This window comes from Micromonospora narathiwatensis (genome assembly GCF_900089605.1).
GTDB lineage: Bacteria > Actinomycetota > Actinomycetes > Mycobacteriales > Micromonosporaceae > Micromonospora > Micromonospora narathiwatensis.
Genome location: NZ_LT594324.1, coordinates 1,257,015 through 1,314,685 on the forward strand (window position 1 = coordinate 1,257,015; position 57,671 = coordinate 1,314,685).

Genomic DNA, 57,671 nt, shown 5'->3' on the forward strand with positions numbered 1-57,671 from the left:
GGTCCTGCTCTACTCGCTCAAGGCGAACCCGCTCCCACCGGTCGTCGCCGCCCTCCAGGCCGCGGGCTGCGGCAGCGAGGTCTCCTCGCTCGGCGAACTCGCCGTGGCGCTGGGCACCGGGGCCCCACCCGGCCCGATCCTCTACACCGGCCCCGGCAAGTCGGTCGCCGAGCTGCGGGCCGCGGTGGACGCCGGCGCCATCCTGTCCTGCGAGTCGGCGGTGGAGGTGGCCCGGGTCCGGGAAGCCGTGCGACCCGGCCCGACCGCTCCCCTGCGAGTCGTGGTCCGCGTTCAGCCACCGAGCCGTCCGGCGGCCGGCCTTTCCATGTCGGACGGCCGGCAGTTCGGCTTCCTGGTGGACGAGGCGATCGAGTTCTGCCGACGCCCCGGAGCGGGTGTCGAGGTGCTCGGCGTCCACTGCTACCTCGGCTCGCAGCTGCCCACCCCCGACGACCTTCTCGCCGCGTTCGCGCACGTCGTCGACGTGGTGGGGAACATCGCGGCGGAGTCCGGCGTACCGCCCCGCATCGTCGACGTCGGCGGCGGCTTCCCCTGGCCCTACGCGACACCCGGCCAGGGGCCGGACCTGACGTCGCTGGCCGCCGGCCTGCCACAGGTGCTGGCCCCGCTGGCGGCGGCCGGCGCCGAGGTCTGGTTCGAATCCGGGCGTGGTCTGGTCGCCGCGGCCGGGCGGCTGCTCACCACCGTGCGGGACGTCAAGCATCGGGCCGGCACCACCGTCGTGGTGGTCGACGCCGGGGTCAATGTGCTGGGCGGCATGTCCGGGCTCGGGCGGGTGCTGCGCCCGAGCACCCAGTTGCGCAACCTGTCGAACCCCGACGGGCCGCGGACCACCGTGGACGTCGTCGGGCCGCTGTGCACTCCGCTCGACCGGCTCGCCGTCAACTCGACGGTCGCCGCCCCGAGCGTCGGAGACCTGCTCTGCGTGGAGAACGTCGGCGCGTACGCGACGACCGCCGCGCTGTCGGCGTTCCTCTCCCGGCCACCCGCGGTCGAGGTGGTGGTCGACGGTGACGAGGTGGTCGAGGCGTGGTCGCTGGCCACCGGCCACGTGCCGGTCGCGCTCTCCGCGCCGCTCAGGGTCGCCGAGCCGGTACGGGCAGGCTGAGCACCCGGAAGCCGATGTACGGCACGGCGCTCAGCTCGTCCGCCGTGAAGATCGTGGCGTTGTCGAAGCTCTCCGGGTTCCGGACGGTGTAGGCCCCGCCCTTGATCACGCGCGAGCCGAGGCTCTCCGCCTCCGCACCGCCGGGTGCGGTCAGCGGATCCTGGCACCACTCGAAGACGTTCCCGGTCATGTCGTGCAGACCGAAACCGTTGGCGGGAGTGTGGCCGACCGGCCGCGGACCGGTGGCCGCCGGCGCGTACACGGGTCGGTCGAAGTCGTTGCCGAGCGCCCAGCGGAAGCGGGCCGGCCCGGCCGCGGCGTGCCGCCACTCGGCGGCGCTGGGCAGCCGGCACGGCACGCCGGTGCGGGCCGCCAGCCAGGTGCAGTAGGCGATCGCACCGTGCCAGGTGACCCAGACGACCGGCAGGTCGTCCAGGGCCCGATCGATCTCGACGGTGCCGGCCGGTGTCGTCCGCAGGCCGGTGCCGGCGGTCGTCGGGAGGCCGTGCAGGAGCGGGGCGGGAGCGCGGTCCAGCCCCTGGTCGACGAGGTAGTGCCAGTACTGCCGGACGGTCGTGAGGGTCGCGGCCAGGCGAAAACCGGCCGTGGGGCCACCCCCGTCGTGCGGCGTCGGCGGAGCGGGTGGCACGTCGACGAAGGTCGGCGTTGCGGTGGTGGACCCGTCGACCGTCATCGCGACCGGGCCACCCGGAAGCCGTAGACCTCGCACTTCGTGTCCTCGTACGCGGCCATCCGGCTCGCCGGGCCGACGTCCGCCGCCGGGTCGACGAACGAACCGCCGCGTACCACGCGGAACGCCCCCTTCGCGACCCCGGTCGGGTTGCGGCTGGGCTCGGGGCCGTAGGGGCCGTAGCGGTCGTGGCACCATTCCCGGACGTTGCCGAGCATCCCGTACAGGCCCGCCGCGTCGGCCGGCAGGCTCGCCACCGGTGTCGGCGCGGGCTGCCCCGGCAGGAAGTTGCCCGCGAGGGTCTCGCCCGCCCGAAGCCGTCGGCAGGCGGGGCCCGCGTCCGCGGTGTTGGCGGCGTCGCCCGGCGCCACGGTCTCGTCCGGGTGGCCGTCGCGGCAGGCGGCCTCCCACTCCGCCTCGGTGGGCAGCCGGTAACCGTCCGCGTCGAGATCGGCCTCGCGGGCGCGCAGGTCGTAGATCGGGCGCAGACCCGCTGACCGGGACAGCCAGTTGCAGTAGGCCGCCGCGCCCCAGTAGCTGATCTGGATCATGGGAAAGTCGCCGCAGCCGGGTCGGAGCTCGAAGCCGCCGCTGCGGTGCACGACGAAGCACGGATCGATGCAGTCGATGTCCAGATGGCCGACGTCGCCGGGGCGGTCGCGCAGGAAGGCGTGGAAGTCGGCCGCGCTCACGCACCGGTCGCCCAGGTCGTACGCGTCGAGGTGGACCTCGTGCGGCGGCTGCTCCCGCGCGGTCAGGTCGGACGAACCGACCACCAGTCGCCGCGCGGGGAAGGCGATCATCGAGAAGTTCCGCAGTTCGGTGAGCATGCTCGCACCTCGGTCGTGGAGCCGTCCGCTCTGGACGGGTCGGACGGAATCACGGCGCTACCACAAGGACCGTAGCGCCGACCGGCATCGATAGGCAACGCGCCCGGAGGAGCCCGCCGCGGCGTCAGGGAGTCATCCCCACCGGCAGCGGCGGGCCGATCGTGCCTGCTCGTGCCGGTCGGTCCAGATCGACGCCGGTCGGGCCGGCGCGCACCGGCGTGCCAAATGGTGGACAGCGGCCTTGTCGGAGCCCGCCGGGTCCGCCACACTCGGCCGTGTGGCGGGGGGTAATCACGCTGCTCCGTCGGGTAGACCACGTCGCCGCGTCAGGCTCGTCCGGGGACGGACCGGATGCCGCGCCCGCGCCGTGCGGCGCGTCCCGCCCGCGTCCCGCCGGCGATGGTCCCGAGCACGGGGAAGGATGCCGAGTGGCTGACTGGCCGATGTCGCTGAGCTTCATCGTCCCACCGCACTCCGAGAGCTTCGGGCTCGGGCAGAAGCTGTCCACCCAGTCCTACCTGGACCGGCTGGTCGCGTACGCGCGCGCCGCCGAGCGCGCCGGCGTGGTCGGCGCCTTTGTCTACGACTTCCCGGCCGCGATGGACCCGTGGCTGGTCGCCTTCGACCTGCTGGCCTGTTCGCCGACGTTGCAGCCGGTGGTGGCGGTCCGACCGCACCAGGAGGCCGCCGAGTCGGTCGCGCGCCGGGTGGCCGACCTGGAGTTCCGGTTCGGGCGGCCGACGCACGTCAACATCGTGGCCGGGGCGACCCGGACGTCCCGCGCCGCCGACATCGACAAGGTCGCGGCTCGGCGTCGGCTGGCGGAGTTCGCCGAGGAACTCCGGACCGACCTCGACCGCCGGCGGTACGCCGCCGGGGAGTGCGCCCCCCTGCTGGTGACGCCCTCGTCCTCGACCCCGGGGGTGGTGCCGGTCGACTGTGTCCTGATGATGGCTCGGCCCCGGGCGACCCTCGCCGAGGACGTCGCCCGCGTACGGGCGGAGCAGGGCGTGGACCGCGTCGCCATGCTCGTCGGCCTCGTGGTGCGGGAGACCGAGGAGCGGGCCTGGGAGGCAACCACGCGGCTGTACGCCCCGGACCGCCGCCAGGAGGTGGCCGGCAGGCTGTTCATGTCGCAGGTCGTCTCCAGCGAGCACACCGCGAGCTATGCGCTCGCCGAGGCGCGGGAGATTCACGACGAGCGGCTGTGGTACGGCGCGCCGATGCGGGGCATCGACGCGCCGAAACTGGTCGGATCGGTGGCGCAGGTTTCCGCCTGGTTGCGGTCGTGTCGCGATCTCGGCGTTACCGACGTCATTGTCGACCTACCTCCGGATCCCGCTGAATTCGGACACATCGCCGATGTCTTCGTCTCGGGAGCCTGAGTTGTTGTTCTTGGATCATCGATGCGGGACGTTCGACGGGATTCCGACAGCACCTTGCCCGGTTCGAGTGACGGGGGTTAATATCCGTCGAGGTTGAATGGGGGACAATGTCGTCCGACTCGTTCCGGCCTGCTCGCACCGATGCGCATTCGTCCGATCGCGGCGGTGGAAAACTGTCGCGGATATCTCGCTGCAGGGGGGAGCGAAGGTGACCTTCAAATCTCTGGAAATGAGTCGCGTCGGCGGGGGTGCCCTGCGCGCAATCGAGATCGGCGTCACCTCGCGCTGCAATTTCCGCTGTGACTACTGCGGCGCGTACGATCTGTTGGAGCGCAAGATCCTGTCGGTCGAGGACGTGGCCAACGTGATCGACACGCTGCCAGACCTTCAGCGGGTCAAGCTGTCGGGCGGCGAGGTGCTGCTGGAGTTCGACATCTGCGAGGGGATCGTCGAGTACTGCACCAGCAAGGGCATCGAGACCCAGATCAATTCGAATGGCACGGTGCTCGACGAGGCGAAGTTCGAGCGTCTCGAGGCGGCCGGGCTCGGCGTCCTGCACTTCTCGCTGAACCACACGGACGCGGCCGGCCACTCGGCCTTCTACCGGGTTCACGAGAAGATGTTCCCCAAGATCGTCGCGGCGATCAGCAGGTCGGTCGCCTCGTCCTCCATCGACACCGTGATCGAGACGATCCTGTTCGACGAGACCGAGTCGCGAATGGCTCAGGTGCACCGCTTCGCCGCGGACCTGGGCGTCCGGAAGCACGAGATCCAGATGGAGATCCCGAGCGTCCACCAGGGGTACGAGAACACCCTCGATTCCGATCGGATCTGCTCCGCGATCGCCGATCTCGTCGAACACCGCGACCCCCGCACCACCCTGTTCTTCAGCTGCCTGTCGGCGTACCTGCGGCCGGGCAGTGACGGGTGGAAGCGGCTGCAACCGCTCTTCCGCGACCCCGGCGTGATCTATGCCAGCTGCATCGAGGGCAAGGCCCAGCTGCACCTGCACTCCAACGGCGACGTCATGATCTGCGAGCTGGGCAACCCGGACGTGATCGGCAACGTCTTCGAGACGGACATGCTGACCATGTACGAGGAGAGCCCGAGGCTCAAGGCGTTCGTGCAGAGCAAGCACGAGGACCAGACCTTCTCCTGCTTCCGGCACTTCGACAAGCCGGGGCAGAAGGTGGCCAACCCGGGCGGGGTGGCACTACTCGGAATGCCGACGCGCGTCGCCAAACCCGCGTCGGAGTAGTGGACGCGCCACCGGGGCCGGTGCCCGGCCCGGACATCCTGGACGGCGCGTCCGGGCCGGGCGTCGTGATCGGCGTGGTTGGCCACGACATCCATGTCGTGGCCAACCGCATCCTGACCATCGGCCTCGCCGAGGAGGGCTTCCGCCCGTACAACCTCGGCACCAGCAACGACATCGTGGACTTCGCCGACGCGGCGTGGGAGACCAGCGCCCGCGCGGTGCTGGTCGCCTCGATCAACGGTGAGGGCGAGGGCGCGTGTGCGGGTTTCGGCGCCCACTTCGCCGCCGCCGGTCTCGCCGACGTCCTCCTGTACGCCGGCGGGAACCTCGTGGTGGGGGACCGGCCCTCCAGCGAGGTGGAACAGCTCTTCACCGGCTACGGCTTCCACCGGGTCTTCCACCGGCCCCCGAGCTTCCGGCAGGTGTTCGACGCGCTGAAGCGGGATCTCGGCGATGTTCGGCGCTGACGACCCCTGCCTCGGCGACATCGAGAACGAGCGGGAACAGGTCATCCGCGCCGGCGGCTCGACCGAGCTCGACCTCTCGACCGCCCGCCGATACCTGGACTCGCTGCCGCGCAGCCGCTTCGCGTCGGTGGCCTACGGGCGCGAGCGGGAACGCCCGTACATCCAGCCCCGGGGCGGTTTCCCCGGCTGGGACCAGCAGCGCGCGCTGACCCTGGCGCTGCGGGAGGCGGGCGCGGACTTCATCCCGCTGACCATCGACAGCTACACCCGTCACAATGACTACCGCACCGCCGCCAAGCTGCTCGCGGCCGGCCACAGCGAGGGGCATGACCTGCTGAACGGGTATCCGCTCGTGAGTCACGGCCCCGCCCGTACCCGCGCCCTCTACGAGGGGGTCGACGCCCCGGTGAGCCTGCGGCACGGCACCCCGGACGCCCGCCTGCTCGCCGAGGTCGCCCTGGCCTCCGGGATCACCGAGATCGAAGGCGGCGCGCTGTGTTACACGCTGCCCTACGCCAAGAGCTACCCGGTCGACCGGGCACTCGTGCACTGGCAGTACGTGGACCGCCTCTGCGCCCTGGTCGGGCCCGCGGACGCCCCGGTTCACCGGGAGTCGTTCGGCCCCCTGACAGCGACCCTGGTGCCGCCGGTGACGACCGTCGTCGTCGGGCTCTGCGAGCTGCTTCTCGCCGCGGAACAGGGCGTCCGGTCGTTCGCGGTCAGCTTCGGCCAGACCGGCAGCTTCGAACAGGACGTCGCCATCGCGAGGGTGTTGCGTCGGCAGGCCGCCCGGCTGCTCGCCCGCGTCGGCCAGCCGGACGTGCGGGTCGGCGTCGTCTACCACCAGTGGATGGGTGCCTTCCCCGCCGAGCCGTCCCTGGCCTGGCAGCTCATCGCCGTCTCGGCCGCGCTGAGCCGGCTCGTCGGCGCCGACAAGGTGGTGGTCAAGACGCCGGAGGAGGCGATCGGCGTCCCCCGGATCGAGAGCAACGTCGCCGCGGTACGCGCCGTCCGCTACGTGCTCGACATGTTCCCCGACGCGGCTCCCCTGTCCAGCGAGGTGATCGAGGAGGAGGACGACCTGATCGACGGCGAGGTCACCGAGGTGATGGACCACGTACTCCACCAGGCGACCGGCTCCCTGCTCGCGGCGGTCCACCGGTGCGTCGTCTCCGGGGCCATCGACGTGCCGTTCGCTCCCCACCAGCAGAACGCCGGTCGGCTCATCACCGACCGTGGACCGGGGCGGAGGATCCGGATCCTGTCACCCGGTGCCGTGCCGCTGTCGACGGCCCACCTCCGGCGGGAGCGCGAGCTGCTCGGCGCGCGCCCCGACGACCGGAGCCTGCTGTGGGAACGCCTGCTGCGCGACGTGCGGATCCTCGCGTGACGTCCGGCGGCACGCTGCTCGTCGACGTGGGCAGCACCGTCGTGAAGGTGTGCACCAGGCTGCGGGCCGACCGCTTCTCGGCGGTGGAGCGGATCGGTCGCATCGCCGGTGTCAGCCCCGGCGACCAGGTCGGCGAACTCGTGGCCGAGCGGCGGCGGACGAGCGGGGTGACCGCCGTCCGGGTGTGCAGCTCGGCCAACGGGGGAGTGCCCGTCGGCATCCTCGGACTCTCCGGGCGGCACAGCGTGGCCGCGGCGGCCAGGGCCGCGGTGGCGGCCGGCGGCAACGTCCGGTACGAGCGCCTGCTCACCGGCCCGTCCAACATGCCCGCCCCGCCGGTGGACGTCCTGGTCCTGACCGGTGGGGTCGACGGCGCCGACCACCACCGGCTGCGCGACGCGCTCGCCGGGACCCGGCTGGCGGACCACCCGCACGAGATCCTCGTCTGGGCCGGGGCGGACGCCGCCGAGGTCACGGCCCTGCTGCCGCCGCACCGCAGGGCGACCAACGTCCTCGACCGTCATCTCCGGCCGTGTCCCGGCGGGCTCACCGACCTGGTCCGGGACATCTACACGAGCGACCTCGTCGGCCGCAAGGGCCTGGGTGCGCTGGCCGACGTCACCGAGGCGCCGATCTGGCCCACACCGGCGGTCGTCGGTCTGGCGGCGGAACGGCTCAGCCGACATCGCCTCCTCCCCGACGTGGCCGCGCCGTTCGTCCTGCTGGACGTGGGAGGTGCCACCACCGACGCCTTCGTCTGCGCGGAGCTGCGCCGCGGGCACCCGCCGCGCGGCGGCCCGCCCGACCCCTCCGTCGTCCGGCACGTCTTCACCGACCTCGGTGTCGCGGTCTCCGCACCCGCGCTGCTGGGCCGGCTCGCCGCCGATCCGGGCCTGTTCGAACTCGTGCGGGCGGTGGCGCCGGAGCGGTCGCGCGGTCTCCACCACGACCTCAGCGCCGGCCACGCGACCGCGCTCACCGCTCCCGTGGGCTTCCTGTGCTGCCTGTTCCTGGCCCTGCGGCGGCTCACCGCACCGGACGGTCCGCACCAGATCGACGTCGGTCGGGCGGCGAGCATCGTCGTCACCGGCGGTGCCCGGTCAGGTGCCTCGACAGCCCAGATCCACCGCGTCGTCGACGCCGCCGCCGGCGGGTCGGAGCAGCCGCGCGAGGTGGTCGTCGACCACCACTACCTGCTGTGGGCGTACGGCATCCAGGACGTGCCGGCCCGGAGCCCGGTGAGCCCGCTGTCGTGCTGACCTGCTGATGCCGGGCTCGTCAGTCCTCGGTGTCGTCCGCCGTCACCTCGAAGATCTGGGCGGCCAACTGGTCGGCGATGTCCAGGTGGGCGCGGGGTGGCACCGACGCGGGGGTACCGTCCGGCCAGAAGCACTCCACGTATCCCTCTCGGGTCAGGTAGTTCGCCGAGACGGCGGCGGAGACGTGCCCGGGGGTCGCGAAGACCTCGTAGCTCGACACCGCCGGATGGACAGCCGTCGGCGTACCGATGCGCGTGATCCGCCCGGGACGCGCCTTCAGGGTGGCGATGGCCGCGACCCCGGCGGCCGGCCCGGGCAGCTCCGGCTCGTCGAGCTGGTCCAGATAGGAGCGTACGTGCAACTCGTACGGTGAGACCCCGAGCGCGCGTTCGACGAGGTCGAGGATGCCGTCGCCCGCAGTGCGGGCCCCCACCTCGATGATCTGCGGATCCCGACCGTCCTCCAGCCGGATCTCGACGTGGGCGAGACCCCGGTCGAGGCCGATCGCCGCGCACGAGGCGAGCGCCAGCTCCCGCACGTCCGAGCGGTCCGAGTAGCGACTGGGCAGGCGGTGCCCGATCTCGGCGAAGTAGGGCTCGGGCCCGAGCGACTTGTCGACGACGGCGAGCACGAACCGGCGATCACGATGGTTGAGCACCTCGACCGAGACCTCGTCGGTGAGATCGCAGAACTCCTCCACCTGGATCGACCGGTTCTTGACGGTGAACGTCGCGGCGGTCTGCTCGATGATCGCCCGGACGTACTCGTACGCCGCGGGCGCCTCGGCGGCCGCGCGGATCAACCGGACCCCGAGGCTGCCGCCGAAGGCGGACGGCTTGATGACGCACGGCAGGCCGAACTCCGCGATCGCCGCGTGGACGGCGTCCACGCTGTCCACGCGGCGGTAGCGAGGCGTCGCAAGGCCGGCGGCCACGAGCCGGTCCTTCATCAGGTCCTTGTTGATCGAGGAGGTGACGACCGCGTCGCGGCTCAGGTACGGCACGCCGTAGTGCTCGGCGACGGTCAGGCCGGCGACGAGCACGCCGTCGATGAACGGCACCACGGCGGCCGGGGCGCAGCCGGTCTCCTTCTCGAAGCCCCGCACCGCCTCCAGCGCCCCTGCCGGATCACTGCTGACGCCGCGGATGACGTGGTCGAAGAACTTGCCCGCCCGGGTGGCCGGGGCCGGGGCGATCGTGACGATCGGCCCGGGGAAGCTGCGGACGGCCGCCACGATCGCGCGCTCGCGCAACGCCATCGTGGCACCGAGTACCAGGAGATAGCGGGAGTTGACGCGGAGTGCCGAAGCGGTGCTCACCCGAGCAGGGTAACAGTGACCACGGTTGATCGACGGCCGGCACGCCCGGCGTGCGGACGGTCGCGCTCCGTACCGGTGCGGGCGCCCGCCCCGGGTCGCGCTGTGATAGGAACATCGTCGAGGACCAATCCGTTTCGACTCGCGCGAGAGGATCCTGCGGATGGCCGACGACGGGTCGCCCGACGCCCCTGCTCCCGACCCGTCCCACGAGACGGTCGGCGCGGTGGCGACCGACTCCGCCCGGCGGACCGACGACCAACCCGCGGCACCGACCGGCGTGCGGAGTCGCATGGTCCGCCTCGCCGTCGGCTGGCTGCCGGACGGGACTCCGGTCCGGCGCATGCTGACCGTGTCCTTCATCGACTCCCTGGGTACGGGGATGTTCCTGACCGGGTCGGCGCTGTTCTTCACCCGGGACATCGGGCTCACCGCGGCGCAGGTGGGCCTGGGCCTGTCCCTGGCCGCCGTCGCCGGCTTCCTGTGCTCGGTGCCGGTCGGCCGCCTCTCGGACCGGTTCGGCGCCCTGCCGCTCCTCGTGGCCCTCCAGTTCTGGCGGGCGGCCTGGTTCTTCGCGTACCCGTTCGTGGCCGACCTGCCCTGGTTCCTCGTGGTGTGCTGCCTCGCCGGGGCCGGCGAGTGGGCGGCCGGCCCGGTCGTCCAGAGCCTGTTGGGCTCCCTCGTCGCCCCGGCGGCGCGGGTGCGCGCCATGGCGGCCGTGATGCTCGTCCGCAACATCGGCTTCGTGCTCGGCGCGACCTCCGCCACGATCGTCATCGCGCTGGGCGGCGGCAACATCTACCGGGTGCTGGTCCTCCTCGACGCCGTGTCCTTCCTCGTCTCCGGCGCCCTCCTGCTGCGGTTGCGCGGTCGCCTGGCCGTCGCCCGGCCACCGGCCACCGCGCCCGAGCCGGAGCAGGCCGAGCGGCGTACGCGGCCCAGCCTCCGGTTCCTCACGCTCGTCTTCCTCAACGGCGTGCTCTACCTGCACGCCGTGATCCTCAGCGTCGGCCTGCCGCTCTGGATCACGACCAGGACGGACGCGCCGGTGGAACTGGTGGGCGCGGTCGTGGTGCTCAACACGGTGTTGGCCATCTCGCTGCAGATGCGGCTGAGTCGGGGCGTCGACGGCCTGCGTCCCGCCGCGTCGCGGCAGCGCCGCGCCGGGTTCATCCTGGCCGCGTGCTGCGCGCTGGTGTCGCTGACCGGGCCGGCCGCGCCCGCCGTGGCGGCGGCCCTCATTCTGGCGGGGACCGCGGCACTGACGGTGGGCGAGATCTACCAGTCCGTCGGAGCCTGGGGGGTGTCCTACGGGTACGCGCCCGACGCCAGCCGCGGCTACCACCTGTCCCTCTACAGCCTGGGCTCCACCGGGGCGATGATCGTGGGCCCGGCGCTGCTCACCTCCGTCGTCATGCCCGCCGGGCTGTTCGGTTGGCTGGGTCTCGCGGCGGTGCTCGCCGCCGCCGGAGCGCTCGTACCGGTCGTCGTGCGGTTCCGTCGCCTGCCGGCGGCGGAGACGACCCAACCGGTGTGACGGCGGGCCGGGCAGGGCGGCGACGACGTATCCGACAGGCACGGACGGAGGAGGAACGGTGCGGGAGTTGCTTCTGGTCGGAGTCGGCCTGATGGGTCGGCCCTATCTGGCGGCGGCACGTCGACTGGGGGTGCGCGTCCACGTCGTGGAGACGGCCGCCGCCGCGGCCGCGCTGCCGGACCAGCCCGACCACACCACGCTGACCAGCGGCGACAGCGACGAGGCATGGGCCGAGGTGGCCGCTGCCGCGGTCGCCGCGCGGAAGCCGGACGGAGTCGTGGCCTTCACCGAGCCGCAGGTGCTCGCGGCGGCCCTCGTGGCGGACACCCTCTCGTTGCCCGGCCCGTCGCTCGGCGCGGCGGTCCTGTCGCGTAACAAGGCGCTGCAACGGGGGCGCTTCGCGGCTGCGGGGATCCGGCAGCCCGAGTACCTCATCGCCGCCGATCTCCACGCCGCGGGGCAGTGGGCGGCCGGGCGGTTCCCGGTGGTGCTGAAGTCGTTGTCATCGGCGGGCAGCGTCGGCGTCGAACTGGTGGCGGACGAGCGCGAGTGGGCCGACGCGGTGCGGCGTCGGGCCGGTGAGGCACCGCTGCTGGTGGAGCGGGCCGTCGAGGGGCCGGAGTACAGCTGGGAGGCGCTGGTCCACGAGGGCAGCGTCTGGTTCTCCAGCATCACGGCCAAGGAGACGACCGGTCCCCCGTACTTCGTCGAGACCGGCCACCGCACGGCCGCGCCGGTCGACGCCGCGACGGCCGCGTCCGTCGACGACTTCGGCCGCTCCGTCCTGGCCGCGCTCGGCATGGGCAGCGGCATCGTGCATCTGGAGTTTCGGCTGGCCGACGCCGGGCCCACGCTGATGGAGGTGGCTGTCCGGATGCCGGGCGACTACCTGATGGACCTGCTCGGCCTCACGTACGGCATCGACTGGTTCGAGATGGTCGTCCGGCTGGCGATGTCGATGCCGCTGCCCGAGCGGCCGCCGCAGCGGGTGGCCCATGCCGCGGCGCACTTCCCCCTCGCGGAGCCCGGCGTAATTGCCGGCATCGACGGGCTCGACGTGGTGCGGGCCCACCCGGCGGTGGAGCGGGCCGGTGTGCTGGCGCGGGTCGGTGACGTCCTGGCGCCGGTGGTGTCGTCACAGCAGCGGCGCGCCTACGTCCTCCTCTCGGCCGACGACCCGGCCGCGATCGACGACGGGCTCGACCTGGCCCGCCGGAGGTTCGTCATCCGGACGCGGCCGGCCTGACCGGGGCTCAGGATCGGCTGCTGTCGGTGGCGGGGGCGGCGCCGAGCAGCGAGTCCCGTACCAGTTGCCGGTCGATCTTGCCCTGGTTGCCGGTGGCCGGCAGGGACGGGCGCGGCACCAGGCGGTGCGGCACCATGTGGGTCGGTAGCTGGTCGCGGAGGAAGCGTCGGAACTCCGCCGCGTCGACCCGCGTGCTGACGGTGTAGACCAGGGCGATGTCCTCGCCGATGTCGACGTTCGGCACGCCGACCGCGACGCACGCGTCGACGCCGGGAAACCGGGTGGCGATCTCCTCGACCTCGGTCGGGCTGACGCGGAACCCCGATGTCTTGATCATCGAGTCCCGGCGCCCGACGAAGTAGAGGTAGCCCTCCTCGTCCCGGGTCACCATGTCGCCGCTGAAGACCACCGTTTCGCCCGGGTATCGCGGCAGCGTCCGGAACCGCTTCGCGGTCTCCTCCGGGGCGCCCCAGTATCCCTTGGCGATGCAGCCGCCCCGGTGGACCAGCTCGCCGGGCTCGTTCGGGCCGACCTCGTGGCCCTGCTCGTCCAGGACGAGGATCTCCACGTCCGGGATCGCCCGACCGATCGACGTGGGACGGCGGGCCAACTGGTCCGGCTCCAGGCAGGTCGAGCGGAACGCCTCGGTCAGCCCGTACATGAGGAATTTCTCCGCCGCCGGGAAGGCCCGGGTGAGGTTCTCGATCATGCGGCGGGAGACGGCTCCGCCGGAGGACGAGACGTAGCGGACGGCGGACAGGTCCTCGGTCGGCCAATCGCGGAGCAGCCGCGCGTCGAACATCCGGGTGACGATGACCGGCATGACGGGCAGGACGGTGATGCGCTCGGCGGCCAGGAAGCGGAACAGGTCGGCGGGGAACACCAGCTCGTGCAGGTGGAGCTGGGCGCCGGTGTGCAGCGCCTGCCAGAGCTGGTTGAGACCGTAGTCGAAGTTCAGGGACAGAACGCTCCCGATGCGGTCGTCGCGTCGGGTGCCGAGGTACCGGGCGGTGATTCGGGCGCCATCGCAGAGGTTGCGGTGCGTCACCATGATGCCCTTGGGTCGGCCGGTGGAACCGGACGAGTAGATGACGCCGGCCAGGTCGTCGCCGATGGACCGCTGCGGCACCGCGCCACCGGCCGGTTCCGCCGCGTTTCCGGGATCGACGCAGATGTCGCGGGCGAGCAGCAGCGGGAGCGCGGGGGCGGAGGTGCGCAACTCGTCGGCGCGTACGTCGTCCGTGATCGCGGTCCGCATGCCGGAGTCCCGGACGATGTGCCGGATGTTGTCGCCCTTGAGGGTGGGCAGGATCGGCACGATCACCGCGTCTGCCGTCAGCACGGCGAGAATCGCCACGACCTGGTCGATCGACTTCGCCATGCAGATGCCTACCCGATCGCCCCGGCCGATGCCGTGGCTGATCAGGACGGCCGCCGTGGCGAGTGCGGCGTCCCGCAGCTCGGCGAAGGACAGTGAACGCTTGCCGTCCCGTACCGCCAGGTCGTCGCCGAACGTCCCGGCCGCCTCGTGCAGCATGGCGTGGATCGTGAACAGGTGCCGTGTCGTCATCGCACCATCCATGCCGCGCTCTCCTCATCCTTCTGGTCGCCCGCCGCCGTCCGGCCGCACCGACGCATGGTCCGGTCACCGCTCAGAAGAAGGTCTCCCACAGATCGGTACGCAGAGCCGCCGCGACCGCCGGCGACCGCCCTGCCAGCTCGGCCCGCTGCGCCGAGTTGTGGGCCCGGAGCTCGTCGCGGTGATCGTCGAGCACGCTGGTCGCGGAGAGGTCCAGCAGCCACAGCGGGCGAAGTTCGGCGCCGCGCAGGGCCTTGCCGTCCGGGGTCGCGATGCCGGCGTGCAGCCACCGCACACCGGGCAACCGTGCCGGAAGGTGGTAGGCCAGGTTGAAGTACTCGGCCGCCCCACGGAGTCGTTCGTAGTCGAAGCCCACCGCACGGAGGTAGATCGTGTCGCCGTCGCGGTAGTAGAGGCAGCAGCCCACCGGGGGGCCGTCGTCGTAGGCGCAGAGCAGCACCTCGGCCCGCGGCCCGGCCAGCTCGCCCTGCTTGCGGAAGCCGTCGTAGTAGATGGACGGGTCACCCGCCCGGCCGTAACGCCGCTCGGTGTGGATCGCCAGCCGGGCCACGTCGGCCCACGCCTCGGCCAGGGTACGCCGCTCCACCTGGTATCCGGCCTGCTCGAACTTCCGGACCTCGCTGCGGACCCGGCGGATCCGGTGCCGGGAGCCGAGCGACTCCAGCCACTCCTCCCATCCGCCCGACGGGATGCCGATCCACGCGTCGGCGGCGAGCAGCACCGGTTCCGCCTTCACCCCAGCCTCCCGGAAGGCGAGCACGTCCGGCGTCGTCAGGTGGACGGCGACCTGCGCGGACGCCGCCGCGGGTGGCACCGGCGGCCGCGCCGACCGGACCTCCTCGAGGATCCGCCCGGCGGCCGTCACCGGGTCGACGCCCGGCGACGTCAACAGGTTGGCCAGGTAGCCGCGACGCTGTCCGACGTAGATGCCGTGCTGCGGCGGGCTCGGCAGGCCGTGAGCGGCGAGGATCGTGCCCCACCGGCAGTTGGGGTGTGCGTCCTCGCCGACCGCGATCACCGGCACGGCGGCCCGGCCGCCGTCCGGCAGGGATACGTGGACGCCGCCGGAGGTGCCGCCGCCCTCCAGCGCGCACAGCCGCAGCCAGAACGCCGACGAGTAGAACCGGTTGCCGGCCATCTCGTCCCACTGCTGGTCGTCCAGGCCGCCGAGCGGGTCGCTGAAGTAGTCGGTGCCGCCGTCCAGTTGGGCCATGTTCCGCCTTCCGCCGCGTCGCCAGGGCCGGCGTCGGTCAAAGGGGTGCCGGCCGTCGCGCCATCGATCCTCGTGCGTGCCGGCGGACCAATCCTAGGCACGTCGATCGACCCTCAGGGGGCGAGCGGAACGAGGCGACGGTCAATTTTCTGCTTGCGGACCCGTACGCGGCCCTGGTTCGGCCCGGGTCACCGCGACCGGTGGCGGGCACGGTGCCCGGCCACGACCCGCACCTGGTGGACACCCGTCTGCCGCCGACGACGGGCGGTCAGCCCGACCGGTAGCCGGCGACGGCCGACCTCGACCGGTCGTCGACGCCGGCTCGACCCGTCCGTGGTCACGTCGATGCCGGGCAGAACTCGTGCGTACGGATCAACGCCCGGCCCTGGTGGGGCCGGGCCGGCGGAGGCGGAGGCGGTCAGCGGTGCTGCGAGAGAGACTGCGACAGTGGGATCCCCGGGTGTGGAACGCCACGCCGGAGGAGGTGGCGGCGGAGTATCCGTGCGATCGTCACCTGACCGTGCCGTTCCGTTCGTTCGTCCGGGCCGTCGACGTGGCGGCGCCGGTCCCGGTGGTGTACCGGTGGCTGTGTCAGCTCAAGGTCGCGCCGTACAGCTACGACCTGGTCGACAATCTCGGGCGGCGTAGTCCCCGGACCCTCACCCCCGGCGCCGAGGACCTGGCGATCGGCCAGAAGTTCCTCATCTTCGAGGTGGTCGAGTTCGTTCGCGACGAGCATCTCACCGGGCTGATCGCCCAGCGGCACCGGCGCAGCTACGGCGAGGTGGCGGTGACCTACCGGGTGACCCCGGCCGCGACCGGCACCCGCCTGGTCGGGCGGCTCGACGTCGGCGCCACCACCGCCTTCGAGCAGGCTCGGCGGGCCGCGCTGGCGGTCGGTGACGCGCTCATGGGCCGCAAGCAACTGCTCACCATCAAGGAACTGGCCGAGGCCGGCGCGCGTACGGAGTAAGCCGCGTGGCGCGCGCCTGCCGCAGTCCGCGGCGGGTTGGAAATTCACTCCGACATATTTGACGTGTCAAATGTGCGTACCGTCGGACACGGTGGGATACCTCTAAAGTGGTATCGATGAGACCCGATGGGTCTGGGTGGGCGATCTCCTTGGACGCAAAGCCCTTGAGGCTGGCTGGGAGGCGGTTAGCGTCTATGCCAGATGCAGAGAGAAGAGGGTCACAAAATGCTCCGCTTCAACATCCTCGGCAGCCTGGAAGTACGCCAGCACGGCGTTGACTGCACACCGACCGCACCCAAGGTTCGTGCCGTCCTCGCGCTGCTGCTGCTCCGTGCCAACCAGACGGTGAGCCAGGACGCCATTTTCGACTGGCTGTGGGGCGACCGGCCACCCCGGAGCGCCGCCACCACCACCCAGACCTACGTCTACCAGCTCCGGGCGTTGTTCGAGCGGGTGGGCGTCGCCGGGTCCGCGGACCAGCTCCTGATCACCCGGCCGACCGGCTACCTGCTGTCGCTCGGCGAGGAGCAGCTCGACACCACCGTGTTCGCCCGCCTCTGCGAGGAGGGCGGCGCCCTGCTGGACGGCGGGCGGGCCGCCGAGGCCGCCCAGCGACTGCGCCAGGCGCTGTCCCTGTGGCGGGGGCCGGTGCTCGCCGACGTCCATGTCGAGGACTCCATGGCCGCCGACGTCGCGCACCTCGGCGAACTGCGGATGCGGGCGCTGGAGCTGCGCATCGAGGCGGACGCCCGGCTGGGCCGCTACCGGGAACTCGTCACCGAACTGCGCGGCCTGGTCGCGGCCCACCCGTTCAACGAATGGTTCCACGCCCAGCTGATCACCGCGCTGAACCGGTGCGGCCGGCGGGCGGAGGCGCTGCACGCGTACCGGAACCTCCGGCAGACCCTCTCCGACGAACTGGGCCTGGAACCGACTCCGGAGCTGCAGGAGCTGCAGCGGCAGGTGCTGAACGGCACCCCGGCGCGACTGCTCGTGGCCGCCGGCTGACCCGTACGCCGATGCCCCCGACCCCCCGCCCGGCGCGTCCGGACGTCATGGGCGGGGGCATCGGCCCGACCGCTCGGCGAGGTCGGCCCCCCCCGACGGGCCGGTGCCGAGGGTGTTCAGGCGCGCAGTCGCGGAGCCGACGGCTTCTCCGGGCTGACCAGGTTCATCGCGATGGCCTTGTTCACCGCGTCGATCCGGGACACCGCGCCCAGCTTCGTGAACACGTTGCGCAGGTGCCGCTTGACCGTGCTCTCGGTGATGTCCAGCCGGCGGGCGATCTGCGAGTTGCTGTACGCCTGCGCCACCAGGCCGACGATCTCCACCTCACGATCGGACAGGACCTTGGCGGTGCTGTCGCTGACCTGCTCGAAGCTCTCCCGCGAGATCGACAACATGATCCGGTCGGGGTCGGTCCGCACGCTGCGCAGCGCCGCGACGAGATCGTCGCGGGTCACGCTCTTCAGCAGGTACGCCCGGGCGCCGGCACCGAGCAGCTCCTTCACCACGGCCGGCTCGTCGAACATGCTCAGGATGATGATGCGGGTGGCCGGTGCCGCCGTGAGGGTCCGGGTGATGGTGGTGGCGGCGTGGTCGCCGGGGATGCCCACGTCGAGCAGCATGATGTCCGGCCGGTGCGCGGTGACGAACGCCACGGCCTCGGCGCCGTTGCTGGCCTCGCCGATCACGGACAGGTCCGGTTCCATCGACAGCAACTCGCGAAGGCCGTGCCGGAACAGCGCGTGGTCGTCGACGAGCAGAATCCGGGTGGACGCGGCCGGTGCGGGACTCGGTGTCATTTCACCGTCCTGGTCAGGGGGATGAGCGCCTCGATCCGGGTACCGTGCCCGGGCACGCTGTGCAGGGCGAGCTTTCCGCCGAGCAGTTCGATCCGTTCCCGCATCGAGGCCAGCCCGCTTCCGCCGCCGCGCGCGCCGCTGTCCGGATCGAAGCCTACGCCGTCGTCGCTGACCCAGGCGCGAACCTCGTGCGGCGCGATGTCCACGTGGCTCAGCACAGTGGTCGCGAACGAGTGGCGGAAGGCGTTGCGCAGCGCCTCGCGGACCACCAGGAAGACCTCGGCCAGCACCTCGGGGGGTGCCCAGGACTCGTCCCCGCTGACTTTCAGGTCGACCGTCGCGTTGCCCTCGGCCATGGCGTCGAGGAAGCCGCGCAGCGCCTTCGCCAGGTTGTCGAACCGTGACTCCAGCCGCAGGTCGGTGGCCACGCCCCGGACCGCCTCCAGGGTGTGCACGCTGGCCTGGTAGGCCACGTCCACCTTGTCCTGGCACCGGTCGGGGTCGGTCTCCGCGTACGTCTGGGCCAGTTCCAGGTTGCGGTTCACCACGCTGGCCGACCCGCCGACCCGGTCGTGCAGCTCGCGGGCGATCCGGCGCCGCTCGGCGAGCTGGGCCTGGTGGACGCCGTCGAGCAGGAACGCCATGTACGACTCGGAGGCCCAGCGGATCCGCGTCATGACGCTGCGCTGGAGGGCGTGGGTGGCGGTGCGGATGATGCAGGTGGCGTCCGGGTGGCCGGCCGCGGTCTCGATGACCGCGTCGAGCACCGGCTCGAACAGTTCGGTCGCGGCCCGCAGCGACTCGACCGGGTGCAGGCTGTGCGCCCCGGCCGCTCCGCTCTGCCAGACGAGGGCGATCGCCGTCTCGTTGACCTGGGTTTGTCCAGTTCGGATACTCTCGGTCACATCAGCCAGCACCTGTCTGGCTTGGGCGATTGCCTGGTTGAGGAGCGCTTCTTCCAGTCCCAACGGACCGCAGACCCCGATGAGACGCTTACGGAAAGTGTCCACAACGGTGTCGTGTCGGGCCTCGAACGCGCTCGCGATAGCGAATCCGGTGGCGAGCGCGCTTGGATCCATTGGTCTCTTACCCTTCGCCGAACCGTCCCCGCGAGAGGCAAGTTTCCATTGCGTCCTGGCAAGTCTGCAAGATCCGCTGCCATCCGATCTAGCTAGTTCACCAATTTGTGCTGTGTTGTTCGTGAGGTGAGCCGCGAGTATCGGATTGTCGTGAAGGTGAACAACAGGCCACCGGCGAGCCAGATCGGATCCCAGAGCAGCAGGTGCCACGGCAGTGCCGCCCTGCCCAGCCCGGCCGGAACCTCGATCACCCCGGCCACGATCAGCAGGTGCTGCGCCAGATTGGCCAGGGCGTACAGCGAGAGCAGTGCGGCGGCGCCCCAGCCGGCGAGCAGCAGCAGCCACCGTGGCACCCAGCGCGGCCGTTGGCGGACCAACGCGAGGGCCAGTGCCGCGGCGATCAGCTTGAGCACCGCGGTGGCCCACAGCAGGGCCACGAAGGACGGCTCCCGGGCCAGCGCCGGGCCCTCGACCGCCGGGCCGATGGTGCCGGCGCCGACCAGCCCGCCGGCCGCCCAGTAGAAGCTCAGCGCGGCGAACAGCAGCGACCAGAGGCAGGCGCCGTGTCCGGCCCAGGTACCCGGCCGCACGCCCTCCCGCCCCACCGGGGCAGCCGTGCCGCCGCCGCGCCGGCCGTCGGTGCTCGCTGCGTTACTGCGGGTCAACGGTCCTCCCGTTTGGTCGGGTTCGTCGGTCCAGCGGGATCGTATCGGTGCACGTCGGTCCGGTCGCGTCCGCCGTCTCCGCGAGGCTCGGCGGTCGCCCTCGAAACGGCCTCTACCCTCGCTCGACTCCGGCGTCGGCGCGTTCGAGGCGACGTCGAGGCCGCCGCGAGGCCGCCACAAGGCGGTGGCTCGACGGTGAGAACCCGACCACGCTGCGGCTGACGGGGCGGCGCGCGGCGCTCGCCGCCGGGCGCGGCCCAAGGACTCACGAAGGACTCCTGGGTGATGAACCGACGGGTTGTGGTAACCGGGCTCGGGCCGGTGTCGAGCATCGGCACAGGCATCGAAGCCTTCACGACGGCACTGCGCGCCGGGCGCAGCGGAATCACGCCGATCGCCAGCTTCGACACCACCGGCTTCCGCACCGAACGGGCCGGCGAGGTGCACGGGTTCGAGCCGCGTCGCATGGTCACCCGGCTCGACCCGGAGGACTGGGGCCGCAGCAGCCTCTTCGCCGCCGCGGCGGCCCGGCTCGCGCTCAGCGACGCGCAGGCCACCGACGTACCGGACCGGTCCGACCGGTTCGGCGTCTGCATGGGTACGACCAGCGGCGAATCCCAGGTGGTGGAGCGGCTCACCGAACAGTGGCTGGCCCACGGTTACCCGCACACGACCCCGGCGCTGGCCCGCCAACTGCCCGCGGGACGGGTCGCCGAGGCGGTCAGCCGCGAACTCGGCCTGAAGGGCACGACGCTGACCGTCTCGACCGCGTGCTCGGCGAGCAACTACGCCCTCGGGTACGCCTTCGACGCCATCGCCACCGGCGAACAGGACTACATGATGGTCGGCGGGGCCGACTCGGTGTGCCGGTGGGCACACGCCGGCTTCTACCGGCTTGGCGCGCTCGCCGCCGAGCGGTGCGCGCCGTTCGACCGGGACCGCGCCGGGGTGATCACCGCCGAGGGCGGCGTCGCGCTGTTCCTGGAGAGCCTGGACTCGGCCCGGGAACGCGGCGCCCGCGTCTACTGCGAGGTGCTCGGCTACGGGCTCACCTGCGACGCCAAACACCCGACCGCGCCGGACGCGGCGAGCGTGGCCCGCTGCATGCGGCTGGCCCACCGGGACGCCGGAGTCAAGCCCGACGAGGTCGGCTTCATCTGCGCCCACGGCACCGCCACCCCCGCCAACGACTCCGCCGAGTACGAGGCGGTACGCGAGGTCTTCGGCGACCGGCTGCCCCCGATGAGCTCGGTCAAGTCGATGCTCGGCCACACGATGGGCGCGGCGAGCGGGTTCAGCGCCGTCGCCGGGGCGCTGGCCATCTCGTCCGGCTTCCTCGCGCCGACCATCAACCACGTGACCACCGACCCGGCGATGCCCGGCCTGGACGTGGTGCCGAACGAGGCGCGCGTCGAGCGGCCCCGCATCGTCCAGGTCAACGGGTTCGCCTTCGGCGGCAACAACGCCATCACGATCCTTGGACGGCTCGCATGACCGTGACCACCGATTCGCGTACCTCGACCCTCGTGCTCGGCGTCTCCGGCTGGGGGGTGCTGTCCCCGTACGGGCTGGGCGCCGACGAGTTCACCGCCGGACTGCGTACCGGGCGGGACGCCACGGTCGACGCGGCGGAGTTGACCGCCGAGCCGGTTCCGGACCCGCGGGCGTACGCCCTGGCCGGGTTCCGGGCCCGCGACCACCTGGGCCGCAAGGGCACCAGCTTCCTCGACCGGCGGACCGCCTTCGCGGTGCTGGGCTGCGGCCAGGCGCTGGCCGACAGCGACCTCGTCGTCGGCGACGACAACCGGGACCGGGTCGGCGTGGTGCTCGGCACCGGAGTCGGCAGCCTCCAGTCGACCAGCGACTACAGCCGCGACACCCTGGTCCTGGAGAAGCCGTACCTGGTCAACCCGATCCTGTTTCCCAACACCGTGCTCAACTGCGCGGCCGGGCAGGCGGCGATCTGGCACGGGCTGCGCGGGATCAACGCCACCCTGGCCGGCGGCGCGATGGCGACCCTCGCCGCACTCCGCTACGCGATGACGATGCTGGGGCGCGGTCGCGCGGAGGCGCTGCTGGTCGGGGCGATGGAGGAGTACACCCCGCACATGGCGTGGGCCGACCACCGGGCCGGCGCCGCGCCGACCACCGTCGGCGGCGAAGGCGGCGCGGTCTTCCTCATCGAGGACGCCGCCGCCATGCGGGCCGCCGGCCGGGAGCCGGCCGCGGAGATCCTCGCGATCGACCTCGGCCACACCGGTGGGCGCACCGACCGCGCCACGGAGCTCGCCGAGCGGGTACGCAAGGTGCTGCACCAGGCCGGCGTCACCGGCGAGGAACTCGCCACCGTGGTCACCTCCGGGGCCGCCGCCGAGGAGGACGCGCTCGACGTGACCGTCGGCCCCGACGCGGTCCGCGTGGCGATCACCGATCTCGCCGGCAACTGCCCGACCGCCGCCGGAGCGCTCCAGGTCGCCGCCGTGCTGGCCCACCATCGGGGCGCGCCGGAACACGACGGCTGCCTCTCGCTGATCGTGGCCAGCACCGCCGACGGTTCCGTCGGCGCCGCCGTGTTGAGGGGGAACGGGCGTGCCGCTCGCGATCACCGGTAGCGCCATGCGCACCAGCCTCGGCGACACCGCCGAGACCTACCAGGCGTTGCTGGCCGGGGAATCCGGCCGGCGACCGCTGGGGTACGTCGCCCCCGAGCGGGTCAACGTCCGCCACGGCTACCACGTCGACGCGAGCGGCCCGGAGCGGCCGTACCGGGCCAGCGCCTGGCTGGCCGGGTGCGTGGCGGCGGCGGCCCGGGAAGCCGGCCTCGACTGCGCCCGGCAGCGCGTCGTGGCCATCGTCGGCACCGGGCTGCGCGAGCTGCGGGCCGTGGAACGGTGGCGGGCCGACGGGCAGCCGGTCGAGCCGGACGCGCTGCACTTCGGCGCCGCCGTACGCGGTGCGCTGCCCGGCGTCGAGGACGTCGTCACCGTCTCCAACGCCTGCTCGGCCTCGTCGCACGCGCTCGCCCTCGCCGCCGACCTGATCGAACTCGACGAGGCGGACGCGGTGCTGGCCTGCGGCGCGGACGCGATGACCGAGAGCATGCTCGCCATGATCGGGCGGGTCGGCGACGAGTCCAGCGACGCGGTACGCCCGTTCGACGCCGACCGCAAGGGGGTGCTGCTCGGCGACGGCGCGGTGGCCGTCGTGGTCCAGCGGGCCCCGGACACCGACACGGCGGTGCTGCTGCGCGGGGTGGGCATGTCGTGCGACGCGTACCACGAGACCGCGCCCGACCCGGACGGACTGCGCGCCGCGATGACCGACGCCTACCGGCGGGCCGGACTGCGCCCGGCCGACGTCGGCCTGGTGCTGGCCCACGGCACCGGCACCGCGTTGAACGACCCCACCGAGGCCGGCGTGCTGGCCGGGATCTTCGCCGACGCCGGCCCCGGACCGCTGGTCACCGGGATCAAGGGCGCGATCGGGCACACCTCCGGCAGCGCCGGGTTGATGAGCCTGCTCGTCGCCGTGGAGGCGCTGCGCCACGGCCGGGTGCCGCCGGTGGTCGGGCTGCGGACGCCGATCGCCGAGGCGGCCCCGCTGAACCTGGTGGTCGGCGAACCGGCCGCCACCGACGCCCGGGTGGCCCAGGTCAACGCGTTCGGATTCGGCGGCGTGAACGCCGTCTGCCTGGTGGAGGTGCGGCGTGAGCGGTGACCGGGTGGCTATCGAGGCCACGGCGGTACACGTGCCCGGGATCGCCCCGGATCGGCTGATCGCCACGGCCACCGAGCCGGACTGCGGCCCCGACGAGGCGCACACCCTGCTCGGCCGCAAGGGGCTGCTGTTCAAGGAGCCGGCGGTGCGGATCGCGATGTGCGCCGTACACAAGGCCCTGGGCCTGCCGCCGGGCCGGCCGACCGCGCCGGTGCCGGGCGCCGCCGGCACCGCCGTGGTGGTCAGTTCCAACCTCGGCAACGTCGCCACCGTCTGCGACATCGTCGACCAGGTACGGGCGGGTGGCCTGCGCGGGGTGAGCCCGATGCAGGCCCCGAACGCGTCCAGCAACATCATCGCCAGCAGCATCGCCATTCGGTACGGCTTCACCGGCCCCAACCTGATGGTCTGCTCCGGCGCGACCGGCGGACTCGACGCGCTGCGCCTCGGCGCCCTGCTGGTGCGCGGCGGCCGGGCGTCCCGCGTGATCGTGGTGGGCGCCGAACCGGCCGACGAGATCGCCACCGCGCTGCGCGCCGCCGCCGACCTGCCGCCGGGCCCGCCACAGGGGACCGCCGCCTGCGTGGTGCTCGCCCCGGCCGAGCGGCCCGGTGGGGTGCGGTTGGACTCGGTACGCCGGCACCGCGCACCGGAGGTGGCCCCGGCGGGCGGGCCGCCGACCATCCGGCTGGCCAGCGGCACCGGCCCCGACGACGACCTGGGCGTCCTGCTCGACGCCGGATACGGCGCGACCGGGGTGCTCCAGACCGCGCTCGCCACCCGGTGGCTGACCGACCCGGCCACCCGCCCGGCCGGCGTCGACGACGGATCCGAGGCGGTGCTGACCTGCGGCTCGGCCGGCGACGGATACGCCACCGCACGGCTGTACCGCGACGGGGACGGGACATGACCTGGCGCCTGCTCACCACGCCCGGGGCCGACCCGGCTCCCGGGCGCGGGCGGGTGGTGGCGGCGGTGCACGGCCTGGCCGACAACGGCACCACCTGGCACGACCTGGCCGCGGCGCTCGGCGCCGGCTACCGGTGGTACGTCGTGGACGCCCCGTGGAGCGCCGACTCGGGCCGGTCGTTGGTGGACCGGGCGAACCCGTCGGAGGGACCGGCCCGGTGGCTGCGGCAGACCCTCGCGGCCCTGCCCGAACCCGTCGACATCCTCGTCGGCCACTCCTTCGGCGCCAACGCCGTACTGGACCACCTGGCCACCCGGCCGGAGCCCGCGGTCCGCGCCGCCGTGCTGCTCGCGCCGCTGGTCCGCCCCGCCGAGCGGGCCCCGCACCCGGTGCTGATCGCCCGCACCCGGGCGGCGATCCGGCAGGTGGTGTCCGACGGGCTGCGCGCCCGGCTCGGCCCGCGCGCCGCCCAGGTGGCCGACGACGTGCTCGCCGCGATGGCGGACAAGGCCCTGCAACGGGTTCCCGACGGCGCCGCCGAGGTGGTGCTCGACCGGCTCCTCGCGACGCCGCGGCCCGCGCTGGGCCAGGTCGGCACCCCGACCCTCGTCCTGGCCGGCCGGGGTGACCAGCGGCTGGCCGGGGTACGGGCCAGCTCACTGGCGGTGATGCCGGCGGTCGACGTCCGCATCCACCGGCACTACGGCCACTTCTGTCACATCACGCAGGCGACCGAGGTGGCCGCCGAGTGTGCCGAGTTCCTCGACCGAGTCGTGCCGGCGCCGGCGCCGACCGGTCCGATCATGGAGGTTTACGTATGACCGTCGCGCTCGACGCGCACCCGACCACGTACCGCGGCCGGCCCCGGTACGAGGGTGCCAACATCGGCACCTGGGTCGGCTTCAAGCAGTTCGTGTACCTGGCCGAGGACGCGGTGCTGCAGTACTACCGCGACCGGGGGACCGGACCCGGCGACCTGTTCCACGGCTCCGGCGTCCAGCTGTCCATCGTGGAGCATTCGGTGCGGCTGCCCGGCCCGGTCTTCGTCGACGACGAGGTGTACGCCGAGGCGACGCCCGCGCCGGGCGGCAACGGCGCGGAGGACACCTTCACGGTCACGCTGACCGTGCGGCGGCACGGGCAGCAGGTGCCGGTGCTGAAGGGGAAGGTCCGGGTCGCGTTCGTCGCGCCCGACGGGACCCTCGGCGAGCCACCCGCGGAGTTCGCCGACCGGGTGGTGGCCGACCTGGCCGCCCTGCGGCCCCCGGCCGAGCAGCCCGCCGCGTTCCGACCGGGCTTCCTCTGGCGCGAGACGATCCCGTACCCGCACTGCCAGTTCTCCGACCGGATGCAGCACTCCGGGTACGTGCGCGACCTGGAGGAGGTGGTGCACCGGTACCTCGCCGATCGCGGTATCTCGATCCGACGGATGCTCACCGAACGCAACTGGATCCCGGCGGTGACCCGGTCCCAGGTGCGGCTGCTCGCCGACGCGTACCTGGAGGAGGAGCTGCACACCGTCTTCACCGTCGACGACATCGTCAAGGACGTCATGTTCACCGGCCGGATGGACTGCTACGTCGTCCGGGACGACCGGATCGTGCACACGGCCACCGGCTCGATCACCCACGGGTACGGGGTGGCCAGCGGCCCGGACGCCGGCCAGGTCGCCGTGATGGACCCGCAGACGCAGGCCGCGCTGCTGTGGAGCGCGTCGTGACCGGCCGACCCAGGGTGTACTTCTCGTTCCAGAGCCCGTTCAGCTGGATGGCGCTACGCCAGTTGGAGGAGCGCGTACCCGATTTCGCGGACCTGTTCGAGTACGTGCCCTTCTGGGACCCCGACGCCCGTACCCGGGCCGGCCTCGACGCGCACGGCGCGGACTTCCACTACACGGTGATGAGCAAGGCCAAGCACCTGTACATCCTGCACGACACCAAGCGGCTCGCCGCCGGCTTCGACTACCGCCTGGTCTGGCCGGTGGACGTCGCGCCCTGGTGGGAGCCGTCCGCGCTGGGCTGGCTGCGTGCCCGCGAACTGGGCTGCGAACGGCGGTTCTACCGGGTCGTCACCGAGGCCCGCTGGGACCGGGGCGACAACATCAGCGATCCGGCGGTGCTGCGGGCCGCCTGCGACGCGGCGGGGCTGCCCGGCGCCGAGCTGATGGCCGCCGTCGACGACGACCGGATCCGGGAACTGGGCGTGGCGGCGCTGGTCAGCGCGCACCACGACGAGGTGTTCGGCATCCCGCTGTTCATCGTCGACCGCCAGCGCTACTGGGGCGTGGACCGGATCGCCGAGGTCGAGGCGGCGGTGCGGGGGCTGCGCGACGCCGGCCCGGCCGCGTCGACCGACCTGCTGAACAGCCTTCCGGTGGCCGCGCTGGCGACGGTCGGCTCGTTCGACCATGACGAGCCCGGCGGCTGCGGCTGACCGGGCAGGGAAGGAGACCACAGTGCGCACCTGGCAGGGATCCCGCATCGCCGGGCTCGGGTACTACCAACCGCCGCGGGTACTCACCAACGAGCAACTCTCCCAACTGGTCGACACCGACGACGCGTGGATCCGCAGCCGGGTCGGCATCCAGCAGCGGCACGTCGCGGAGGAGCAGTCGGTGGCGGACATGGCGACCGCCGCCGCCGGCAAGGCGCTCGGCGCGGCCGGCGTACAGCCCGGGGAGGTGGACCTGGTGGTGGTCGCCACCTGTACGTCCATCGACCGGGTGCCCAACGTGGCGAGCCGGGTCGCCGCGAGCCTGGACATGGCGGGGCAGGCCGCCTACGACATCAACACCGCCTGCTCCGGCTTCTCCTACGCGCTCGCCACCGCCGACCACGCCATCCGTGCCGGCGCCGCCGGCACCGCGCTGGTGGTCGGGGCGGAACGGCTGACCGATTTCATCGACTGGCAGGACCGCAGCACCTGCATCCTCTTCGGCGACGGTGCGGGGGCGGCGGTCCTGGTCGGCGCCGACGAGCCGGGCGTCGGCCCGGTGGTGTGGGGCGGGTCCGCCCAACGCGGGCCGGCGATCCGGATCGAGGGCCGCGAGGCGCGGATCGCGCAGGACGGCCAGACCGTGTTCCACTGGGCCACCACCGCGCTCGCGCCGATCGCGGAGGAGGCCTGCCTGCGGGCCGGCATCAAGCCGGCGGAGCTGGCCGGGTTCGTGCCGCACCAGGCGAACCTACGCATCATCAACTCGGTCGCCCGGGATCTCGGGGTCGAGCAGGCCGTCATCGCCCGGGACATCGTCTCGTCCGGCAACACCTCGTCGGCGAGCACGCCGATCGCCCTGGCCAAGCTGGTGGAGCGGCGGGAGGTGCCCAGCGGCGCCCCGGTGCTGCTGCTCGGCTTCGGCGGCGGCCTAACCTACGCCGGCCAGGTCATCCGCTGCCCCTGAGATCCCCTGGACCTCCCGCGATCTTGCACTTCCGGTCGCCGAGATGCGAGCTTTCAGCCGATTCACGGTGGCCGTAACTGCAAGATCGCGGGAGGCGGTGGGGGTGGGGGCAGCAGGGCGGGGCGCGGCAACACGCCGGGGTGTGCCCCGGGTGTTGGTGGGTCGCTGGGCCGAGGTCGTCGGGCCCTGGTCCGCGGGCCACGCCCTGCTGCGGTGCGAATCTGGGCGGCCTCTCGTGGCGGCCGCCGGTGTCGCACGGGAACCAGCCTGTCAGGCCGCCCTCGAACCAGGATCGACCGTGGCTCGACGGCGACCGGACCGCCGCCCGACGGGGACGCGGCCTGACCGCCGGCAGTCGACCCGACCGGCGGCTCGAGCCGCCTGCTAGTCGTCCCCGATCCCGATCCGAGCCCACCCCGAGGCGGGTGACCGACCGTGGGCGGGCGTCCCATGCCCCGCCGCGTCACCTGACGTGAGCCGCCGGGCCTCCTTCGAGCCGGACCGGGAGTACGAGTGATGTTCCAGTGCGGAAGTGATAGCCGTGAGCCGTGAGGCCCTGCTGGGCCGCCTGGCCATGGTCGGGCGGGCGATGCCACGTACCCCGCTGGTGCAGCTGCGTCACGACCGGCTGGACCTGTACGCCAAGTTGGAGTACGTCAACCCGAACGGCAGCTCCAAGGACCGCTCGGCGTACTGGATCCTGAAGCGGGCGGTCGAGCGCGGCGACGTCACCGAGCGGACCACCATCGTGGAGTCGTCCTCGGGCAACTTCGCCATCTCGCTCGCCTCGTTCTGCCGCTGGATCGGGCTGCCCTTCGTCCCGGTGATCGACCCGAACGTCAACGCCAGCACCGAGGCGTTCCTGCGCCGGTTGTGCGACCGGGTGGAGAAGGTCACCGAGCCGGACGCTACGGGAGGGTACCTGTCCACCCGGTTGCGCCGGGTGGAGGAACTGCGGGCGGAGCTGTCCTCGGTCTACTGGCCCAACCAGTACGCCAACCCGGACGCCCTGGCGGCGCACGACCTGCTGACCGGTGCCGAACTCTGCATGGACCTGCCCCGCATCGACTACCTCTTCGTCGGGGTCAGCACCGGCGGCACCATCGCCGGACTGTCCACCCGGCTCAAGCGGCTCCGCCCGGACGCCTGGGTGGTCGCCGTCGACGCCGAGGGGTCGGTCATCTTCGGCAGCCCGCCGGCCAAGCGGCGCCTGCCCGGGCTGGGCTCCAGCATCGTGCCGCCCCTGGTCGGCAAGGCCAGCATCGACGACGTGATGATCGTGTCCGAGGTGGACGCCGTACGGGGCTGCCACGAGCTGTTCGAGCGGCACGGACTGTACGCGGGCGGCTCCACCGGCAGCGTCTACAGCGCGATCGAGCGGTACTTCGCCGACCATCGGGGACCGCGCCCGACCGTCGCCTTCCTGTGTGCCGACCGAGGCACCGGTTACGCCGACACCGTGTACGACCCGGAGTGGGTCGCCCGGTTCGTCGCCCAACGCGACCGCGGTCAGTCCGTGGCGCTGGTCTGAGAGGAACCTCAGCATGACCGAGACCCACCCACCGAGCGTCCAGCCGTTCACGGTGGTGACCGCGGCCGAGGTGGCGGCGGCCATCGAGGCCGACCGGCCCGCGTGCCTGGACGCGGTACGCCGCGCCTACCTCACCCACGACGAGGCGGCCACGGCGTTGCCGCACAGCAGCTTCCTGCGCTTCCCGCAACTGCCCCGGGACCGGATCATCGCCCTGCCCGCCTACCTCGGCGGCGAGTTCGACGTGGCCGGCATCAAGTGGATCGCCAGCTTCCCCGGCAACACCGCGCACGGCATCCCGCGGGCCTCGGCGGTGCTGCTCCTCAACGACCTGGCCACCGGCTACCCGTACGCCTGCCTGGAGTCCTCGCTGATCTCCGCGACCCGGACCGCGGCGTCCGCGGTGCTCGGCGCCGAGGAACTGGTCGGCGGCCGGCGGGTGGCCAGCGTCGGCTTCATCGGCACCGGCCTGATCGCCGAGCACGTCCGCCGCTTCCTGCGCGACCTCGACTGGGAGATCGGCGAGTACCGGCTCTTCGACCTGGACCCGGCGGCGGCCGAGCGGTTCGCCGCCACCGTGCAGGCCGACGGGGTGGGCGCGGTCAAGGTGGTGCCCGAGGCCGCCGACGCCTTCGCCGCCGACCTCGTGGTGCTCGCCACCGTGGCCGGCGAGCCGCACCTGCACGACCCGGCGCTGCTCGCCCACCGCCCGGTGGTGCTGCACCTGTCCCTGCGCGACCTGTCGCCGGAGATCGTGCTCGCCGCGCAGAACATCACCGACGACGTCGACCACGCGGTCCGCGAGCGGACCTCGCTGCACCTGGCCGAACAGCGGGTCGGCCACCGGGACTTCGTCGACGGCACCATCGCCGACGTGCTGCGCGGCCGGGTCCGTCGGGACCCGGACCGGGCCGCGGTCTTCGCGCCGTTCGGCCTCGGGGTGCTCGACCTCGCCGTCGGGGCGTGGGCCTTCGACCGGGTACGCGCCGCCGGCGGCGGCCGGACCGTCGCCGACTTCTTCCCGCCGGCGAACTGAGCGAGGGGGCGGCAGTGGACCTGACGATCGAGGCCGAGGGGCTTCGCAAGAGCTACGGCAGCCACACCGCGCTGGCCGGGGTGGACCTCGCCGTGCCGGCCGGCACCGTGCTCGGCCTGCTCGGACCCAACGGCGCCGGCAAGACGACCATGGTGCGGATCCTGTCGACGCTGCTCACGCCGGACGGGGGCACCGCCCGGATCTGCGGCCACGACGTGGTCCGGGAACCGCGCGAGGTACGCCGACGGGTCGGCCTCACCGGCCAGTACGCGGCCGTCGACGAGCTGCTGACCGGCCGGGAGAACCTGGTCCTGATCGGCGTCCTGCACCACCTCGGCAGGCGGGCCGCCCGCGCCCGGGCCGACGAGCTGCTGGAGCGGTTCCAGCTCACCGACGCCGCCGGCCGGGCCGCCCGTACCTACTCCGGCGGCATGCGGCGCCGGCTCGACCTGGCCGCGAGCCTGGTCGCCGACCCGCCGGTCCTGGTGCTCGACGAACCCACCACCGGGCTGGACATCACCAACCGCCGGACCCTGTGGACGATGGTCCGTGAGCAGGTGGCGGGCGGCACCACGGTGCTGCTCACCACGCAGTACCTGGAGGAGGCCGACCAGCTCGCCGACCGGATCCTGGTCCTCGACGGCGGCAAGGTGATCGCCGAGGGCACGCCCGACGAGCTGAAGCGCAAGGTCGGCGACGAGCAGGTGCAGATCCGGCTGCGCGACGGCGGGCAGCGGTCCGAGGCCGTCGCCGCCCTCGCCACCGTCTCGGCGCACCAACCGGTCCTCGACGACGACGGCGCGAGCCTGCGGCTGCCGTTGACCGACGGGCTGTCCGGCATCGCGGCCGTGGCGACGGCGCTCGACGCCGCCAAGATCGACGTCGAGTCGTTCGCCAGCTGCGCGCCGACCCTGGACGACGTCTTCCTCTCCCTCACCGGGCGGAGCACCGCCGAGAAGCCGGAGGCAACGGCATGAGCGAGCGTCAGCGAGCGAATCATCGGTACAGCGCTGTGGTGGCTCATGCCGACGCCGAGCGTAGCGAGGTGGCGGCATGAGCACTCTCGCCGTCGAGACGTCGGCCCTGGTCGGCCGGCACCTGCGCCACCTCTCCCGGGTGCCGATGCGGCTGCTCGGCGTGACCGTGATGCCGGTCGCGTACGTGGTGATCTTCGGTTACCTCTTCGGCAGCGTCATCGACGTTCAGGGCGGCGGCTACCGGGAGTTCCTGATGGCCGGCATCTTCGCCCAGATGATGCTCACCAACCTGCAACACACCGCGCTCGGCGTCGTCGACGACCTGGGCAACGGGATCGACGACCGGTTCCGGTCGCTGCCCATCGCCGGGCTCGCCGTACCGCTGGCCCGGACCGTGGCCGACCTCACCCGGGTGGTGGTCGCCTGCGTCGCCATGGCGGTGGTGGGCTTCGCGATGGGCTGGCGGACGCACGCCGCGGCGCCGCAGGTGCTCGCCGGCTTCGGGCTGTTGCTGCTGCTCGGCTTCGCCGCCTCCTGGCTCGGCGTCCTCCTCGGGCTGCGGCTGCGTTCCGCCGAGGCGGTCAGCGCGGTGGCCTTCCTCGTCGTCATGCCGATGACGTTCCTGTCCAACGCGTTCATCCCGCTGCGCGGGCTGCCGGACTGGCTGCGCGCGGTGTGCGAGTGGAACCCGCTGTCGGCCGTCGTCGCCGCCTGCCGGGACCTGTTCGGCAACCCGGGCTCGGCCGGCGACGCCCTGCCGATGCGGCACCCGGTCGCCGCCTCGCTGCTGCTGATCTGCGCGCTGCTGGTGATCAGCGCGACGCTGGCCACCCACGCCTACCGGGCGGCCGCCCGGGGGCGCTGACCCCCGGAGACCCGCCGGCCGCCCGCCCACTCCCCCAGAGGGCCGGGCGGCCGGACGGTCACCCCACCGAGCATCCAGCCACCCGCGAACACGTCCGTAGCTCCGGAGGACTGCTGTGCCCGACCACGAGGATGTGCGCTGCCCGCTGACCACCGCGCAGTTCGGGGTCTGGCTGGCCCAGCGGCTCGACCCGGACAACCCGATCTACAACCTCGCCGAGTACGCCGACCTGGCCGGCCCGCTCGACCACGCGGTGTTCGAGGCGGCGCTGCGGCGGACCGTCGCCGACACCGAGGCGCTGCGGATCCGGGTCGAGGAGCCCGTCGAGGGGCAGCCGGTGCTGTCGGTGGCACCGGCCGTCGACTGGACGCTGCCCGTGCTCGACCTGCGTGCGGCGGCCGACCCGTACGCCGCCGCCCTGGACTGGATGCGCGCCGACGCCGCCCGGCCGGTCGACCCGGGCCAGGCGCCGCTGTTCCGGTACGCGCTGCTGCGCCTCGCCGACGACCGGACCCTGTGGTACCAGTGCTACCACCACCTGGCCCTCGACGGGTACGGCATGGTGCTGGTGGCCCGGCGGGTGGCCGAGGTCCACACCGCACTCAGCGGCGGCGACGAGCCCGGCCCGGCACCCTTCGGGCCGCTGCGGGCGCTGGCCGACGGGGAGGCCGCCTACCGGTCCGGCGAGCGGTTCGACCGCGACCGTGGGTACTGGACCGAGCGGTACGCCGACCGGCCCACCCCGGCCAGCCTCGCCGACCGGCGGCCGACCACCCCGCGCCGGCTGGTCCGGCGTACCGCCGCGCTCGGACCGGCGACGATGGGCCGGCTGCGGGCGGCGGCCCGGGAGCACGGCGTCGCCGTACCGGCGGTCGTGGTGGCCGCGGTGGCGGCGTACTTCCACGGGCTGACCGGCAACGAGGACGTGGTGCTCGCGCTGCCGCTGACCGCCCGGCGGAACGCCGCGGCCCGGACCACCCCCGGCATGGTCTCCGCGATCGCGCCCCTGCGCCTCGCGGTACGCGCCGACGGCACCCTCGGCGCGCTGGTCGCCGGCGTCTCCCGGGAACTGCACGACGTGCTGCGCCACCAGCGTTACCGCTTCGAGGACCTGCACCGCGACCTGGGCCTGACCGGCGGCGCGTCGCTGCTCGGCCCGCACGTCAACCTCCTGCTCGACGCCGGCGGGGCCGGCACCACGTTCGGCGCCGCCACCGGCACCGACCACAACCTCGCCGGCGGGCCGGTCGACGACCTGGCCGTCGTGCTCGACGCCCGGCGCGGCGACACCGACGTCCGGCTGGACCTGGACGCCAACCCCGACCTGTACGCCGACGAGCAGGTCGGCCGGCACGCCGAGCGCCTCGCCGCGTTCCTCGACACCTTCGCCCGCGCCACGGCGGAAACGCCGGACAGCCCGGTCGGCCGGCTCGACCTGGCCGGCGCGGCCGAGCGGCGGCTGGTGCTGCGCGACTGGAACGACACCGGCCGGCCGGTGCCGGACGTACGGCTGCCCGCGCTGATCGAGCAGCAGGTGGCGCGTACCCCCGGCCGCCCGGCGGTGACCTGCGGCCCGACCACGCTGACCTACGCCCAGCTCAACGCCGCCGCCAACCGGCTGGCCCGGCTGCTGGTCGCCCGTGGCGCCGGCCCCGAGCGGCTGGTCGCGCTGGCGCTGCCCCGGTCGGCGGAGATGATGGTCGCCCTGCTCGCCGTCCTCAAGGCCGGCGCCGGCTACCTGCCGGTCGACCTGCGCTACCCGCCGGACCGGATCGAGTTCATGCTGGCCGACGCGGACCCCCGGCTGGTGCTCACCGTCGGCGGCGCCGGCGACGGCCTGCCGGTACACGACCCGGACCGGCTGTTGCGGCTCGACGAGCCCGCCGTCGCCGCCCTGCTCGCCGCGCAGGACGACAGCGACCTGACCGACGCCGACCGGCTCCGCCCGCTGCACGGCGGCCACCCGGCGTACGTCATCTACACCTCCGGCTCCACCGGCCGGCCCAAGGGCGTGCTGGTCAGCCACGACAACGCGGTCGACCTGGCCTGCTGGGCGGTCGCCGAGATCGGCCCGGCCGCGCTGTCCCGGGTGCTCGCCAGCACCTCGCTCAACTTCGACGTCTCGGTCTTCGAGATGTTCGGTCCGCTCGCCTGCGGTGGCGAGATCGAGGTGGTCGACGACCTGCTCGCCCTCGCCGAGCGGGCCGACGGCTGGTCCGGCAGCCTGATCAGCGCGGTGCCCTCGGCGTTCGCGCAGTTGCTGGCCGGCGGCGCGGTCGACGCCCACGCCGACGTGGTGGTGCTCGCCGGTGAGGCATTGTCCGCCCAGGCGGTGCGGGACATCAACGGGGCGCTGCCCGGTGCCCGGGTGGCCAACATCTACGGCCCGACCGAGGCCACCGTCTACTCCACCGCCTGGTACGGCGGCGACCTCGCCGGCGACGCCGCCCCGCCGATCGGCCGGCCCACCACCAACACCCGGGTGTACGCGCTGGACAGCGCGCTGCGTCCGGTGCCGCCCGGCACCGTCGGCGAGCTGTACCTGGCCGGCGCCGGCCTGGCGCGCGGCTACCTCAACCGGCCCCGGCTCTCCGCCGAACGCTTCGTCGCCGACCCGTACGGGCCGCCCGGCGCCCGGATGTACCGCACCGGTGACCTGGTCCGCTGGCGGGCGGACGGCCACCTCGACTACCTCGGCCGGATCGACCACCAGGTCAAGGTGCGCGGCTACCGGATCGAGCTGGGCGAGATCGAGTCGGTGCTGCTGGCCCACCCGGACGTGGCCCAGGCCGCCGTGGTCGCCCGCGCCGACGGCGGGGTCACCGCCCAACTCGTCGGATACCTGGTCCCGGCCGCCGCCGCGTCCGCACCGACCCCGGCCCAGCTCCGCGAGCATGTCGCCGCGGCGCTGCCGGAGTACATGGTGCCGGCGGCGTTCGTGCTGCTGGACGCCCTGCCGTTGAACCCCACCGGCAAGCTGGACCGCCTCGCCCTGCCCGCACCGGACTTCGCCGCGGCGGCCGGCGCCGGCCGGGCCGCGGCCACCCCGCGTGAGGAACTGCTGGTCCGGCTCTTCGCCGAGGTGCTGGGGCTGCCAGCGGTCGGCGTCGAGGACAGCTTCTTCGACCTGGGCGGGGACAGCATCGTCTCCATCCAACTGGTCAGCCGGGCCCGGCAGGCCGGGCTGCGCCTCACCCCGCGCGACGTGTTCACCCACCGTACGGTGGCGGCCCTGGCCGGGGTGGCCGGCGAACTCGGCCCGGCCGAGGCCGAGGACCCGGACGCCGCGCTCGGCGACGTGCCCCTGCCGCCGATCGTCGAGTGGCTGCGCGGCAGGGCGGGCACCGCCCACCCGGTCGACGGCGTCGCGCAGAGCGTCGTCGTGCGTACCCCCGCCGGGCTGCGTGGGGCGGACCTGGCGGCCGGGTTGCAGGCGTTGCTCGACCACCACGACGCCCTGCGGATGACCCTGCACCGCGACGGCGCGGCGTGGCGGCTGGCCGTCCCGCCCCGGGGCACCGTGTCCGCCGCCGACTGCCTGCGTCGGGTCTCCGCCGCGCCGACCGCCACGGTCTCCGGTGGGCCGGAGGCCACGGTATCCGCCACGGTCTCCGGTGGGCCGGACGCCACTCGGTCGGACCCGGCGATCGGCGCCGCTCGCGCGGAGGCGCTGGCGGGGCTGCGCCCGGAAGACGGGCGGCTGCTGCGCGCGGTGTGGGGCGACGCCGGCACGGACCTACCCGGCTGGCTGGTGCTCGCCGTGCACCACCTCGCCGTGGACGGTGTGTCCTGGCGGATCCTGCTCGACGACCTGGCCACCGCCGTGGCCGCGGCGGCGGCCGGCACGCTACCCCGGTTGGCCCCGGTGCCCACCTCGTACCGCACCTGGGCCCGCCGGGTCACGGAGCAAACCGGCACGACCGAGCCGGCCGCGTCCGTCGTGGACCCGCCGCTCGGGCGGCGACCGGTCGGCCCGGACGACACCGAGGCGGCCGCCCGCCGCCGGACGGTGACGCTGCCGGTGGCCCGTACCGAGGCGCTGCTGCGTACCGCCGCGCCCCGGTGGCACGCCGGCGTCGACGACCTGCTGCTGGCCGCGCTGGCGGTCAGCGTGGCGGACTGGCGGCGTCGCCTCGACCCGGCCGCCGCCGGGGGCCTGCTGGTCGACGTCGAGGGGCACGGCCGGGACGGCGTGGACGGGCTGGACCTGTCCCGGACGGTCGGCTGGTTCACCCGGCTGACCCCGGCGCGGCTCGACCTCGGCGACCTCGACCCGGCCGAGGCCCTTGCCGGTGGGCCGGCCGCCGACCGGGCGGTGAAACGGATCAAGGAACAGCTGCGGGCCGCCGCGCCGGCGGCCCCGGCCGTGGCCGGTCCGGCCGACCGGCCCGACACCCCCGCATCGGGGCCGGCCGCGCAGATCGGCTTCAACTACCTCGGCCGGCTCACCGCCGACGACGGCGCCGACTGGTCGCCGTTGACCGTCGAGGGCGAAGTCGCCACCGGTGGGGCGAGCGCGCTGCCGGCGGCCCATCCCCTCGACATCAACGCGGTGGTGGTGGACGGGCCGGACGGGCCCCGGCTCACCGCCGAGTGGAGCTGGCCGGACGGGGTGCTCACCGATGGCGACGTGCGGGACCTCGCCGACGGCTGGCTCGCCGCGATCGAGGCGGTCACCGAGTACGCGACCCGACCCGGCGTCGGCGGCCGTACCCCGTCCGACCTGCCCCTGGTCGAGCTGGACCAGGACGAGGTCGAACGGCTGGAGCAGCGCTACCCGGCGCTGGCCGACGTGCTGCCGCTCGGTCCGCTCCAGGAGGGGCTGCTCTTCCTGTCCGCGTACGACGAGCAGGCCCCCGACATCTACACCGTCCAGTTCGTCTTCGACCTCGACGGCGAGCTGGACGGCGTACGGCTGCGCGCCGCCGCGCAGGCGCTGCTCGACCGGCACCCCGGACTGCGTGCCGGCTTCACCCACCGCGACCTGCGCCGGCCGGTGCAGGTGCTGCCGGAGAGGGTCGAGGTGGACTGGCGCGAACCGGACCTGACCGGGATCGCACCGGCCGAAATGGACGCCCGGCTCACCGGGCTGCTCGCCGCCGACCGGGCGGAACGCTTCGACCTGACCCGCCCGCCGCTGCTGCGGTTCACCCTGATCCGGCTGCCGGACGCGCGGTACCGGCTGGTGCTGACCAACCACCACATCCTGCTCGACGGCTGGTCGATGCCGGTGCTCGCCGGGGAACTCTTCGCGCTGTACCGTTCGGCCGGCCGTACCGACGCGCTGCCGCCGGTCACCGACGCGCGGGCGTACCCCGCCTGGCGGGCCCGGCAGGACGTGCCGGCGGCCGAGGCGGCGTGGCGCGACGCCCTCGCCGGCCTGACCGAGCCGACCCTGGTGGCGCCGGCCGCGGCCGAGCGTGGCCCGGTGCCGCCGGCCAAGCTGCTGCGCGAGCTGCCGGCGGCGCTCACCGACGCGCTGACCGCCACGGCCCGGGCGGCGGGGGTCACCCTCAACACCGTTGTGCAGGGCGCCTGGGCGGTGCTCGTCGGCGGCCTCACCGGCCGCGACGACGTGGTCTTCGGGGCCACCGTCGCCGGCCGGCCCGCCGAGCTGGCCGGGGTGGAGACCATGGTCGGCCTCTTCATCAACACCCTGCCGGTACGGGTCCGCCTGGACCCGGCCGAACCGGTCAGCGCCGTGCTGGCCGGGTTGCAGGAGCGGCAGACCGCGCTGCAACCGCACCAGCACCTCGGCCTGCCGGACATCCAGCGGCTGGCCGGGCACGGCGAACTCTTCGACACCCTCGTGGTCTTCGAGAACTACCCGGTCGACCCGTCCGTGCTCGACCTGGCCGGCACCGGGCTGACCGTACGCGGGGTGCACGGGCTCGACGCCACCCACTACCCGCTGACCCTGGTGCTGGTCCCCGGCGACCGGCTCGGGCTGCGCCTGGAGTACCGGCCGGACCTGATCGACGAGACCACCGCCGGGGCCCTGCTGGAGCGGACGCACCGGCTGCTGGCCGACATCGCCGCCGAGCCGTCCACGCCGGTGGGCCGGCTCGACCCGACCACCCCGGACGAACGCCACCGGGTGCTCGTCGGCTGGAACGCCACCCGGCACCCGGTCGAGGCGGCGACCCTGCCCGACCTGCTGGCCCGGCAGGCGGCCGAGACCCCGGACGCCGTCGCGGTGGTCTTCGAGGGGACCGGCCTGAGCTTCCGCGAGCTGGACGAGGCGAGCAACCGGCTGGCCCGGCTGCTGATCGGCCACGGCGCCGGCCCGGAGCGGTTCGTCGCCGTGGCGGTGCCCCGCTCGCTGGAACTGGTCGTCGCGCTGTGGGCGGTGCTGAAGGCCGGTGCGGCGTACCTGCCGGTCGACCCGGACTACCCGGCCGACCGGATCGCGTACCTGCTCGACGACGCGCGTCCGGCGCTGCTGCTCACCACCCGGGCCACCGCCGGGCTGGGCGCCGGCCTGGTTCTCGACAGCGACGAGGTACGGCGGGCGGTGGCGGACCACTCCCCGGCCGGGCTGACCGACGCCGAGCGGTACGGGCCGCTGCGCCCGGCCAACCCGGCGTACATGATCTACACCTCCGGCTCGACCGGCCGCCCGAAGGGCGTGGTGGTGCCGCACGCGGGCATCGTCAACCGGCTGGCCTGGATGCAGCACGAGTACCGGCTCACCCCGACGGATCGCGTGTTGCAGAAGACCCCGTCCGGCTTCGACGTGTCGGTCTGGGAGTTCTTCTGGGCCACCATCGTCGGCGCGACCCTGGTGGTGGCCCGACCCGAGGGCCACAAGGACCCGGCGTACCTGGCCGGGCTGATCCGCGCCGAGCGGGTCACCACGCTGCACTTCGTGCCGTCCATGCTGGCCGCGTTCCTGGCCGAACCGGCCGCCGCCGGCTGCACCGGCCTGCGCCGGGTGATCTGCAGCGGCGAGGCGCTCCCCGCCGACCTGGCCGAACGGTTCCACGCCACCCTCGACCCGGCCGGCGCGCACGGCATCGGCCTGCACAACCTGTACGGACCCACCGAGGCGTCGGTCGACGTGACGTACTGGCCGTGCCGGCCGGGGGAGCGGACCGTGCCGATCGGCGTGCCGGTCTGGAACACCCGGCTGTACGTGCTGGACGGGTTCCTCCGGCCGGTGCCGCCCGGCGTGGCCGGCGAGTTGTACCTGGCCGGGGTGCAACTGGCCCGTGGCTACCGGGGCCGGGCCGGGCTCACCGCGCAGCGGTTCGTCGCCGACCCGTTCGCCGCCACGCTGGCCGCCACGGACCCGTCCGTCACGCCGGGGGAGCGGATGTACCGGACCGGGGACGTGGTGCGCTGGCGTCCCGACGGGGTGCTGGAGTACGTGGGCCGGACCGACCACCAGGTCAAGATCCGTGGCTTCCGGATCGAGCTGGGCGAGATCGAGGCGACCCTCGCCGAGCACCCGTCGGTGGGGCAGTGCGTGGTCCTCGCCCGGGAGGACCAGCCGGGGGTGAAGCGGCTCGTCGCGTACGCCGTACCGGCCGCCGGGCAGCGGGTCGACGCGGCCGTGCTGCGCGAGCACGTCGCCGCGCGGCTGCCCGAGTACATGGTCCCGACGGCGGTGCTGGCCCTCGACGCCCTGCCGGTGACCGCCAACGGCAAGCTCGACCGGGCGGCGTTGCCGGCCCCCGACTTCGCCGGCGTCGGCACCGGCGGGCGGGCGCCGTCGACCCCGCGTGAGGAACTGCTCGCCGGGCTCGTCGCCGAGGTGCTCGGGCTGCCCCGGGTGGCCGTCGACGACAGCTTCTTCGACCTCGGCGGCGACAGCATCGTCTCCATCCAACTGGTCAGCCGGGCCCGCCAGGCCGGGCTGGAACTCACCCCGCGCGAGGTGTTCACCCACAAGACGGTGGCCGCGCTGGCCGCGGTGGCCCGGGAGGCGGCCGGCAGCGCCGCAACCGATCCCGACGCCGGCATCGGCGAGCTGCCGTTGACCCCCATCGCCCGCTGGTGGCTGGACCGGGCCGGCCCGGTGGGCGGGTTCCACCAGTCGGTGGTGGTGCCCGCGCCGGCCGGGCTGACCGCCGAGCGGCTGCGCGACGCGGTGCGGGCGTTGCTCGACCACCACGACGCGCTGCGGATGCGGCTGACCGGCCCGCCCGGACGACGCGGGCTGGTGATCGGCCCGCGCGGCAGCGTGCCCGCCGCCGACCTGATCACGCACGTGCCCGCGACGGGTGGCGCCGAGGGCCCCGACCTGGCCGGGCTGGCCGAGGCGGCCCGGGCCACCCTGGACCCGGTCGCCGGCCGGATGCTGCGCGTCGTCTGGTGCGAACCGTCGGAACAGCTCCTGATCCTGGCCCACCACCTGGTCGTCGACGGCGTCTCGTGGCGGATCCTGCTGCCCGACCTGACCGCAGCCCTCGACGCCGCGCCCGGCACGCCGCCGCTACTCACCCCGGTCGGCACCTCGCTGCGGGAATGGGCGGAACACCTGGTACGCGACGCGCACAGCCCGACCCGGCTGGCCGAGCTGCCGCTCTGGACCAAGCTGCTCGACCAGGCGGAGCCGCCCCTGGCCGCCCGCCCGCTGGACCCGGCCCGGGACACCGTCGCCACCCTCGCGGAGTTGCACGTCGAGCTGCCCGCCGCGCACACCGAACCGTTGCTGACCGCCGTACCGGCGCTGTTCCACGCCCGGGTCGACGACGCGCTGCTGGCGGCGCTGGCCCTCGCGGTGGCGCACCGGCGGCAGCGACGTGGCCTGGGCGCCGATCCGGCGGTGCTGGTGGACCTGGAGCGGCACGGCCGCGCCGACGACGTACCCGGGGTGGACCTGTCCCGGACCGTCGGCTGGTTCACGAGCCTGGCTCCAGTCCGCCTCGATCCGGGGGCGGTGGAGTGGGACCAGGTGCGCGACGGCGGGACGACCGTCGGAACCGTACTCAAGCGGGTCAAGGAACAACTGCGCGCCGCGCCCGACGACGGGCTCGGCCACGGCCTGCTTCGACACCTGAACAGCGAGACCGCCGGGGTGCTGGCCGAACTGGCCGAGCCGCAGATCATGTTCAACTACCTCGGCCGGCTGGGCGGCGCCGACGGGCGCGGCTTCGCCGGGCGGATCGGCGGCGGCGCGGACCCGGCGCAGCCGGTGGCGTACCCGATCGAGGTCGCGGCCTGGACCGCCGACACCGCCGACGGCCCGCGGCTCACCGCGGTGTGGCGGTGGCCGGCCGGGCTGCTCGACGACAGCGACGTCCGGCAACTCGCCGACGACTGGCGGACGGCCCTGGTCGGGATCGTGGCGTACGCGGCGGCCGGCGGGACCGGCGGGCACACCCCGTCCGACCTGACGCTGGCCTCGCTGTCCCAGGACGAGATCGACGAGTTCGAGGACGAGCTGGAAGCGGAGTGGGAGTGACAATGGTGAAGCAGTCACGCGTCGAGGACATCCTGCCGCTGTCACCGTTGCAGCAGGGGTTGCTGTTCCACGCGCTGTACGACGGCTCGGCGTCGGACCTCTACACCGTGCAGTTCGCGTTGGACCTGACCGGCCCGGTCGACGGCGACCGGATGCGCCGCGCCCTCGGCGCGATCCTGGCCCGGCACGCCAACCTGCGGGTCGGCATCCGGCAGCGCAAGACCGGGGAGTCGGTCGCGGTGGTGCCCCGCGAGGTCGCCCCGGCGTGGCAGGAGCACGACCTGACCGGCCACGACACGGTGGACCGCGACGACGAGGTGGCCCGGCTGCTCGCCGCCGACCGCACCGCCGGGTTCGACCTGGCCCGCCCGCCGCTGCTGCGCGCCGCGCTGATCCGGACCGGGCCGGAGCGGGCGAAGCTGGTGCTCACCAACCACCACGTGCTGCTCGACGGCTGGTCGATGCCGCTGCTGGCGAAGGAGCTGTTCGCGCACTACGCCGCCGGCGGGCAGGACCGTACGCTGCCACCGGTCACCCCGTACCGCGACTACCTCGGCTGGCTCGACCGGCAGGACCGGGCCGCCGCCGAGCGGGCCTGGCGGGACGCGCTGCGCGGGCTGGCCGGGCCGACCCTGCTCGTACCGGCCGACCCGGCGCGGCCCCCGGCCGCACCCGAACAGCTCACCGTGCCCCTGCCCGCCGACCTCACCGCCGGGCTCACCGCCGCCGCCCGCCGGCTCGGCGTCACCCTCAACACCGTCGTCCAGGGTGCCTGGGCGCTGCTGCTCGGCACGCTCACCGGCGACGACGACCTGGTCTTCGGCGCCACCGTCGCCGGCCGGCCGCCGGAGCTGCCCGGTGTCGAGTCGATGCTCGGGCTGTTCATCAACACCGTGCCGGTGCGGATCCGGCTCGACCCGGCCGAGCCCCTGGCCGCGCTGCTGGCCCGGGTGCAGGACGAGCAGTCGGCGCTGATGGCGCACCAGCACGTCGGCCTCGCCGAGATCCGCCGGCTGGCCGGCACCGGCGACGGCGACCTGTTCGACACGCTGACCGTGTTCGAGAACTACCCCCTCGACCCGGCCGCGCTGGACCTGCCCGGCACCGGGCTGCGGGTTACCGCCGTCGCCGGCCACGACGCCACCCACTACCCGCTGACCCTGGCCGTGCTGCCGGGTGAGCGGCTCACCCTGCGGCTGGACCACCGGCCGGACCTGCTGGACGGAGCGGCCGCCCGGCGTGTCGCCGACCGCCTGGTCCGCCTGCTCACCGCCGTCGTCGACGCGCCGCAGACCCCGGTCGGCACACTCGACGCGCTCGACGACGCCGAGCGCGCGACCGTCCTCGGCACCTGGGCCGCCGGGCCGCCGGCCGTGCCGGCGCGTACCTTCCCCGAGCTGTTCGCCGCCCAGGTCGCGGCCCGACCGCAGGCCCCGGCCCTGATCGGCGAAGACGACACCATGTCGTACGCCGAGGTGGACGAGGCCGCCGACCGGCTGGCCCGGCTGCTCATCGAGCACGGCGTCGGCCCCGAGCGGGTGGTCGCCCTCGCCCTGCCGCGCAGCCCGGAACTGGTCACCGCCGCGCTCGCGGTCAGCAAGGCCGGCGGCGCCTGGCTGCCGGTCGACCCGGACTACCCGGCGGACCGGATCGCGTTCATGCTCACCGACGCCCGGCCGGTGCTGGTGGCCACCCTGACCGGGATCGAGCTGCCCGACGTCGACGTGCCCCGGCTGCCGCTCGACGAGCCGTCCACCGTGGCCGCCTGGTCGGCCCGGCCCGCCGGCCCGGTCACCGACGCCGAACGCGCCGCCCCGTTGCGGCCCGAGCACCCCGCGTACCTCATCTACACCTCCGGTTCGACCGGCCGGCCGAAGGGCGTGCTGGTCACCCACGCCGGGCTGCCCGGCTTCACCGCCGCGATCGTGACCGGCTTCGACGTCGACGCCACCAGCCGGGTGCTCCAGTTCTCCTCGCCCAGCTTCGACGCGTCGGTGCTGGAACTCTGCGCCGCCTTCGGCGCCGGGGCGGCGCTGGTCGTACCGCCGTCCGGGCCGCTGGTGGGCGACGACCTGGCCGCCGTGCTGATCGGCCAGCAGGTGACCCACGCGCTCATCCCGCCGGCCGCGCTCGCCGGCCTGCCCGACGTGGCGCCGCCGGTGCTGCGCACCCTGGTCGTCGGCGGCGACGCCTGCGGCGAGGACCTCGTCGCCCGGTTCGCGCCGGGCCGGCGCATGGTCAACGCGTACGGGCCGACCGAGATCACCGTCGCCGCGACGCTCAGCGCGCCGCTGGTGCCCGGTGCCGGGGCCCCGCCGATCGGCGGCCCGGTCGTGGGTGCCCGGGCGTACGTCCTCGACCGGTTCCTGCGCCCGGTGCCGCCCGGTGTGCCGGGTGAGCTGTACATCGCCGGGACCGGGCTGGCCCGCGGCTACCTGGACCGGCCGGCGCTGACCGCCGAGCGGTTCGTGGCGGACCCGTACGGCGCCGAGCCCGGCGGGCGGATGTACCGCACCGGCGACCTGGTGCGCTGGCGCGCCGACGGGACGCTGGAGTTCGTCGGCCGGGCCGACGCCCAGGTGAAGATCCGTGGCTTCCGGGTCGAGCCGGGCGAGATCGAGTCGGTGCTGTCCCGCCACCCGGCCGTCGCGCAGGTCGCGGTCATCGCGCGGGAGGACCAGCCGGGCGTGAAGCGCCTGGTCGGGTACGTGGTGCCGGTCGCCGGCGCGCTGGTCGACCCGGCCGCGCTGCGGGCGCACGTCGGCGCGAGCCTGCCCGAGTACATGGTGCCGGCGGCCGTCGTCGGCCTGCGGGCGCTGCCGCTGACCCCGAGCGGGAAGCTGGACCGGCGGGCGTTGCCGGCCCCCGGATTCACCGGCGCGGGTGGTGGCCGGGCCCCGGCCAACGAGCGCGAGGCGCTGCTCGCCGGGCTCTTCGCCGAGGTGCTCGGGTTGGACGCGGTGGGCGTCGACGAGAGCTTCTTCGACCTCGGCGGCGACAGCATCGTGTCGATCCAACTGGTCAGCCGGGCCCGCAAGGCGGGGCTGTCGTTCAGCCCCCGGGACGTCTTCGTGCACCGCACCGTGGCCGCCCTCGCCACCGCCGCGGCGGCGGACGACGCCGCGCCGGCACCCGTCGAGGACGGTACGGGTGAGGTGCCGCTGGCCCCGATCGTGCACTGGCTGCGCGAGCGGGGCGGCCCGATCGACGGCTTCCACCAGTCGATGCTGGTCAACAGCCCGGCCGGGCTGCGGTCGGAGCATCTGGTCGCGGCCGTGCAGGCGCTGGTCGACCACCACGACGCGCTGCGGCTGCGGCTGGTCCGCGACGAGCCGGGCGGCTGGCGGCAGGTGATCGGCGCGCGGGGCAGCGTGGCCGCCGCCGAGTTGGTGACCCGGGTCGACGCGGCCGGCCTGGACGCCGACGAGCTGCGGGCGCTGATCGAGGAGCAGGCCAAGGGCGTGCAGGCCCGGCTGGCCCCGGGCGCCGGGCGGGTCCTGCGGGCGATGTGGTTCGACGCCGGCCCCGACCGCCCCGGCCGGCTCCTGCTGGCCCTGCACCACCTGGTCGTCGACGGGGTGTCGTGGCGGATCCTGCTGCCCGACCTGGCCGCCGCCGCGCAGGCGGTCGCCGCTGGGCGTACCCCTGAACTGGAACCCGTGCGGACGTCGCTGCGCCGCTTCGCGGAACAACTGGTCGCCGAGGCCGCGCGTCCGGAGCGGACCGCCGAACTGGACGGTTGGCTGGACCGGCTCGGCGCGGCCGAGACCCCGCTCGCCGGGCGGCCGCTCGACCCGTCCCGGGACACCGTGGACACCGGCCGGCTGCTGACCGTCACCCTGCCCGCGGAGCGCACCGCGCCGCTGCTGACCCGGGTGCCGGCGGCCTTCCACGGCCGGGTCAACGACGTGCTGCTCACCGCGCTCGCCCTCGCGGTCGGCCGGTGGCGGCACCGGCGCGGCGAGCCGGACGCGGCCGGTCTGCTCGTCGACCTGGAGGGGCACGGCCGGGAGGAACTCGCGGCCGGCCTGGACCTGTCCCGCACCGTCGGCTGGTTCACCACCATGTATCCGGTCCGGCTCGACCTCGGCCGGCTCGACCTGGCCGAGGCGTTCGCCGGCGGCGCCGCCGCCGGCCGCGCGGTCAAGCGGGTCAAGGAGCAGCTGCGCGCGGTGCCGGACAACGGCATCGGGTACGGCCTGCTGCGGCACCTCAACGCCGACACCGCCCGCCGGCTGGCCGACCTGCCGGCCGCGCAGATCGGCTTCAACTACCTCGGCCGGTTCGCCACCGCCGACGGCGGGGACACCGACTGGGCGGTCGCCGCCGACACCCAGGCCCTCGGGGGCGGAGCGGACGGCGCGCTGCCGGTGCCGCACGCCGTCGAGGTCAACGCGGTCACCCGGGACCACGCCGACGGCCCCCGGCTGTCGGCGACGTTCTCCTGGCCGCAGAGCCTGCTCGGCGAGGCCGAGGTACGCGAGCTGGCCGACGACTGGTTGGCCGCGCTGGACGCCCTGGTGGAGCACGCCGCCGCCCCCGGCGCCGGTGGGCACACCCCGTCCGACCTGCTGCTGGCCCTGTCGCAGGAGGAGATCGAGGCGATCGAGGCCGCCCAGCCGGCCGCGAGCGACCTGCTGCCGCTCTCCGCCTTGCAGGAGGGGCTGCTGTTCCACGCCCTGTACGACGGCCCGGACCGCGACGTCTACACCGTGCAGCTCTGTTTCGACCTGGCCGGTGAGCTGGACGCGGTGGGCCTGCGCGACGCCGCCGACGCCCTGCTGGCCCGGCACGCCAACCTGCGGGCCGCGTTCCGCCAGCGTTCCTCCGGCGAGTCGGTGCAGGTGGTGGTGGACGGGATCCGTGCCGGCTGGCGGGAACACGACCTGCGGGAGCTGGCCGGCGACGGGCAGGCCGACCGGGTTCGCGAGCTGCTCGCCGCCGACCGGGCCGAGGGCTTCGACCTCAGCCGCCCGCCGCTGCTGCGGTTCACCCTGCTGCGACTGGGCGACACCGCGTACCGGCTGGTGCTCACCAACCACCACATCCTGCTCGACGGCTGGTCGGTGCCGACGCTGATGCGGGAGCTGCTCGCCCTGTACGCCGCGGACGGCGACGACCGGCAGCTGCCCCGGGTGGCGCCCTACCGCGACTACCTGGCCTGGCTCGGCGCCCAGGACCGGGCGACCGCCGAGCGGGCCTGGGCCGACGCCCTCGCCGGCCTGGCCGAGCCGACCCTGCTCGCCCCGGCCGACCCGGGCCGGGCCCCGGAACTGCCCGACCGGATCACCGTCGACCTGCCGGCCGAGCTGACCGCCGCCCTCCAGGCGCAGGCCCGCCGGTACGGCGTCACCCTCAACACCATCCTGCAGGGCGCCTGGGGCGTGCTGCTCGGCGCGCTGACCGGTCGCGGTGACGTCGTCTTCGGCGGTACGGTCTCCGGCCGCCCGCCGGAGCTGGCCGGGGTGGAGACCATGGTCGGGTTGTTCATCAACACCCTGCCGGTACGGCTGCGCCTGGACCCGGCCGAGCCGATCGCCCGACTGCTGCTGCGCCTGCAGGACCAGCAGTCCGCGCTGATGGCCCACCAGCACCTGCCGCTGACCGAGGTACGGCGGCTGGCCGGGCACGGCGACCTCTTCGACACCCTGGTGGTGTTCGAGAACTACCCCCTCGACCCGAAGCTGCTCAGCCTGCCCGGCAGCGGCCTGCGGCTGACCGGGGTGTCCGGGCGGGACGCCACCCACTACCCGCTCACCGTCACCGCGATCCCCGGCGAGCGGCTGCGGCTGCAACTGGACCACCGCGTCGACCTCTTCCCGGCCGAGGCGGCCCGGCGCCTCGCCGACCGGCTGCTGCGGCTGCTCGGCGGCGTCGCCGCCGACCTGGACACCCCGGTCGGGCGGCTGGACGTCCTCGACGAGGCCGAACGTCGGCTGGTGCTGGCCGACTGGAACGCCACCGCCCAGCCCGAGCCGACCCTGGCCGGCGGGGTGGCCGCCCGGTTCGCCGCGCAGGCCGCCCGCACCCCCGACCAGGTCGCCGTACGCGCCGCCGACGGCACGACGCTGACCTACCGGGAACTCGACGCCCGGGCCAACCGGCTGGCCCAGCACCTGGTGGCGCTCGGCGTCGCCGTCGAGGACCGGGTCGCCCTGCTCCAGGAACGCTCGGTCGACCAGGTGGTGTCGGTGCTGGCGATCCTCAAGGCCGGTGCCGCGTACGTGCCGCTGGACCCGCGTTACCCGGCCCACCGGTTGACCCACATCGCCGCCGACACCGCCAGCTCGGTGCTGCTCACCGACCGGGCCATGGCCGGCCTGCGGTTCGACCACGGGATGACGGCGGTGACGGTCGACGGCGACGACGCCGCCGCGATCGCCGCCCGGCCGGACGTCGACCCGGCCCGGCCCGCCCACCCCCGGCAGCTCGCCTACGTCATGTACACCTCCGGGTCGACCGGCACCCCCAAGGGCGTCATGGTCACCCACTACGACGTGCTCAGCCTCGCCGCCGACCGGGCCTGGCGTACCGACCGGCAGCGTCGGGTGCTGCTGCACTCGCCGCTGGCCTTCGACGCCTCCACGTACGAGCTGTGGGTGCCGCTGCTGAACGGCGGCGAACTCGTCGTCGCGCCGGCCGGCGAGCTGAGCATGGACGACCTGCGGGCCGTCCTCACCGGCGGCGGGGTCACCGCGCTCTGGCTGACCGCCGGCCTGTTCCGGCTGCTGGCCGAGGAGACCCCGGAGGCGTTCGCCCGGGTCCGGGAGGTCTGGACCGGCGGCGACGTGGTGCCCGCGCCGATGGTGCGCCGGGTGCTGGCCGCCTGCCCGGACCTCGTGGTCGGCGACGGCTACGGCCCGACCGAGACCACCACGTTCGCCTCGCACCACCTGATGCACGCCGTGGCCGAGGTGCCCGACTCGGTGCCGATCGGCCGGCCGCTGGACAACATGCGGCTGTACGTGCTGGACGACTACCTGCGTCCCACCCCGCCCGGGGTGGCCGGTGAGCTGTACATCGCCGGCGCCGGGCTGTCCCGCGGCTACCTGAACCGGCCCCGGCTGACCGCGGAGCGGTTCGTGGCGGACCCGTTCGGCAGCGCCGGCGCCGCCGGCACCGGGACCACCGGCACCGACGGCGGTCGGATGTACCGCACCGGCGACGTGGTGCGCTGGCGGCCCGACGGCACCCTGGAGTTCGTCGGCCGCGCCGACGAGCAGGTGAAGATCCGCGGGTTCCGCATCGAACTCGGCGAGATCGAGGCGGTGCTGGCCCGCGACCCCGGACTGGGCCAGGTCGCCGTGGTGGTCCGCGAGGACCGGCCCGGCGACAAGCGGCTGGTCGCGTACGTCGTACCGGCCGCCGACGCGGCGGCGCCCGACCCGGCCGCGCTGCGCGGGTACGCCGCCGAGGTGCTGCCGGAGTACATGGTCCCGGCCGCGGTGGTGGTGCTGGACACCCTGCCGCTGACCGGCAACGGCAAGGTCGACCGGCGCGCCCTGCCGGCCCCCGACTACGCGGCCGGCTCCACCCGCCGGGCGCCGCGCACCCCGACCGAGGAGGCGCTCTGCGCGCTCTTCGCCGACGTGCTCGGCCTGCCCGAGGTCGGCATCGAGGACAGCTTCTTCGCCCTCGGCGGCCACTCCCTGCTGGCCACCCGCCTGGTCAGCCGGATCCGCACCGCGTTGAACGTGGAACTGGCCATCCGGGACCTGTTCGAGTCGCCGACCGTGTCGGGGCTCGCCGCCCGGCTCGGCGGTGCCCGGCAGGCCCGGCGGGCGCTGGAGCCGATGCCCCGCCCGGAGCGGATCCCGCTGTCGTACGCGCAGAACCGGCTCTGGTTCATCAACCGGCTCTCCGGCGCCGACTCGCCGTACAAGATCCCGATCCTGCTGCGGCTGACCGGCGAGCTGGATGTGGCCGCGCTGCGGGCCGCGCTGCGCGACGTGATCGGGCGGCACGAGAGCCTGCGTACCGTCTACCCGGACGCCGACGGCGACCCGTACCAGGTGATCCTGACCGCCGAGGCGGCCTGCCCGGAGATCACCGTGGCGGCCGCCGACCCGGCCGAGGTCCGGGAGCTGATGCTCGCCGAGACCCGGCGCGGGTTCGACCTGGCCGTCGACCCGCCGCTGCGGGCCCGGCTGTTCGCTCTCGGCGGCGACGACCAGCCGGCCGGCGAGTACCTCCTGCTGCTGGTGCTGCACCACATCGCCGGTGACGGCTGGTCGATGGCCCCGCTGGGCCGCGACTTCACCGCCGCGTACGCCGCCCGGGTCGCCGGGCGGGCCCCGGAGTTCACCCCGCTGCCCGTCCAGTACGCCGACTACGCCCTGTGGCAACGCGAGGTGCTCGGCGACGAGTCCGACCCGGACAGCGAGATCGCGCAGCAGGTGCGGTTCTGGCGGGACGCGCTGGCCGGCGCGCCGGACGAGCTGACCCTGCCGGCCGACCGGCCCCGCCCGCCGGTCGCCAGCCACCAGGGCGGGATGCTGAACTTCGTCATCGAGCCGGCCCTGCACGAGCGGCTCAACGCGCTGGTGCACGCCACCGGGGCCAGCCTGTTCATGGTGTGCCAGGCGGCCCTGGCCGCCCTGCTCACCCGGCTCGGCGCCGGCACCGACGTGCCGATCGGCAGCCCGATCGCCGGCCGTACCGACGACGCGCTCGACGACCTGGTCGGCATGTTCGTCAACACGCTGGTGCTGCGTACCGACACCGCCGGCAACCCCACCTTCCGGCAGCTGCTGGACCGGGTCCGCGAGGCCGACCTGACCGCGTACTCGCACCAGGACACCCCGTTCGAGCGGCTGGTCGAGGTGCTCAACCCGCCCCGGTCGATGGCCCGCAACCCGCTGTTCCAGGTCATGCTGGTGTTGCAGAACAACGCCACGGTGGATCTGGACCTGCCGGGCCTGCGGGTCGCCGTGGACAACGTCGGGGCGCACGCGGCCCAGTTCGACCTGTCGATCGACCTCACCGAACGTCCGGCGGCCGGCGGCGGAATCGACGGCCGGCTGGACTACAGCCGGGACCTGTTCGACGAGAGCACCGCCGAGCGGATCCTCGCCGGATTCGTCCGGATGCTGGAGGCCGCCGTGGCCACCCCGGACGCCCCGATCGGTGCCGTCGACGTGGTCGGCCCGGCCGAACGGCGGCGGCTGCTGCACGACTGGAACGACACCGGCCGACCGCTGCCGGACGACGACCCGGTCACCCTGATCCGCGCGGTGGCCGCCGGGCGGCCCGACGCGGTCGCGGTGACCGACCCCCGGGAGACGCTCACCTACGCCGGGCTGCTCGCCCGGGCCGACGAGTTGGCCGCCCGGCTGCGGGCCGCCGGGTTCGGGCGCGGTTCGCTGGCCGCGCTGCTGACCGACCGGGGCGCCGACGCGATCACCGGGGTGCTGGCCGCGCTCACCGCCGACGGCGCCTACCTGCCGCTGGACCCGCGCTCGCCGGTGGCCCGCAACGCCGACCTGCTGGTCGACAGCGGCACCCGCTGGCTGCTGGTCGACCGGGCCCACGAGGCGCTGGCCGCCGAGGTGGTCGCCGCCGCCGGGGTGCCGGTCACCGTGCTGCCGCTGGCCCAGGCCGGCCCGCCGGCCGGTTCCGCCCCGCTGGCCGCCGGCCTGGCCGACCTGGCGTACGTCATCTTCACCTCCGGCTCCACCGGCCGGCCCAAGGGCGCGATGGTGCACCGGCGGGGGATGCTCAACCACCTGCTGGCCAAGGTGGAGGACCTGGACCTCACCGACGCCGACGTGGTGGTGCAGAACGCGGCGCTCACCTTCGACGTCTCGGTCTGGCAGATGCTCTCCTCGCTGGTCACCGGCGGCAGCGTCGACGTGGTCGACGACGACACCGCGCTGGACCCGGGTGCCCTGTTCGGCCGGGTGGACCGGCACGGGGTGACCATCCTCGAGGTGGTGCCGTCGCTGCTGCGTACCGCGCTGGACGCCTGGGACGCCGGCGCCCCGCTGCCCGAGCTGGCGACGCTGCGCTGGCTCATGGTCACCGGCGAGGCGCTGCCGCCGCAGCTGTGCCACCGCTGGCTGGCCCGGTTCCCGCAGATCCCGCTGATGAACGCGTACGGTCCGACCGAGTGCTCCGACGACGTCACGCACGCGGTCATCGCCACCCCGGCCGACGCCGACGCGGACCGGGTGCCGATCGGCCGGGCCATCCGCAACACCCAGCTGTACGTCCTCGACGCCAACCTGCAACCGGTGCCGCCCGGGGTGCCGGGGGAGCTGTGTGTCGGCGGGGTCGGGGTCGGCTTCGGCTACCTGGGCGACCCGCGCCGCACCGCCACGGTCTTCGTCGCCGACCCGTTCGCCGACCGGCCCGGCGCGCGCCTCTACCGCACCGGCGACCGGGTCCGGTACCGCCCCGACGGGCAACTGGAGTTCCTCGGCCGCAACGACGACCAGGTCAAGATCCGCGGCCAGCGGATCGAACTGGGCGAGGTCGAGGCGGCGCTGCGCGCGGCGTCCGGGGTGACCGCCGCCGCGGTGGCGGTGAACACCGACCCGGCCGGCACCAACCGGCTCGTCGGGTACGTCGTCGGCGACACCGACCCGGAGGCGGTACGCGACCACGTCGCCGCCCGGCTGCCGGACGCCATGGTGCCGTCGGTGGTGGTCCGGCTGGACGCGCTGCCGCTGAGCGCCAACGGCAAGGTCGACCGCAAGGCGCTGCCCGCGGTGGACTTCGGCTCCGGCGGCGGTCGGGCCGCCCGTACCCCGCAGGAGGAACTGCTCCGCGGCGTCTTCGCCGAGGTGCTCGGCGTCGAGCGGGTCGGCGTGGACGACGACTTCTTCGCCCTCGGCGGCCACTCGCTGCTGGCCACCCGGATCGTCAACCGGATCCGCGCGGTCTTCGGCGTGGAGCTGCCGATCCGGGCGGTCTTCGAGACCCCGACCGTGGCCGGCCTCGCCGCGCGGCTGTTGGCCGGCGGGGAGGCCCGCCCGCCGCTGCGCCCCGGCCCGCGCCCCGAGCTGGTGCCGGTGTCGTACGCCCAGCGTCGACTGTGGTTCCTCAACCGCTTCGACGACTCCGACGTCAGCTACAACGTGCCGCTGGCGCTTCGGCTCACCGGCGAGGTGGACCGGGCCGCGCTGCGCGCCGCGCTGGCCGACGTGACGGCCCGGCACGAGACGCTGCGTACCGTCTTCGTCGAGGTCGACGGCGAGCCGTACCAGCGGGTCCTCGACCCGGCGGCGGCCGCGCCGGCGCTGGCCGAGCACGACGTCACCGAGGCGGAGCTGCCGGCCGCGCTGGCCGCCGTGATCGGGCACCGGTTCGACCTGGCCGGCGAGCCGCCGCTGCGCGCCGACCTGTTCCGCCTCGCCGCCGACGAGCACGTCCTACTGCTGCTCATGCACCACATCGCCAGCGACGGGCAGTCGGCCGGGCCGCTCTCGGCCGACCTGGCCGCCGCGTACACAGCCCGGCGGGCCGGCCGGGCGCCGGACCTGCCCGCGCTGCCGGTCCAGTACGCCGACTTCGCGCTCTGGCAGCGCGCGGTGCTCGGCGACGAGGCCGACCCGGGCAGCCTGGTCAGCCGGCAGACCGGCTACTGGGCGCAGACCCTCGCCGGGCTGCCCGAGCAGCTGGAGCTGCCGGTCGACCGGCCCCGCCCGGCGGTGTCCAGCCGGCGCGGCGGCAGCGTGACCTTCGAGGTGCCGGCCGACCTGCACGCCCGGCTGGCCGGCCTGGCCCGCGAGCGGCAGGCGAGCCTGTTCATGGTGGCCCAGGCCGCCCTGGGCGCCCTGCTCACCCGGCTCGGCGCCGGCGAGGACATCCCGCTGGGCACGCCGATCGCCGGCCGGGTCGACGAGGCCGTCGACGGCCTGATCGGATTCTTCGTCAACACGCTGGTGCTGCGCACCGACACCGCCGGCGACCCGACCTTCGGCGAGCTGCTGGACCGGGTCCGCGCCACCGACCTGGCCGCGTACGCCCACGCGGACGTGCCGTTCGAGCGGCTGGTCGAGGTGCTCAACCCGACCCGGTCGGTGGCCCGGCACCCGCTGTTCCAGGTCGTGCTGGCGGTGCACAACCACGCCCGTCTCGACGTGGAGTTGCCCGGCCTGACCGTGTCCGGGCTGCCGGCGGGCACCGGCGGGGCCAAGTTCGACCTGAACGTCAGCCTCGCCGAGCGGCAGGACGACGCGGGCGCCCCGGCCGGGCTGGCCGGCCGGATCGAGTACAGCGCCGACCTGTTCGACCACCACACCGTCGAACGGATCGCCGACCGGCTGCTCACCGTGCTCGCCGCTCTCGCCGCCGACCCGGACCAGGCGATCGGCGCGGTCGACCTGCTCACCGGGGCGGAACGCGAGCAGGTGCTGGTGACCTGGAACGACACCGCCGCCCCGGTGCCGGCGGCCACCCTGCCGGAGCTGTTCGCCGCGCAGGTCGCCCGTACCCCGGACGCGCCGGCCCTGGTCGACGCGGACACCGAGCTGACCTACGCCGAACTGGACGCGTACACCAACCGGCTGGCCCGGCTGCTCGTCGAGCGCGGCGTCGGCCCGGAGCGGTTCGTCGCGGTGGCGCTGCCCCGCTCGGCCCGGCTGGTCTGCTGGCTGCTGGCGGTGCTCAAGGCCGGCGGCGCGTACGTGCCGGTCGACCCGGGCTACCCGGCCGACCGGATCGCCTTCATGCTCGCCGACACCGCGCCGGCGCTGCTACTCACCGACGCGGCCACCGTCGCCGAGCTGCCGGCGGACGGGGTGCCCCGACTGCTGGTGGACGACTGCGACCCGGACGTCTTCCCCGCCGAGGCGCTCGCCGACGCCGACCGGGTCGCGCCGCGGCTCAACAACCCGGCGTACGTCATCTACACCTCCGGCTCCACCGGCCGGCCGAAGGGCGTGGTGGTCGAGCACCGCTCGCTCACCGACTACCTCACCTTCGCCGGCGGCGACTACCGGGGCGTACGCGGCAGCGCGCTGCTGCACTCGTCGGTGTCGTTCGACCTGAGCGTCACCGGCATGTGGGTGCCGCTGACCGTGGGCGGCACGGTGCACGTGGCCGGCCTGGACGACGACCCGGCCACCCGGGAGCGGCTGCGCCGGCACGCCTGCACCTTCCTGAAGGCCACCCCCAGCCACCTGCCGCTGCTGGCCGCCCTGCCGGACGACTACGCCCCGACCGCCGAACTGCTGCTCGGCGGGGAGCTGCTGCTCGGCGAGGTGGTCGACGAGTGGCGCCGCGAGCATCCGGGCGTGGCGGTCTACAACATGTACGGACCGACCGAGACCACCGTCAACTGCACGGAGTACCGGATCGAGCCGGGTGCCGTGGTCCCGCCCGGTCCGCTGCCGATCGGCGGCCCGCTGGCCAACACCCGGCTGTACGTGCTCGACGCCCGGCTGCGGCCGGTGCCGCCCGGCGTGCCCGGTGAGCTGTACGTCGCCGGTGGCGGCCTGGCCCGCGGCTACCTGTCCCGACCGGGGCAGACCGCCGGGAAGTTCGTCGCCGACCCGTTCGGCGCGTCCGGTACCCGGATGTACCGCACCGGCGACATCGTGCGGTGGACCGACACCGGGGAACTGATGTTCCTGCGTCGGGTCGACGACCAGGTCAAGCTGCGCGGGTTCCGGATCGAGCTGGGCGAGATCGAGGCGGTGCTGGCCGGCCACGAGGACGTGGCCCGCTGCGCGGTGATCGTCCGCGAGGACCGCCCCGGCGACCAGCGGCTGGTCGGGTACGTCGTACCGGCACCCGGCCGGGCCCCGCACCCGGCGCTGCTGCGCGCGGCCGTGGCCGAGGCGATGCCGGAGTACATGGTGCCGGCGGCCGTGGTGGTCCTGGACGAGCTGCCGCTGACCCCGAACGGCAAGCTGAACCGGGGTGCCCTGCCGGTGCCGGACGCCGCCGACACCGGGGCCGGCGCCGAGCGACGCGCCCCGCGCAGCCACCGGGAGCGGGTGCTGTGCGGCCTCTTCGCCGAGGTGCTCGGTGTACCCGAGGTGGGCATCGACGACGGCTTCTTCGACCTGGGCGGCCACTCGCTGCTGGCCACCCGCCTGATCAGCCGGGTACGCGCCACCTTCGCGGTGGACCTGGCGATCCGGACGCTGTTCGAGGCGCCGACGGTGGCCGAGCTGGCCGACCGGCTCGACACCGCCGACGACGGCCGGGGCGCGTTCGACGTGCTGCTGCCGCTGCGCCGGCACGGGGCCCGGCCGCCGCTGTTCTGCGTCCACCCGGCCAGCGGTTTCAGCTGGTCGTACTCGGGTCTGATGGGGCACCTCACCGACCGGCCCATCTACGGCCTCCAGTCGCGGGGCCTGGCCGAACGCGAGGAGCTGCCGGCCGACGTCGGGCGGATCGCCGAGGACTACCTGGCCCGGATCCGCGAGATCCAGCCGACCGGCCCGTACCACCTGCTGGGCTGGTCGTTCGGCGGGCTGATCGCCCACGAGATCGCCGCCCGGCTGCGGGCCGACGGCGAGCGGGTGGCGCTGCTGGCGCTGCTGGACTCGTTCCCGAAGACCGAGGCGGAGCGGGCCGAACCGGCGATCCTGAACCGGACCGAGTTCCTGGCCGGGATGCTGCAACTGGCCGGCTACCCGGCCGACGCCGCCGACGCCCAGCCGGTCGACGAGGAGCGGGTCGCCGAGCTGCTCAGCCGCAACGAGGGGGTGCTCGGCCGGCTGGAGGCCCGGCACGTCACCGCCCTGTACGAGGTGTTCGCCAACAACTCCCGGCTGGCCCGGGAGCACCGGCCGGGGCACGTCGACCTCGACGCGCTGCTCTTCGTCGCCACCCGCGACCGGGCGCCCGGTACGGACCCGGTGGCGGCCTGGCGGCCGCACCTGTCCGGCGCGGTACGGGTGCACGACGTCGACTGCCAGCACAACGACATGACCCAGCCGGAACCGCTGGCCGCCATCGGCCGGGTACTGGCCGAGCGCCTGCGCGCGATCGACACCGATTCCGAGCGAGAGGAAGAACCGCGATGAGCAGCAACCCGTTCGAGAACGAGGAGGGCCGGTACGTGGTGCTGGTCAACGACGAGGGGCAGCACTCGCTGTGGCCGTCGTTCGTGCCGGTGCCCGACGGCTGGCGGACCGCCTTTGGCGAGGACAGCCGGCAGGCCTGCCTCGACCACGTCGAGCGCGAGTGGACCGACATGCGCCCGAAGAGCCTGATCGCCGCGATGGCCGCCGACGGCACCGCCGCGGACCGCTAGGAGGACGGGATGGAGCAGCGCACCGCGCTGGTCACCGGCGGCTCGCGCGGCATCGGCCGCGCGGTGGCGCTGCGGCTGGCCGACGACGGGTACGACGTGGCGTTCTGCTACCGCAGCGGTGGCGAGGCGGCGGCGGAGACGGCCGACGCGATCAAGCAGCGGGGTGTCCGCTGCTTCCACGCCCCCTGCGACGTGGCCGACCCGGAGGCGGTGACGGAGTTCGTCGCCGCCGCCGAGGCGGACCTCGGCCCGGTGGAGGTGCTGGTCAACAGCGCCGGCATCGTCCGGGACAAGCCGCTGGTGCTGATGCCGTTCGCCGACTGGGCGGCGGTGGTGGACACCAACCTCACCGGCACCTACAACTTCTGCCGGTCGGTGGTGTTCGGCTTCATGAAGCGCAAGCGCGGCACGGTGATCAACATGTCCTCGGTCGCCGGGGTGTACGGCAACGCCACCCAGGCCAACTACTCGGCCAGCAAGGGCGGGATCAACGCGATGAGCCGCTCGCTGGCCAAGGAACTCGGCCCGTACGGGATCCGGGTGAACGTGGTGGCGCCCGGGTTCATCGAGACGGACATGACCGCCGCCCTGCCCGAGAAGGCCCGCGCGAAGGCCGTCGGGATGGTCCCGCTGCGCCGGCTCGGCCAGCCGACCGACGTCGCGGAGCTGGTCTCCTTCCTGGCCTCCGACCGGGCCGCGTACATCACCGGGCAGGTGTTGCAGGTCGACGGCGGGATCGTGCTCTGACGACCCGAGCCGACCCTGAGCCGGCC

At 74.1% G+C, this 57,671-nt stretch carries 34 protein-coding genes (1 of these 34 only partly in view); 26 read left to right on the plus strand and 8 right to left on the minus strand.

Translation table 11 applies throughout. The annotated features are described in order from the left end of the window. A protein-coding gene (locus tag GA0070621_RS05635; RefSeq protein ID WP_167666627.1) for a type III PLP-dependent enzyme domain-containing protein crosses the window boundary here: on the plus strand, nucleotides 1-1,129 show its 3' portion. 161 nt of this gene lie to the left of the window's left edge; 1,129 of the gene's 1,290 nt are visible here — the last part of the coding sequence; its start codon lies off the left edge, out of view; it ends in the stop codon at nucleotides 1,127-1,129. Here the strand turns inward: GA0070621_RS05635 and GA0070621_RS05640 are convergent. Both GA0070621_RS05640 and GA0070621_RS05645 read right to left on the minus strand, forming a co-directional pair. Then, on the minus strand, nucleotides 1,098-1,823 hold the full coding sequence (locus GA0070621_RS05640) for a formylglycine-generating enzyme family protein (protein WP_091192122.1): 726 nt from the start codon (nucleotides 1,821-1,823) through the stop codon (nucleotides 1,098-1,100). The two genes, GA0070621_RS05635 and GA0070621_RS05640, sit on opposite strands and share 32 nt — an antisense overlap. Then, nucleotides 1,820-2,650 (minus strand): formylglycine-generating enzyme family protein, encoded by an 831-nt coding sequence (locus GA0070621_RS05645; RefSeq protein WP_091192123.1) that lies wholly within the window; start codon nucleotides 2,648-2,650, stop codon nucleotides 1,820-1,822. The genes GA0070621_RS05640 and GA0070621_RS05645 overlap by 4 nt, the downstream gene beginning before the upstream one ends. A 428-nt stretch (nucleotides 2,651-3,078) precedes the next feature. On the opposite strand from GA0070621_RS05645, the gene GA0070621_RS05650 reads away from it, so the two are divergent. From GA0070621_RS05650 to GA0070621_RS05670, 5 genes are all read left to right on the plus strand, one after another. Next, a complete protein-coding gene (locus tag GA0070621_RS05650; RefSeq protein ID WP_157739864.1) occupies nucleotides 3,079-4,035 on the plus strand; it encodes an LLM class flavin-dependent oxidoreductase in 957 nt (318 codons plus the stop codon). A 208-nt stretch (nucleotides 4,036-4,243) separates the two neighbouring features. Beyond that, entirely contained in the window at nucleotides 4,244-5,293 is a 1,050-nt protein-coding gene (locus GA0070621_RS05655; RefSeq protein ID WP_157739865.1) for a radical SAM protein, read from the plus strand. Then, a complete protein-coding gene (gene glmS / locus GA0070621_RS29425; RefSeq protein ID WP_157739866.1) occupies nucleotides 5,293-5,760 on the plus strand; it encodes a methylaspartate mutase subunit S in 468 nt (155 codons plus the stop codon). The genes GA0070621_RS05655 and glmS overlap by 1 nt, the downstream gene beginning before the upstream one ends. Then, the gene (locus GA0070621_RS05665) at nucleotides 5,747-7,150 is read left to right on the plus strand and encodes a hypothetical protein (RefSeq protein ID WP_091192128.1); all 1,404 of its coding nucleotides are present in this window, start codon (nucleotides 5,747-5,749) and stop codon (nucleotides 7,148-7,150) included. The genes glmS and GA0070621_RS05665 overlap by 14 nt, the downstream gene beginning before the upstream one ends. Next, nucleotides 7,147-8,409 carry a glutamate mutase L gene (locus GA0070621_RS05670; protein ID WP_167666628.1) on the plus strand — a complete coding sequence of 421 codons (1,263 nt, stop codon included), beginning with the start codon at nucleotides 7,147-7,149 and terminating at the stop codon, nucleotides 8,407-8,409. The genes GA0070621_RS05665 and GA0070621_RS05670 overlap by 4 nt, the downstream gene beginning before the upstream one ends. 19 nt (nucleotides 8,410-8,428) lie before the next feature. On the opposite strand, the gene GA0070621_RS05675 is transcribed toward GA0070621_RS05670, so the two are convergent. Continuing rightward, nucleotides 8,429-9,727, minus strand: coding sequence for an ATP-grasp domain-containing protein (locus tag GA0070621_RS05675; RefSeq protein ID WP_091192131.1), 1,299 nt, complete (start codon nucleotides 9,725-9,727; stop codon nucleotides 8,429-8,431). A gap of 160 nt (nucleotides 9,728-9,887) precedes the next feature. Between GA0070621_RS05675 and GA0070621_RS05680 the strand changes: the two genes are divergently transcribed. Both GA0070621_RS05680 and GA0070621_RS05685 read left to right on the plus strand, forming a co-directional pair. Beyond that, on the plus strand, nucleotides 9,888-11,261 hold the full coding sequence (locus GA0070621_RS05680) for an MFS transporter (protein ID WP_091192132.1): 1,374 nt from the start codon (nucleotides 9,888-9,890) through the stop codon (nucleotides 11,259-11,261). 58 nt (nucleotides 11,262-11,319) lie between these two features. Then, a complete protein-coding gene (locus GA0070621_RS05685; protein WP_091192134.1) occupies nucleotides 11,320-12,507 on the plus strand; it encodes an ATP-grasp domain-containing protein in 1,188 nt (395 codons plus the stop codon). A 7-nt stretch (nucleotides 12,508-12,514) separates the two neighbouring features. Here GA0070621_RS05685 and GA0070621_RS05690 read toward each other — a convergent pair whose 3' ends face one another. Next, nucleotides 12,515-14,077 (minus strand): AMP-binding protein, encoded by a 1,563-nt coding sequence (locus GA0070621_RS05690; RefSeq protein WP_167666629.1) that lies wholly within the window; start codon nucleotides 14,075-14,077, stop codon nucleotides 12,515-12,517. Between the two features lie 82 nt (nucleotides 14,078-14,159). Next, nucleotides 14,160-15,320: a GNAT family N-acetyltransferase gene (locus GA0070621_RS05695; RefSeq protein ID WP_167666630.1), complete on the minus strand. Its 1,161-nt coding sequence runs from the start codon at nucleotides 15,318-15,320 to the stop codon at nucleotides 14,160-14,162. 424 nt (nucleotides 15,321-15,744) lie between these two features. On the opposite strand from GA0070621_RS05695, the gene GA0070621_RS05700 reads away from it, so the two are divergent. Further along, the gene (locus tag GA0070621_RS05700; RefSeq protein ID WP_167666631.1) at nucleotides 15,745-16,293 is read left to right on the plus strand and encodes a hypothetical protein; all 549 of its coding nucleotides are present in this window, start codon (nucleotides 15,745-15,747) and stop codon (nucleotides 16,291-16,293) included. 225 nt (nucleotides 16,294-16,518) lie between these two features. Beyond that, nucleotides 16,519-17,301 carry an AfsR/SARP family transcriptional regulator gene (locus tag GA0070621_RS05705; RefSeq protein WP_091192137.1) on the plus strand — a complete coding sequence of 261 codons (783 nt, stop codon included), beginning with the start codon at nucleotides 16,519-16,521 and terminating at the stop codon, nucleotides 17,299-17,301. Nucleotides 17,302-17,417: 116 nt separating this feature from the next. Here GA0070621_RS05705 and GA0070621_RS05710 read toward each other — a convergent pair whose 3' ends face one another. From GA0070621_RS05710 to GA0070621_RS05720, 3 genes are all read right to left on the minus strand, one after another. Next, on the minus strand, nucleotides 17,418-18,098 hold the full coding sequence (locus GA0070621_RS05710) for a response regulator (RefSeq protein ID WP_091192139.1): 681 nt from the start codon (nucleotides 18,096-18,098) through the stop codon (nucleotides 17,418-17,420). After that, nucleotides 18,095-19,003 carry a sensor histidine kinase gene (locus tag GA0070621_RS05715; RefSeq protein ID WP_167666632.1) on the minus strand — a complete coding sequence of 303 codons (909 nt, stop codon included), beginning with the start codon at nucleotides 19,001-19,003 and terminating at the stop codon, nucleotides 18,095-18,097. Before GA0070621_RS05715 ends, GA0070621_RS05710 begins: the two co-directional genes overlap by 4 nt. Nucleotides 19,004-19,269: 266 nt before the next feature. Continuing rightward, complete coding sequence (locus GA0070621_RS05720) at nucleotides 19,270-19,842, minus strand: DUF3995 domain-containing protein (RefSeq protein WP_091192142.1); 573 nt, start codon at nucleotides 19,840-19,842, stop codon at nucleotides 19,270-19,272. Between the two features lie 285 nt (nucleotides 19,843-20,127). On the opposite strand from GA0070621_RS05720, the gene GA0070621_RS05725 reads away from it, so the two are divergent. From GA0070621_RS05725 to fabG, 16 genes are all read left to right on the plus strand, one after another. Beyond that, nucleotides 20,128-21,336: a beta-ketoacyl-[acyl-carrier-protein] synthase family protein gene (locus tag GA0070621_RS05725; protein WP_091192143.1), complete on the plus strand. Its 1,209-nt coding sequence runs from the start codon at nucleotides 20,128-20,130 to the stop codon at nucleotides 21,334-21,336. Then, on the plus strand, nucleotides 21,333-22,454 hold the full coding sequence (locus GA0070621_RS05730) for a beta-ketoacyl synthase N-terminal-like domain-containing protein (protein ID WP_091192145.1): 1,122 nt from the start codon (nucleotides 21,333-21,335) through the stop codon (nucleotides 22,452-22,454). The genes GA0070621_RS05725 and GA0070621_RS05730 overlap by 4 nt, the downstream gene beginning before the upstream one ends. Next, entirely contained in the window at nucleotides 22,432-23,559 is a 1,128-nt protein-coding gene (locus GA0070621_RS05735; protein WP_167666633.1) for a beta-ketoacyl synthase N-terminal-like domain-containing protein, read from the plus strand. Before GA0070621_RS05730 ends, GA0070621_RS05735 begins: the two co-directional genes overlap by 23 nt. Further along, nucleotides 23,549-24,469 (plus strand): beta-ketoacyl synthase N-terminal-like domain-containing protein, encoded by a 921-nt coding sequence (locus GA0070621_RS05740; RefSeq protein WP_167666634.1) that lies wholly within the window; start codon nucleotides 23,549-23,551, stop codon nucleotides 24,467-24,469. Before GA0070621_RS05735 ends, GA0070621_RS05740 begins: the two co-directional genes overlap by 11 nt. Then, entirely contained in the window at nucleotides 24,466-25,290 is an 825-nt protein-coding gene (locus GA0070621_RS05745; protein WP_091192147.1) for an alpha/beta fold hydrolase, read from the plus strand. The genes GA0070621_RS05740 and GA0070621_RS05745 overlap by 4 nt, the downstream gene beginning before the upstream one ends. Further along, nucleotides 25,287-26,189, plus strand: coding sequence for a hotdog family protein (locus tag GA0070621_RS05750; protein ID WP_091192148.1), 903 nt, complete (start codon nucleotides 25,287-25,289; stop codon nucleotides 26,187-26,189). Before GA0070621_RS05745 ends, GA0070621_RS05750 begins: the two co-directional genes overlap by 4 nt. Continuing rightward, nucleotides 26,186-26,902 carry a 2-hydroxychromene-2-carboxylate isomerase gene (locus GA0070621_RS05755; protein ID WP_167666635.1) on the plus strand — a complete coding sequence of 239 codons (717 nt, stop codon included), beginning with the start codon at nucleotides 26,186-26,188 and terminating at the stop codon, nucleotides 26,900-26,902. The genes GA0070621_RS05750 and GA0070621_RS05755 overlap by 4 nt, the downstream gene beginning before the upstream one ends. Further along, nucleotides 26,877-27,869 (plus strand): beta-ketoacyl-ACP synthase 3, encoded by a 993-nt coding sequence (locus tag GA0070621_RS05760; protein ID WP_091192150.1) that lies wholly within the window; start codon nucleotides 26,877-26,879, stop codon nucleotides 27,867-27,869. The genes GA0070621_RS05755 and GA0070621_RS05760 overlap by 26 nt, the downstream gene beginning before the upstream one ends. A 541-nt stretch (nucleotides 27,870-28,410) precedes the next feature. Beyond that, the gene (gene sbnA, locus GA0070621_RS05765) at nucleotides 28,411-29,400 is read left to right on the plus strand and encodes a 2,3-diaminopropionate biosynthesis protein SbnA (protein ID WP_231920988.1); all 990 of its coding nucleotides are present in this window, start codon (nucleotides 28,411-28,413) and stop codon (nucleotides 29,398-29,400) included. A gap of 13 nt (nucleotides 29,401-29,413) precedes the next feature. Beyond that, a complete protein-coding gene (gene sbnB / locus GA0070621_RS05770; RefSeq protein WP_091192151.1) occupies nucleotides 29,414-30,436 on the plus strand; it encodes a 2,3-diaminopropionate biosynthesis protein SbnB in 1,023 nt (340 codons plus the stop codon). Nucleotides 30,437-30,450: 14 nt separating this feature from the next. After that, entirely contained in the window at nucleotides 30,451-31,413 is a 963-nt protein-coding gene (locus GA0070621_RS05775; protein ID WP_091192153.1) for an ATP-binding cassette domain-containing protein, read from the plus strand. A 76-nt stretch (nucleotides 31,414-31,489) separates the two neighbouring features. Continuing rightward, the gene (locus GA0070621_RS05780) at nucleotides 31,490-32,278 is read left to right on the plus strand and encodes an ABC transporter permease (protein ID WP_091192154.1); all 789 of its coding nucleotides are present in this window, start codon (nucleotides 31,490-31,492) and stop codon (nucleotides 32,276-32,278) included. 115 nt (nucleotides 32,279-32,393) lie between these two features. Further along, on the plus strand, nucleotides 32,394-41,687 hold the full coding sequence (locus GA0070621_RS05785) for a non-ribosomal peptide synthetase (RefSeq protein WP_091192156.1): 9,294 nt from the start codon (nucleotides 32,394-32,396) through the stop codon (nucleotides 41,685-41,687). 2 nt (nucleotides 41,688-41,689) lie between these two features. Further along, complete coding sequence (locus tag GA0070621_RS05790; RefSeq protein WP_091192158.1) at nucleotides 41,690-56,668, plus strand: non-ribosomal peptide synthetase; 14,979 nt, start codon at nucleotides 41,690-41,692, stop codon at nucleotides 56,666-56,668. Further along, the gene (locus GA0070621_RS05795; protein WP_091192160.1) at nucleotides 56,665-56,898 is read left to right on the plus strand and encodes an MbtH family protein; all 234 of its coding nucleotides are present in this window, start codon (nucleotides 56,665-56,667) and stop codon (nucleotides 56,896-56,898) included. The genes GA0070621_RS05790 and GA0070621_RS05795 overlap by 4 nt, the downstream gene beginning before the upstream one ends. A gap of 9 nt (nucleotides 56,899-56,907) precedes the next feature. Continuing rightward, entirely contained in the window at nucleotides 56,908-57,645 is a 738-nt protein-coding gene (gene fabG / locus GA0070621_RS05800; protein ID WP_091192162.1) for a 3-oxoacyl-[acyl-carrier-protein] reductase, read from the plus strand. Nucleotides 57,646-57,671 lie beyond the last annotated feature (26 nt).

Coding starts and splice junctions, on each gene's coding strand:
- GA0070621_RS05780 (WP_091192154.1), top strand. CDS start 31,490: ATGAGCACTCTCGCCGTCGAGACGTCGGCCCTGGTCGGCCGGCACCTG.
- GA0070621_RS05695 (WP_167666630.1), bottom strand. CDS start 15,320: ATGGCCCAACTGGACGGCGGCACCGACTACTTCAGCGACCCGCTCGGC.
- fabG (WP_091192162.1), top strand. CDS start 56,908: ATGGAGCAGCGCACCGCGCTGGTCACCGGCGGCTCGCGCGGCATCGGC.
- sbnB (WP_091192151.1), top strand. CDS start 29,414: ATGACCGAGACCCACCCACCGAGCGTCCAGCCGTTCACGGTGGTGACC.
- GA0070621_RS05750 (WP_091192148.1), top strand. CDS start 25,287: ATGACCGTCGCGCTCGACGCGCACCCGACCACGTACCGCGGCCGGCCC.
- GA0070621_RS05725 (WP_091192143.1), top strand. CDS start 20,128: ATGAACCGACGGGTTGTGGTAACCGGGCTCGGGCCGGTGTCGAGCATC.
- GA0070621_RS05665 (WP_091192128.1), top strand. CDS start 5,747: ATGTTCGGCGCTGACGACCCCTGCCTCGGCGACATCGAGAACGAGCGG.
- GA0070621_RS05640 (WP_091192122.1), bottom strand. CDS start 1,823: ATGACGGTCGACGGGTCCACCACCGCAACGCCGACCTTCGTCGACGTG.
- GA0070621_RS05760 (WP_091192150.1), top strand. CDS start 26,877: ATGACGAGCCCGGCGGCTGCGGCTGACCGGGCAGGGAAGGAGACCACA.
- GA0070621_RS05645 (WP_091192123.1), bottom strand. CDS start 2,650: ATGCTCACCGAACTGCGGAACTTCTCGATGATCGCCTTCCCCGCGCGG.
- GA0070621_RS05730 (WP_091192145.1), top strand. CDS start 21,333: ATGACCGTGACCACCGATTCGCGTACCTCGACCCTCGTGCTCGGCGTC.
- GA0070621_RS05705 (WP_091192137.1), top strand. CDS start 16,519: ATGCTCCGCTTCAACATCCTCGGCAGCCTGGAAGTACGCCAGCACGGC.
- GA0070621_RS05710 (WP_091192139.1), bottom strand. CDS start 18,098: ATGACACCGAGTCCCGCACCGGCCGCGTCCACCCGGATTCTGCTCGTC.
- GA0070621_RS05790 (WP_091192158.1), top strand. CDS start 41,690: ATGGTGAAGCAGTCACGCGTCGAGGACATCCTGCCGCTGTCACCGTTG.
- GA0070621_RS05795 (WP_091192160.1), top strand. CDS start 56,665: ATGAGCAGCAACCCGTTCGAGAACGAGGAGGGCCGGTACGTGGTGCTG.
- GA0070621_RS05680 (WP_091192132.1), top strand. CDS start 9,888: ATGGCCGACGACGGGTCGCCCGACGCCCCTGCTCCCGACCCGTCCCAC.
- GA0070621_RS05690 (WP_167666629.1), bottom strand. CDS start 14,077: ATGACGACACGGCACCTGTTCACGATCCACGCCATGCTGCACGAGGCG.
- GA0070621_RS05745 (WP_091192147.1), top strand. CDS start 24,466: ATGACCTGGCGCCTGCTCACCACGCCCGGGGCCGACCCGGCTCCCGGG.